The following is a 57671-nucleotide window of genomic DNA, read 5'->3' on the forward strand; positions in this document are numbered from 1 at the left end:
GCAGAAGCTCTGGGGTCGGCTGCCATGCCCGGCATCGGGGCGGCGGCTGAGGGGGCCAGCAGATCGCGCTGGATATCGCGGCTGCGCTGCATATGGCCGGCAATCGATTGCCGGGCCTGCTGCTGGCGCGCACGGGAGAACAGCCACAGCGCCAGGGCCAGCAGCGCGCAGGCGAGGGCGGCGATGACCAAAACGACTGGGTGGATGTTCATCGCTGTCCTCCGCCGCTGCCGGCCTGCTGCTGGCCCCGCCACCAGGCCAGCAATTTGGGCGAATGCGGCGAGATGCCCATGGAGATCCAGTGGTCCTGCTCCTGGCCGTCGGGGCCGGTCTGGGCCTCGTAGCGGTAGAGCTCCTGGGTGGAGATCATGTTGTCCGTCATGCCGGTCACCTCGGTCAGCGACAGCAGGCGCCGGCGGCCGTTGGAGAGGCGGCCGATCTGCACGATAAAGTCCACCGCATTGGCAATCTGGCGGCGCAGGCTCACTTCGCTGCCCTGAAAGCCGGCAAAGCCGGCCAGCATCTCGGCGCGGTAGAGGCATTCGCGCGGCGAGCTGGCATGGATGGTGCCCATCGAGCCATCGTGGCCGGTGTTCATCGCCTGGAGCAGCTCCAGCACTTCGCCGCTGCGCACTTCGCCAACGATGATGCGATCGGGCCGCATGCGCAGGCTGTTGACCAGCAGGTCGCGGATGCTCACATGGCCCGAGCCATCGAAGCTGCCCGGGCGGCTCTCCAGCCGCACCACATGGCTGTGGTTGAGGGCGAGCTCGGCGGTGTCCTCGATGGTCACGATGCGCTCGTTGCTCGGGATAAAGCTGGCCAGGGCGTTGAGCAAGGAGGTCTTGCCCGAGCTGGTGCCGCCGCTCACCAGGATGTTGCAGCGTGCCTTGACGGCCATCTCCAGAATGCGGCAGATGTCTTCGCTGAAGCTGCCCAGCTCGACCAGGTCTTTGGGCGTGAGCGGGTCCTTGCGGAACTTGCGGATCGAGACCGTGGGGCCGTCGATGGCCAGCGGGCCGATGATCACATTGATGCGGCCGCCATCGGGCAGGCGGGCATCGACCATGGGGCTGGATTCGTCCAGGCGCCGCCCCAGCGGCGCCAGAATGCGCCGCACAATGCGCAGCACATGCTCGTCGTCCTTGAAGTGCGAGGCTTCGCGCTCGAGTATGCCGCCGCGCGAGACATAGATGTCGCGGTAGCCATTGATGAGGATGTCCTCGACGCGCGCATCTTCCAGGAGCGGCTGCAGCGGGCCCAGGCCGGTGAGCTCACGGCTGAGCGCCTCGGCCACCTGGCGGGCCTCTTGCTCATTGACCGGCACCGCATGCAGGCGGATAAAACTGTCGAGCTCGAGCTTCACAAACTGCGCAATCGCCGCCTGGGACCAGCGGCCAAACTCCGCCCCCAGCTCCTCAATGCGGCTGAGCAGGTGCTCATAGGCATGGTTCTTGAGATCGGCAAGCAGCTGGGCATGCTGCAGGTTCTCGCTGGCAGCGGCGGCGGAGGTGGTGTAGTCCGTGGTCGTCATGGTGGTTTTCAGTGTCCGCGCAGGCGCTGGAGAAGGTGTTGCAAGGGCCCGGCCGCGCCGCTGCGGTGGCCCACACGCTGTGGATGGTGCGCGGCCAGCAGCTGGTCGGCGAGCTGGCCGACCGCCTTCACATAGGGCTCGCTGCGGCGCTGTGCCTGCAGCAGCAGGCCCCGGTTGACCTCCTGCATCAGTGGCCGGCGGCGCTCGGGAATGCTGCCAAGCAACGGCAGTTGCAACTGCGCCGCCATGTGGCTGGCCGCCAGCTCCAGCCGGCTGTCATGGCGGTTCACAATCAGCTCGATGCGCTCGGGTGCAATGCCGATGGCCTGCAGTTGCTGCAGGAGCTCGGCAGTCCAGACCACGCTGGCCACGCTCTGGTCGCAGACCAGCCAGATCTGGCTGGCCTGGGGCAGCACCTCGGCCAGCACCGGCAGGGGCGTGTCTGCGCCCAGGTCCAGCACCAGGTGCTCAAAATACTGGCCCAGGCGCTGGACCAGTGCGTCGATCTCTCCGGCCGCTGGCAACGCGGCATGGCGGGGCATGGTCAGCAGCCGCAGGCCGCTGGGGTGGCGCGACAGCGCGCTGGCCGCCATGCGCTTGTCCAGGCGCCGCTGCTGGCTGAGCGCATCGGCCAGGCTGAACTCGCCCGGGGTGTTGAGGTAGATGGCGCAGTCACCGCCGGAAGCACCCATGTCCAGCAGCAAGGCATGCAAGCTCTGCCCATCGGCGGTGTGGCTGGCTGGCACAGCAGCCTTGCCGCTGCGCGCAGGGCTCAGGCCCTCTTGCAGATGCCAGGCCAGGTGCGATGCCAGCAGGCTGCAGCCCAAGCCGGCCCGGGCCGAGAGCAGTGCGGTGATGGGCGCGGCATCGGCACGGCGCTGGTCTACGGCAGCGGGGCGGGCCAGCAATTGGCTCACCACTCGCTGGGCCGGGTCCAGCGGTGCATCCAGATCCAGAAAATCCTGCACGCCGGCGCGCAATGCTGCCAGCAGGCATGGGGCGTCCTGCGCATGGCCAATCGCCAGGCGCGGGATATGCGGAAAGGCCTGCTGCAGCTGGGCCACCAGCGCAGTGGCCGCATCGACATTGGCGCTGTCAAACTGCACCAGCACCGCCTGGGGCTGCAGCTGCTGCACTTGCTCGGCCACCGTATACAGGCTGGGAGCGACATGGGGCTGGGCGCCGCCCAGCAGCCGCTGCATCCAGGCCAGCGCCAGCGCGCCCTGCGGCGCGGGCGCCTGCACCAGCAGCAGCGGCAGCGGCACGGTGGCCGGGCTGTCGCCTGCGGGGTTGGCGGTGGCAGGCACTGGGGTCAGTGAAGGTGGTACGGCGCGCAGGGCCGGGCGCTCGCTGGCATCGGCCGGCGCAGGCCGGGCCTGCCCGGGCCTGGGGGTGAGCAGGTCAGCCAGCGAGGGGCTCTCGGGCGCGGAGCCTGCGCTGTGGGGGGCGAGCGAGTCCTTGTTCATGGCATCAGTACGAAAAGCCGGGCAGGGGGGAGTCGGCATAGGGCGCGCCTACCGCATACGGTGCCCAGACGCGGCCCGCATTGGGCAGCTCCTGCTGCGCGCCCGGCAGCAGTGCCTCCAGGTTGGTGCCGGCGGGCAGCGGCTGCACCAGGCGGGGCGTGACGATGATCACCAGCTCGGTCTCTTCCTGCGAGTAGTTGAGGTTCTTGAAGAAGGTGCCCAGGATGGGCAGGTCACCGAGCAGCGGCACCTTGTTGACATTGGACAGGGTCGAGCGGCTGACCAGCCCGCCAATGACAAAGCTCTCGCCATCGGCCAGCTCGACAAAGGTGTCGGCACGGCGGGTGCGCAGCGCGGGCACCGAGATGTCATTGATCGTCACGCCCTGGGTGTAGTCCAGGTCGCTGGCCTCAGGCGCCACCTTGAGGGCGATGCGCTCGTTGGACAGAATGGTCGGCGTCAGCTGCAGCTTGACGCCAAACTCCTTGTACTGGATGGAGATATTGTTGCTGCCGCCGCTGGGCACGGGGATCGGGATCTCGCCACCGGCCAGAAAGCTTGCGGTCTGGCCGCTGTGGGCCACCAAGGTAGGTTTGGCGAGCACGCGCGCCAGGCCATTGCCTTCGAGAAAACCCAGCTGCGCAGTAATGCCCCGGCCGCTGAAGGCCCGGCCAAAGCCGAGCACCAGGTTCATCGCACTGGCAATGGCTGTCGTGCCATTGTCGCTACCACCGCTACCGCCGCTGCCGCTGGAAGAGCCACTGCTGCTGCCATTGCTGCCCGGGGTGTAGACGCCGAACTGGAAGCCATGGTCATTGGCCCCGCCGCTGTTGAGCTGCACGCCCGCGCGCCGCATGGCCGATTTCTTGAACTCCACCACCTGCACATCCACCTGCACGGTATTGCTGCGCACATCCACCTGGGCGCGGTCGGTCAAGGGCGTGCCTTTGGGCGCAGTGGCCGCCAGTTCTGCCGAGGCGCGCGCGTGCTCAGGGAGGGACTGGAGGCGGCGCTCCAGCAACAGGCGCGGGCCACTGACCACAACGCTCCAGGTCTGCGGTTCGCCCTGGCTGGGCCAGACCATCAAGGTGGTGCTGCCAGCGGCCTTGGGGGTCAGCAGCAGCTCGGCCGGGCGGGCAGGGCGCGGGGCGGCAGCCTTGCCAGCGGCGGGCTTGCCGGTCTGGGGCAATTCGCCCAGCACCTGCACATCCAGCACGGCTGGGTCGCCAATGGCGATGCGTGCAATGGCAATACCGGGTTTGAACAGCTGCTGCTGGCCTTGCACCAGCGCCAAGGGTTGCACGCTCACGGCAGCGGGGGCCACAGGCTGGGCCTGCACGGCCAAGGTGCTGGCCAGCAGCGGCAGCCAGGCGGCGGATGCGAGTGCGGTGGTTCTCATAGTCGGTTCCCTCGTCTGTCTCGTTCTGGTTCCGGGCCTTGCGGGCCCGTGTGCGCCTGTGTGGCGCGGTCAACCGGGGCTGACAACCCCGGCAGCCATCAATAACGTACGGTCTGCACGCTCGCGCCTTGGTAGACCTCCAGCGTGCGTGGTGGCGCCAAGGGCGCGGCCGGCGCTGGCGCCCTGGCCTGCGTGACGGTGGCAGGGCGGCGCACTGGCTTGCTGTCGGCGCCGGTTGCCAGGTCCTTGAAGCGCAGGCCGGCAAAGGAGCGGTCCATGCCCTGCAGCTCCTCGCCCTTGGCCAGCTTGCCTGCTACCGGCTGCAGCACCGTGGGCAGCGCGGCAAACAGGGCCGGGTCGGGCACGCGGCTGTCATCGGGGTGGCGCAGCGCCAGGCTCAACTGGCCGTATTTCTCGGCCAGGGTCAGGCGCTCCACATCCTGCAAAGGCACGGCCAGCACGGCGGTCGCGGCACTGCGAGCCGCCTGGGCATCTTGCGTATTGCGCCGCGCCGCATTGCCGCTGCTGCCGGTCTTGGCGGCCTCTTGCTCTTCCTGCTGGCGCTGGGCCTGGGTGAGCGGGGGGTTCTCGACACTGGCTGGGCCATAGGCCAGCACCCGGGTGCGTGCCAGCAGCAGCCGGGTCTGGCTGTCCACCTCCGCCGCGTCGGTCTTGCCATCCAGCGTAAAGAACACATCGACAAAATCGCCGGGCCGCACATGGTGGCCAGCAGCCATGGCCTCGCGGATACCGACGGACACCGCGCGTTGCCCGGGCTCGACCTGCAAGGCCAGGCCGCTGATCAGTTGCTGCTCAAAGAGCGGTGCATCGGGCGCCAGCGCCATCGTGGTGGTGCGGCCCAGCAGAGCATCGGTGTTGGAGAAGCTGGAGGCCACGGCGACTGGCAACTGCGCGATCTTGAGGTCGTCTGCCACCAGGCGCTGGCCTGCCGCTATGGGCTTGGCAGCCACCACAACGGCAAAGGTGGGCGCCGCTTGGCTGGCAGCACCGCTGCTTGGCGCCGTGGTCGGTGCCACCGGCCGATTGGCTGTCTGGCGGCCCAGCAGCAAGGCGCCCAGGCCCAGGGCCAAGGCCAGGACCAGCAGCAGGCCGGCCAGTATCTTGGTGAGGTTCATGGTTGAGGGCTCCTAGAGGTTGAACGCGGCATATGCTTTGCTGTCGCGGCAGCGTGTGCGGCCCAGGGGGCGACAGCAAAACACATGGGAGGTGGAGGTGAATAGAGGTGCATGTCAGCAGTCCTTCAACCCTGGAAAGGCACGGAGTTGCGCATCATCAGCACGATCGCCACCAGCGCCATATAACCGGCATAGGGAATGCTGCGCTGGGGGCCACGAGGCCGGTCGTTGGCAGGCGCATCTGCACCGGCTGCCAGTACGGGCTGCAGCAGGGGCAGTCTGGCCAGCAGCAACGCGCCTTGGGGGCTGCGCAGCAGGCTGCGGCACCCCAATACGACCATGCTGTGCAGACCGGCAAGCAGGCTTGCACCCAGCCAGATGGCCAGCAGATAGGGGGACAGCCCAAACCACAGGCCAGCGACCGCCGCAAACTTGACATCTCCGGCGCCCATCCAGCGGATGGCGTACAGGGGTAGCAGCGCGACAAAGGCCACCGCCATACCTGCCAGGCCTTGCCAGGCCAGCATGTCGAACGGCTGTGCACCTCCGAACAGTGCTGCCAAGCCTGTGGCCAGGCCCAGCAGCACCATCCAGTTGCGCACCTTGCGGCTGCGCAGATCCATGACTGCTATGGCGACGAGCCACAGCAGCAGGATCCAGGTGAAGGCAGTGGTAGTCACGTTGAGGCGCTCAGGGAGCTGCGGTGCCGGAGGCAGTCAGGGCAGTACCAATTTTCTCGAAAACCACTTTCAGCTTGGTACCGATATCGGTCAATGCCACCAGCAGACCGACGGCAATCAGCCCTGCAATCAACCCATACTCAATGGCGGTCGCGCCTTCTTCATCGTTCCAGAAGTTCTTGATGATGTTGGTCATGATGCTCTCCATTTACATAGCCCAGCTGAAAAACAGTGGCAGGCGTGGGCAAGCGCCTGTCGCTGTGGAAACCCGTACCTCTTACCAGCGCAGTGCGCGCGCTGCACCGGGGCCTTGCGGCTGGCTGAGCAGCTGCGTGTCCCATCGGTGGTCCAGGCGCAGCGGCAGGTGCTGCGCAGTCAAAACAGGGGGTGAGGTATAGGGGGTTCCAGGCCGGGCAGGGGCTGCGCGGCTGCCAGCCAGTGGCGCGGGGCCAGGGCTGGCAAAGGGGCGCTGCGCAGTGGCAGGCGCGGGGGCATTCGCAGAGCGCTGGGCAAAGAGCTGGTCGAGCCAGTGCTCGGGCAAGTCGCGGGGCAGCAACTGGCCGGTGGTGCGGGTCAGGCGCAATTCATTGATGCGCTGGTCATACATGGCGTCGGCTGCGTCCAGCATCAGGCGCTGTACGTCGAGCTGGGCATCGAGCACCTGCGAGAGGTTGCCCCGGCCCACTTCCAGGAGGCGCCGGTAGCCCTCAAAGGCGGCACTGGCTTCGCGCACGGCATCGCGCAGCTGGGCCTCGCGGGCACGGCCCGCTTGCCAGCGGCCCCAGGCGGAGGACGCAGCCTCATGCACCTGGCGGCGCACGGCCTCTTGCTGGGCCTGCTGGGCCTGCAGCTCGCTGATGGCCTTGAGGATGCGGTCGCGCAGCTCAAAGCCATTGCCAAAGTTCCAGTTCAGCTCCACGCCGTAGCGGGTGCCTTCGGTGTAGAGCACGCTCTTGGGATCGCGCGTGTGCGAGACGACGGCGGCCACCGTGGGCCAGCGCTGGGCCTTGCTGCGCTCGACCTCGGCCTGGGCGCGCTCGATCAGGTGGCCGATCTCGCGCAGCTCGGCGCTTTGGTCCTCGGCAGCCAGCAGCGCCGCTTGCTCATTGGTCGGCACCCAGAAGCTGGGCACCTGGGGCTCGGGCAGCCAGGACAGGCTCGGGATGTAGTTGAAGAACCGGGTAAAGCGGGCCTGCGCATCGATGCGCTGGGCTTCCAGCGCGTTTTGCTGGGCCAGTGCGCTGGCGCGGCGCGATGCAGCCTGGCGCAGGTCATTGCGGCCCACGGCGCCCAGCTCCGCGCGGCGCTCTTCCACCCGGGCGAGCTGGCCGATGATCTCGGCCGACTCGGCGGCAATGCGGGCCTTGGTCTGGAAGCGGTGCAGCTCTAGCAAGGCCGACAGCGCATCGAGCAGCACATTCTGGCGCGTGGTGTAGAGGGCGCTGCCTTGCGCCGCTTCCATGGCCTGGGCCGCATCGATGCCGGCGCTGATGGCGCCGCCATCGAGCAGGTTCATGCGCACCTCGGCGTTCACCGCCGTGTACGAGCTGCGCCGCCCGCCCTGGGGCAGGGCCGCATTGCCGGCGGAGGTGCCCAGTTTGAAGCTGGGCCAGCGCGCGCCCTCAGCCGTGTGGGTGTCGTAGCCGGCTGATTCCACGGCGGCGCGCGCCTTGCGCACATCGGGGTGGTCGCTCAGCATCGTGTAGAGCGCTGTGAGCAGCTGCTGCTGGGACGCGTTGCCTGCAAGTGTGCCTGGCATCAGCTTGGGTGCCAGCTGCAGTGCGGCGGCAGGTGCGGTGCTGGCGGGAATGACGGGGGCGGCCGGCGTGGGAGCTGCCAGTTCTACGCTTGCGCTGGGTGCGGTGCTGCTGGCAAGCGCAGGCGCGCTATCGCGGCTTTCTGGCGCAGGTTCAGCCATTTGCACGCGCAGCGGCATCTCCAGCACCGGCATGGCGTCGGACTGGCTGGCCTCCTGCGCCGGCACGGTGCCATCGGAGAAGCCCTGCGCCTGCAGATCGCTGCTCGCCCAGGCCATGGTGAGCGCGCAGACAATCCCCCAGACCGAGGCGCCCTGCGGCTCGGCGCGCCCGGCGCAAGCCAGGCGTGGCTGGGCTGCCAGATAGCGCGCGGGCAAGCTGGCCGCCTGGCCAAGCGGCGCGCTGCTAAGGGGTGGGGGGGCAAAGAGGCGCATCGCTCAAGGCTCCCGGAAAGCTTCGCTTTGGATATGCAGCACGGGGCGCAGCAAATACCAGATAAAGGGTTCACGGCCCAGCAGCAGATCGAGCTCGGCCTGCATGCCGGTGGTGATGCGGTTGTCCTTGCGGCCAACCCATGGCTGGGCCAGGCTGGCCTGGATGCGGAAATACGAGGGCGCATCGGGCACGTTGGGGTCGTGGTCGGCGTCGGCCGATACCAGGGTGACCTTGCCAGGCACAAAGCCATAGCGCAGGTAGTCGTAGGCGCTGACCTTGGCCTTGGTTTCCTGGCCAGCACGCACATAGCCCCGGTCGGCCGGGTTCAGGCGGGCCTCGACGATGACCTCGTCCTTGTCGGGCACGACTTCCAAAATCGCCTCGCCGGGCTTGACCACCCAGCCGGCGCCCGAGCTGCGCAGCCCTTTGACGACGCCGTCGGTCGGGGCCAGCACCACCGTGCGGCTGCGCTGGTTGCGGGCGCGGGCCAGGTCTTCGCTCAGGCTGAGCAGCTCGCGCTCGGTCTGGGCCAGCTCTTCGGAGGCTCGGCGGCGGAACGCGCCCTGGGTTTCCAGAATCTTGGCCTGCGCCTGCTCGACCTTGGCGCGGTTGCTGACCAGGCTTTGCACGGCGGCGGCCAGATCGGTGCGTACCAAGGTGAGGGCGCGCTGCTTGTCCAGCACTTCGAGCTGGCCAATCAGTTGCTCGGCCGCCAGCTGCTGGGCAATGCCGGCCTCTTGCTCATGCAAGGCCAGGCTGCTGCGCAAGCCGTCGATACGGGCCTGGCTTTGCGCCACATCGCCCCGGGCCTGCAGCAGCATGGCTTGGCTCGATGCCAGGCTGCCCTGGTATTCCAGCGCCCGTGAGGAGAAGGCGCCCAGCTCGGCGCGCACAATCTTGTTCTCGAGCTCGCGCGGGAAATCCGTTGCCTTGAGCGCCAGGCCCTGGCTCTCTGCCGTGAGGCGCGTGCGGCTGGCTTGCGCGGTAGCGCTGCGGGCCGTCAACTGCTCCAGGTTCAGGCTGCTGCCGCCCAGGTCAATTTCGAGCAGCGGCTCGCCCTTGTGGACTTCCTGGCCTTCCTTGACATGGACGGTGGTGACGATGCCGCCTTCCAGATGCTGGACTGTCTGCACGCGGTCGGAGGGAATCACCTGGCCGCTGGCGACCACGACGTTCTCGACCGGGTAGAACAGGCCCACCAGCACCAGCACGCCCAAGGCGGCCAGCACGATGCGGCGCTGGTTGCGGCCGGGCTGGGGCGTGTCGGGAACCGGTGGCCGCTCCAGGTTTTGCAGCACCTGGGGCAGGTCGTGAAGGGAGCGGGCCGTCATGATGCCAACTCCTGGGCCTGCGCCGGGCCGGGTGCGGCCGATGGCTTGGCGGCAGCCGCGCTGCGCGATGCGGTGGCCTCGTTGGCAGCGGCCGCTGGCTTGCTGCTGACGCCAAAGAGCAGCGGCAGCATCTGCTCGGGCTGGCCCTGGTCCACCTGGCCGTCACCGCGCACATGGTAGATATGCTGGGCGAGCGAGGCTACGCGCAGCGAATGGGTGACGATGATGACCGTGTGCTTGGTCGCAATCTGGCGCAGGGTTTGCAGCAGCGCGGTTTCACTCTCGAAATCCAGGTCGTTGCTGGGCTCATCGAGAATCAGCACCGAGGGGTTGCGCAGGAAGAGCTGGGCCAGGCCGAGCTTGCGCAACTCGCCGGCTGACAGGCCCGCGCCGCCTTCGCCCAGGACAGTCTGGTAGCCCTGGGGCAGGCGGCTGATAAAGCTGTGCGCGCCCGACAGCTGGCAGGCCGCCAGAATCTGGCCGTCATCGGCATCGGGGCTGACCATGCGCAAGATATCGACAATGGGGCCGCTGAACCAGTAGGTTTGCTGTGCCAGGCAGCCGACCCAGCGGCCCAGGTCATTGCGCGGGAACTGCGCCATGTCGTACTCGTCGATCGAGATCGTGCCTTGCGTGGGCTGGTACAGGCCGGCGAGCAGCTTGGCCAGGGTGGATTTGCCCGCGCCATTGCGGCCCAGGATCGCATGGATGCCGCCGGGGCCGATCTGCAGCGACACCTGGTCCAGCGCCAAGTGGCCTGAAGGGTACTGGAAGCTGGCCTGCTCCAAGCGAAACACGCCGCGCGGGCGGGGCAGCGCAATGCGCTGGCTCTCGGGCTCCAGCGGCTCTTCCAGTGCTTTTTGCAGGCGGGCCGTGGCTTCGTTGGCACGGGCCAGCGAGCGCCAGTTGCTGGCCAGCTGGGCAATCGGGCCCAGGGCCTTGCCCGACAGCAGATTCACCGCCATCAGGCTGCCGATGCTCATCCACTGCGCATTGATGGCCAGCGCGCCCACGGTGATGACGGCGACCGAGAACAAGGTCAGCAGCACATGGCTGGTTTCCTTGGCGTTTTCCATCTCGCCGTTTTTGTCAAAGCTCTCGGCCAGCCATCGGTCATAGCCCGATTGCCAGGCCTGCTGGGCCGCTGCGTCATAGCCCAGCACCTTGAGGGTGCCGCGCGCATTGCAGATCTCGGCCGTGCCCCGGTCGAGCTGGCGCGCCTGCTCGACTTCTTCGACCCGGCCACTGCGCACCTCATCGGCCCACCACCAGGCCAGCACGCCCAGCACGACCATGGCCACCACGATCACCGGCAGCACGGGCCAGGCGATGATGCCGATCACGATCAGCGCGAGCAGAGCCATTGGCAGATCCAGCACCGAGGAGGCCACGCCGCCCGAGATGCACGAGCGCATCGAGCCGACATCGCGAAACAGCTGCAACCACTGCGTGGCCGAGCGCTGCTCCAAAGTGAGCAGCGGATGGGCCAGCATGGAGCGCATCAGGTTTTGGGAGACTTCGCGGTCGATCGTGGCGCCCGCTTCCCGCAGCGCACGGGCGCGCTTGCGGCGCAGGTACAGCTCCAGCGCCAGCATGCACAGTACGCCGGCCACCATGGCGGTGAGCGTAGCGGTGCCGCCGCGCGAGATGACACGGTTATAGACCTGCAGCAGGAAGATCGAGGGCAGCAGCCCGAGCAAGCTGATGGGCAGTGACAGCCAGACGGCCTGGTGCAAATGGCCTTTGGCATGGGCGAACGAGGTCGCCATGGCAGCAGCGAACGGGCTGGCCGTCGCCGCTTCGGCCTCCTGGGCCTGCGCCGTGGCTTCGGTGCGTGACACCAAGGCGCGGGGTAGCAGGTACTCGATCATGTTGGTCTCTCCCAATTCCTCTCAGCGATCCACTGTTGCGCTGCACAAATACACTATTTATTTATTGGTTTTTCTTATTAACTCGGAAACTCGACTGCGGTTTAGTCCGCCATTTCTTGTAATTTACTTTGATTTTTATCAAACATAGCGCGGAACGGCGATGGTAAGAAATTGTATTTTTTTATGACAAATGTCTCCCGCCCAGATACTAAATATAGGGGTTATATAAATATTGGCGGAGCGGGAGTCTTAAAGCTTTTTTCTATGTGAATGTTCAACAAATTGAGGGTATTTGCTAATCAAAAATTAATTAATTGCGGAACAGCAATATGGTGAATCCACTGGTAAATACGCCAGTTGTTGGCCTGCAAAGGGTCTGCACCGGTAAATGGCTCAATAAAAGCGGCTTGCTCTCGCGCATCGGGCGCCATAAACATGGCCGCTTCGGGGTGGAGGTATTGCGGCAGCTGGGCTTGCAAGGTTTTGCGCAGCGCAGCCAGCCAACTGCAGCTTTGAAGGTGGCTGCGGGCCTGGACCAAGCCCGGTTGCAGGGCCAGCTCGGCCACCGCCACCACAGACCAATCGGGCTGCGCCGAGGAGGCGCCCCCATGGGCCAGCAGGTGCCACTGCAGCCAGTGCCGGGTCAGCGCTTCGAGCGCAGCCATCTCAGGCGTGGCCATGCTGGTGGTACTGGCGCTGCTGCCTAGGGCGGCGCCGGGTGGGGCGGATGGTGCATCGCTGGGCGCTGCGACCGCAGTGGATGCGCAGCCCAACGCACCCATGCAATCGGCATAGGCGGCCAGCGCCACCAGGCGCCAGGCGGGCGCCAATGCTGACGGTTTGGGCGTGGGCAGCGGTGGCTGCAAGTCGCTGTGCGCAGTCACGACCTTGCCGGGGGCCAGGCGCTGGGCCAGTTGGGCCATGACCGGCAGCACGCTGTCCAGCGGTTCGGTCTGCTGGCTTTGTGCATAGCGGGCCAGTACCAGCAGGCACAGCGCGTGGTGCAAGCGCTGCGTCCCATCTGCCTGGTGGCGTTGGATCTGCTGGCACAGCTGCTGCGCGGCACGGCCCAGCAGCTGGGACAGGCCGCGCTGCTGGGGGGGCGCCTCGCCCGTCTGCTGCTGGTAGCGCTGCTGCACCAGCAGCAGCGCATAGATGCGCGCGCAAAAGGCCTCCAGGCGTTCGTTGCTCCAGGGGCCGTGTGCTGGCTCGGGCACGGCCAGCGCCTGCAGCGTGGCGATGCTGGCCTCGCTCTGGAGCAAGGTGGCGCCGGTGGTCGGCAACGGGGGCGTGTCAGCGCGCGGCAGCTGCGTCAGACGGCCTTCGCTGTTGACAAACAGGCCTTGCAGATGCAGCAGCCAGTGCGCACGGGGCAGGCGGCCCGGCTGCTCGCCCATGCCAGGCAGCCATGCGCTCGGTGCCGGGGCTGTTGCCGACCAACGCTGGGGCGGCACCAGTTGCACCTGCTCGAGGCTCTCGTCGGCCAGCGCCCAGGCCGAGACCGCAGGGCGCTGGTTGGCCGGTGCGGCGCTGCCTTGCAGCGCACTGATGCGCGATGGCCAGTCAATGCGCAGCTCCAGGCAGTCGAGGTTGCGGCTCCAGGCCCATTGCCGCACCTGGGTGGTGCCGGCGCGCCAGGCCGCCTCCAGCGTGGCGCGGCGCACATAAAAGGTCGCCACAGGCTCTCCTGGTGTTGCCACGCTCAGCAGCAAGATGCAGTCGCCAAACGGCTCGGGCAGGGGGCTGGTGCGGGTCTTCAAATAGTCCAGGCCCAGGCCCAGTTGCTGGACCAGGCTGGCCTGTTTGTTCCAGCGGTGGGGTGCTTGGTGCGCCAACACATGTCCTCCAGGGGCTGAGACAAGGCAAGGGGGCAGGGCGATGCAGGACGCCATGCCAGGCCGGGGCAGAGGGCACTCAGCGGTATTCGAACTCCACCCGCCGGTTGCGCTGGTGGGCCTCTTCGCTGCTGCCGGTATCGGCCAGGCGTTCCTTGCCATAGCTCACGGCCTCGACACGGGCGGGGTCGACCCCCAGGGTCTGCAAGCTGCTGCGCATCGACTCGGCCCGTTTTTGGCCCAGCGCCAGGTTGTATTCGATGCCGCCGCGCGCATCGGTGTGGCCCTGCAAGGTCAGCGACTGGCCAGGGTGGCTGCGCATCCAGCGTGCATGGCTCTCCAGCACGGGGCGGTCAGCCGGGCGCACGGTATAGGAGTCAAAGTCGAAATACACGGTATGGGCCGTATCGGCCGGCCCTTTTTTGCCCGGCTGTGCGGTGGCAACGACTGGTGCCACGCCCGATTGGGCGGGCTCGGCCGAAGGCTTGGACAGCGCGTAATGGTGCTCTTCGCGTTTGGAGGTGGTGGAGCTGCTGCCGCAGGCCGCAAGGCCCAGGGCCAGCACAGCGGCGGCAGAAAGAGGGAGAAGTTTGAACATGGCAATCCTTGATGGGGCCCCGCGCTTGCCTGGAAACCAGGCAAGCGCTGCAGACCCATGGGGATGGAAGCGGGTCACTGATCAGCGCAGGGCGCGCTGTGCATCAGGCCAGTTGGTGGTGCAGCAGGTCCTGCGGCAGCACGCTGTGTGCATCGCCGCTGGCCACACTGCTGATGGCGGTGGCCACCGGCTGCAGCGCGCTGCCGGCCGTGCTGGCCACGAAGTGTGGGGCTGCCGTGCCGCCCAGCAAGCCACCGAGCACGCCGCTGCCGCCCAGCAGACCGCCTACGAGGCCGTGCTCACTGGTGATGCCCGAGAGCAGGCCGGTGTTGCCGCCGAGCAGGCCACCGACCACGCCGCTGTCACCCAGCAAGCCGCTGACCAGGCCCGTGTTGCCGGTCAGGCCGCCCAGCAGCCCCCCCGTTGCGCCGGTGCTACCCAGCACGCTGCCCAGTACGCCCTGGTCACCGAGCAGGCCGTCGACCACACCGCCCAGGCCCGCTGCTGCGCCGCCCGAGGTGGCGCCACCCAGCCCGGCCAGGACATCGTGTACGGCCGAGACCACCGGCTCCAGTGCCTGGCCCGTCTCCTGCGTCAGGCCATTGACCGCCGAGGTCACAACGCCCAAGGGGCCGCTGCTGGTGCTGGTCAGGTTTTCGACCACACTGGTCACCGGTGCCAATACGCCGCTTTGCGGATCCAGCAAGGTATCGACCACCGCGTTGACCGGCGCTGCGACGGTGCCGCCGACCAGATCACCGACCAGGTTCTGCGCCGTGGTCACAACACCGCTGCCATCGGCGCCGCCGGAGCCATTGCCCTGCAATCCGCCCAGCAGACCACCGTCACCAGTCAGGCCACCGAGCAGTCCGCCTTCGCCGGTGATGCCGCCCAACAGGCCGCCATTGCCGCCGACCACGCCACCCAGCAGACCACCGTCGCCGGTCAGACCGCCGAGCAGACCGCCTTCGCCGGTGATGCCGCCCAACAGGCCGCCATTGCCACCGACGACACCACCCAGCAGGCCACCGTCACCGGTCAGGCCGCCGAGCAGGCCGCCTTCTCCCGTCAATCCGCCCAGCAAGCCGCCGACCGCACCACTGGAGGTGCCGCCGCTCAGGCCCGCAATGACATCGTGTACGGCAGAGACGACCGGCTCCAGCGCCTGGCCAGGCACTTGGGTGAGCCCATTGGCCACCGAGGTCACGACACCCAAGGGGCCGCTGCCGCTCTGGGTCAGGCCTTCGACAATGATGGTCACCGGTGCAAGGACGCCACCTTGTGGATCCAGCAGGGTATCGACCACCGCGTTGACCGGCGCTGCGACGGTGCCGCCAACCAGGTCACCGACCAGGTTCTGTGCCGTAGTGACTACACCGCTGCCATCGGCACCGCCGGCGCCATTGCCCAGCAATCCGCCGAGCAGACCACCGTCACCGGTCAGGCCACCAAGCAGGCCGCCTTCACCGGTCAGACCATCCAGCAGGCCGCCGTTGCCGCCAATGACACCGCCCAGCAGGCCACCGTCACCGTTCGAGCCGCCGAGCAGGCCGCCTTCTCCAGTCAGGCCGCCGAGCAAGCCGCCGACTGCGCCACCAGAGGCGCCGCCGCTCAGACCTGCGACGGCATCGTGCACGGCAGAGACGACCGGCTCCAGCGCCTGGCCAGGCAACTGGGTCAGGCCATGGGCCACCGAGGTGACGGCGCCCAGCGGCCCGCTGCCGGTATGGGTGAGACTTTCTACCACGCTGGTCACAGGGGCCAATGCGCCGCTTTGTGGGTTGAGGAGGGTATCGACCACGGTATTGACCGACGCTGCGGCCGTGCCGCCGACCAGATCGCCGACCAGGTTTTGTGCCGTAGTGATTACGCCACTGCCATCGGCGCCGCCGGAGCCGGAGCCCAGCAATCCACCCAGCAGACCACCGTCACCGGTCAAGCCACCGAGCAGCCCACCTTCACCAGTGAGGCCGCCGAGCAGGCCACCGTTTCCGCCGACAACGCCGCCCAGCAGACCACCGTCGCCGGTCAGGCCCCCCAGAAGGCCGCCTTCACCGGTCAGGCCGCCCAGCAAGCCGCCATTGCCGCCGGTGAGGCCTCCCAGCACACCGCCGACCACGGTGCCAATCAGGCCACCGCCCAGTCCGCCGCCGGCACCACCGTCGCCGATGCTGCCCAAGCCGGCAATCAGCTCGTTCAAGGCACCAATGACCGGTTGCAGCCCTTGGCCTTCGACCTGGGTCAGGCCACTGACCAGCTCGGTCAATACACCCAGCGGGCCGCCTTCGACCGAGGTCAGACCTTCGAGCACCGAGGTCACCGTGGCGAGGGTGCCCGTACCGGGGTTGAGCAGGCTGTCGAGCAACTGGCCGACGGGTTCGGCCACGGTGCCGCCCAGCAGGTTGTCGACGACATCCTGCGCCGTAGTCACCAGGCCGCCATCGGTGGCGCCGCCACCCGGGACCAGGCCGCCCAGCACACCGCCGACGATGCTGCCGATCAGGCCACCGCCCAGGCCTCCACCCAAGCCGCCTTCACCGATGCTGCCCAGCCCGGCAATCAGCTCGTTCAAGGTGCCGATCACAGGCTGCAGGGCTTGGCCTTCCACCTGGGTCAAGCCGCTGACCAACTCGGTCAGCACACCGAGCGGACCGCCGTCGACCGAGGTCAAGCCTTCCAGCACGGAGGTGACCGTGGCGAGCGTGCCGCTGCCCGGGTTGAGCAGGCTGTCGAGCAACTGGCCCACCGGCTCAGCCACCGTGCCGCCCAGCAAGCCATCTACGACATCCTGCACCGTGGTGACCAGCCCGCCATCGGTGGCGCCGCCGCCAGGCACCAGGCCGCCCAGCACACCGCCGACGATGCTGCCAATGATGCCGCCGCCCAGGCCGCCTTCACCCACATTGCCCAGGCCGGCAATCAGCTCGTTCAAGGTGCCGATGACGGGCTGCAGCGCCTGGCCTTCGACCTGGGTCAGGCCACTGACCAGCTCGGTCAATACACCCAGCGGGCCGCCGTCTACCGAGGTCAGGCCTTCGAGCACCGAGGTGACGGTGGCGAGGGTGCCGTTGCCGGGATTGAGCAGGCTGTCGAGCAATTGACCCACAGGCTCTGCCACGGTGCCGCCCAGCAGGCCATCGACAACCTCTTGGACCGTCGTGACCAGGCCGCCGTCGGTGGAACCACCGCCAGGCACCAGGCCGCCGAAGATGCTGTCGACGATGGAGCCGATCAGGCCGCCGCTGATACCACCTTCACCAATGCTGCCCAAGCCGGCAATCAGTTCGTTCAAGGTACCAATCAGCGGCTGCAGCGCCTGGCCGTCCACTTGGGTGAGGCCATGGACCAACTCGGTCAAGACACCCAGGGGGCCGCCTTCGACACTGGTCAGGCCTTCGAGCAAACCGGTCACGGTTGCAAGCGTGCCATCGGTCGGGTGCAGCAGGCTGTCGATCAACTGGCCCACCGGCTCTGCCACCGTGCCGCCGAGCAAACCGTCCACCACGTCTTGCACCGTGGTCACGATGCCGGGGCCGTCCGTACCACCGGGCGGCGTGCCGGAGCCGCCGCCCAGCAAGCCGCCCAGCAGACCACCCACGCCCGCAAGCAGCTCACCGAGCGGGCTGTTCTCACCGAGCAGACCGCCCAACACCTGGTTCACCAGACCGGGAATGCCTTCGGTCGATGTGGGATCGCCCAGACCTGCGATCAGCTGGTTGAGCGTGGAAACCAGCGGCTCCAGCCCTTGGTCCTGGATATTGACCAGGCCATCGACCAGCTCGGTCAGCACACCCAGAGGGCCACCATTGGTGTTCGTCAACTGCTCCAGCACGCTGGTCACCACCGCGAGGGTTCCCGTCGATGGGTTGATCAGCGAATTGACCAGATCCGTGACGGGCGCCACCAAGGTGCCACCGCCCAGCGCGCCCAGTACGTCCTCGACCGAGGTGATCAGGCCATGCCCGTCCGTAGGATCGGTGGGGTTGGTCGGATCCGTAGGATTGGTCGGGTTGGTTGGATTCGTTGGATCCGTCGGGTTGGTTGGATTGGTCGGGTTCGTGGGATCCGTTGGGTTAGTCGGATTGGTAGGGTTGGTAGGGTCCGTGGGGTTCGTAGGATTGGTTGGATTGGTGGGATCCGTAGGGTTGGTCGGGTTCGTCGGATTGGTGGGATCCGTTGGGTTGGTCGGGTTGGTAGGATTCGTCGGATTGGTAGGGTCCGTCGGATTCGTAGGGTTGGTGGGGTTGGTCGGATTGGTGGGATCCGTGGGGTTGGTTGGATTGGTCGGGTTCGTAGGATCCGTCGGGTTCGTCGGATTGGTGGGGTTCGTAGGGTTGGTCGGATTCGTGGGATCCGTAGGATTGGTTGGATTGGTCGGGTTCGTAGGATCCGTCGGATTGGTCGGATTCGTTGGGTTAGTCGGGTTCGTTGGATTGGTGGGGTTGGTCGGATTCGTTGGGTTCGTAGGGTTTGTGGGGTTCGTTGGATTGGTAGGGTTGGTCGGATCCGTGGGATTGGTCGGATTCGTTGGGTTGGTGGGATCGGTGGGGTTGGTCGGATCCGTAGGACTGGTGGGATCCGTCGGGTTGGTAGGGTTGGTCGGATTGGTCGGATCCGTGGGGTTGGTGGGGTTCGTTGGATTGGTGGGGTTGATGGGCGGCGTCCGGTCGTCGTCATCGTCGCCGCTGTCCAGCGCCGCAGCAATCAGCGCGCCGCCACCAATGCCCACCAGGCCGGCGAGCAGAAAATCGCCCAAGGTAGAGCCACCGGCTTCGGCCGTTTCCTGGGTCACCACCAGGCCCAAGGCGTCGGTGTCGTCCCCGGCAGGGGCCACATCGACCTTGCCCGAGGCCAGATCCAGCGCCATCGCGCCTGTGCCTTCGGCGCCTGCCTGGTAGCCCAGCGTGGCCTCGGTGCCGCCCGCAAACGTGCCCACGAGCTTCTGGCCACCGGCACCGCTGAACTGCGCCTGCGCGCTCCCATCGGCTGGCACGATGATCTTGTCACCCACTTGCAAGGCCGTGCCTGCGGGGGCCGCCATCGTCTGGCCATCCCGCACAATCTGCACGCCGGCGCTGGCCTGGGACAGGGTGGCAGGCGTGCCTTTGGCCGATGCGGCCATCGCTGCGCCGCTGCCGGTTTGGGACGCCATGCCGTGGGTGGCCAGTGCGGCAGCTGCGGTATTCGAGGGGAGGGCGGTGGAGGTGGTCATTTTCTCTGTCCTGTAGAAAATTGAAATATCAAACGCAAGGGCTCCGATTTGCCTCGCGAGGCTTATCTGGGCGGAGACTGTGCAACTTGCGTGCCATGGATTTGTTTTTTATCTGCGTTCTTTTGGTATTTCATAAGTCATTGAAATTCATGAATAAATATATTTATTTGCAGATGAATCGCAGTTTAAAAACTATGGCCCGATCAGGCGTTTAAGCAATGTCCAATGTTGTTCCCTCCGGCGTTACGTAACGTTCTGCCGTTACGCTGGAGCATTTCCGTCAATATTTGCTGCGTCGCTGTTAAATAGGATTTAAATCATGATCCTCTGGTATCCATAAAAATTTACATAATGAATCAGGTGCCGGGCTCGCATACTATTTCTGCTGTCTCTTGCCGCATGAGTGTTTCTCCTGGTCACTGCTGCGCCGGCTTAAAGAAGCTGTTCAAAGAATCTCGTTGTATTTCCCCTGTTTCCATGACTTTTAAAAAGCCATCTATGCGCATCGCGTCTCGTCACTTCTCTCCCCCTCTCTGGTTAAGGCAGGCACGGTTGCCAAAGTTGGTGGCTGCGCTGTGCGCAGGCGGTACGGCCGTATTGCTGGCACTGCCCGCCCATGCCGCACGGGAGGTGGATGCCGTAGCCCAGCTGCTGGAGCAGGGCCAGACCGCGCAGGCGGCGGCGCAGGCCGACCAGTTTTTGCAGCTCAATCCCCAGGACGCCGAGATGCGCTTTTTGCGCGGCGTGATTGCCACCGAGCAAAAGCAGCAGACGCAGGCCATCCAGATCTTTTCGGCGCTGGCACGCGACTACCCGGCCATGCCCGAGCCCTACAACAACCTGGCCGTGCTGTATGCCGCCCAGGGGCAGGACCGCAAGGCTGTCGATGCGCTGGAGCAGGCCATCCGTGCCCAGCCCGGCTATGCCACCGCCTATGAAAACCTGGGTGATCTGTATGCCCGCATGGCCAGCCAGTCCTACGGCAAGGCCTTGGAGCTGGACAGCGCCCGCCAGGGCGTTGCGCCCAAGCAGGCGCTGATCGCGCAGATTGCGCCGGGCGGGACTGGGGCGGCTGTGCCAGTGACAGCGGTGGCAGCAGCCGCGCCGCAGTCTGCCGCTGCAGTGGCCCCCACCCCGAGCTTGACCCCGGTGCAAGCTGCGGCTGCGGTGCCTGCACCTGCAACCGAGCCTGTGGTGGCAGAGCGCATATCCTCGGCAACCCCGCTGCAGCTGGCCGCGGCAGAGGCGGCACGGTCATCGGCCAAGTCATCGGACAGGCCAGCAGCCAGTGCCGCCGCCAAAGCAGGCCCGGCGCCGGATGCCGTGCCTGCCAGCACGGCCTCGCAGACGCCAGATAACTCCCCAGCAGCGGTGGAGGCTGCCGTGCAGGCCTGGGCCCAGGCCTGGGCGCAGCAAGATATGGATACCTATCTAGGCGCCTACAGCCCCGCCTTCAAACCCGCCGACGGCAGCAGCCTGGCGGCATGGAAGCAGTCACGCCGCCAACGCATTGAGGGCAAGCGCGAGATCAGCGTGGCGCTCAGCGATGTGCAGGTGACCGTCGACGGCGCCCGCGCCACGGCCCGCTTTGTGCAGGCCTATGCGGCAGGCGCGCTCAAGAGCAACTCCCGCAAGACCTTGGTGCTGCAGCCCGAGCAAGGCCAGTGGCGCATTGTGAGTGAGACGGTGGGGCGTTGATCGAGCCCGCTGAATACAGCCAAGGCGCCTGCCCTTTTGGAGCAGGCGCCTTGGTTTTGAAGGTGCAAAGGGCGGTTGTGCCAGGCGCTGCGGCTGGCCGGGTATCTATGGCGCTAATGAGCGTGCCTGCGACAGGTTGGCAAAGCTCACCGCCGCGCTGATGGTGATCAGCAGCTGGCTGGCCACGCGGCAGTCGGTAACGGGCGCCTGCAGTACGCCGCTGCTCCAGCGCTGGCGGCCGGCTTGCGTATGGGGCAGCTTGGGCCAGACCATGCGTTGGTAGCAGGTCTTGAACAGCGACTGCATGCCCGAGAAAAACTGGCTGCGCTGGGCATGGCTGGCAAACAGCGGTTGGCCATGCTGCAAAGAGCATTCCATCAGCGCGGCAGACACCCAGGGCTCGGGGTGCAGCTTGCTGTGTTCCTGGTCCTGCGCCAGGGCCTGCAGCTGCTGCCAGGCGGCATGCAGCCATGGGCTGTCGCCGTCTGCAGCGGGGCTGCCAGTGGCAGCTTGCAGGTCCGAGGGCTGCTGCCCACTCTTTTGCAGGCTCTGCAAGGCCAACTGGGCCCAGGGGGCGGTGGCACCTGCGCCGCGTACGGCCTTGCCATGGAGCTGCTGGGACAGCAGGCCGATCAGGTCGCGCAGCGGTGTGGCGCAGCCGGCGCCCGGGTAGAGGTGGACATACTGCACCAGCACGATCAGGCTCATGGCCTTGAGCAGGTCGCTGCCGCATTCATGCAGGCTCCAGCGCTGCATCTGCTCGGCCTGGTAGGCGATGGCACGGTGCACGGTCATCGACGAGCTTGGCGTTGGCGCGCTTTGGCGCTGGGTGAGCAGCAACGCATAGGTGATGCCCAGGTGGTCGACCAAGGTGCTGGCTTCGGGCCAGCTGCCGTCTTCGCTCTGGCTGCGGGCCAGCAACTCCTGCGTGGCCTGGTAGATGGCCGAGGCCGCGCTGCCGTGGCTGCTGCGGGGTGACAAGGGGTCGTGGCGGGGAAGGGTGCGCATCTCTCCGAGCGGGCTGATGTGCAGGCCTTCGAGCAGCAGTTGCCAGCGGCCCAGGGTGCTGGCGGGCACTGGATCGCTCAGCAGCTGCAGGCGGGCGAGTGCGCGCGTCATGCGGTGGCTGAGCAGCGCCAGCATCTCGGCGCGCTCCTGCGCGCTGTCGGCCAGGCTCCAGGACTGGCGCAGATCGGCCAGCGCATCCTGCGGCTCATCGCCGGGCAGCGGCAGCACGGCGGTCGCCCAGTCAATGCGCAGTTCCACGCCGGTGGCATTGAACGCCCAGGCCCATTGCCGCATGCGCGCTGCGCCCTCCGTCCAGGCCTCGGCAACGCTGGGCTGCTGGATGCTGAAGCTGGTGATGGGCAGGTTCTGCGCGGTGATGGTGAAGAACATCAGGCAGCCGTCATAGGGCTTGGGCAGATCCACCGCCTGCTGCGCCACAAAGCGCGCTGCCAGGCTCAGCTGGTGGGCCAGGCCGGGTGCGCAATGCACCTCCATGCACAGATGGCGCTCCTGCGCTTCATCAAACAGCGTCTCGCAGACCTCTGGGCTGAGCAAGGGGGCGTTGTGGGTCATGTGCAGGTCTCCGGTCTGGGGGCTGGCCTCAAGGGCAAATGCCCAGGCCTTGTCTTCATGAGTGCAACTCCTGTGCCAACGCGAAAACCGGCAGCTGTTACCTCTGTGAAATTTATTAGATCATTGTTTTAAATGAGTATTTTTATTTTTCGTACGCCATAGGTGCGGCGTAAAAGGCAGTTTTGCTCCAGTTGTTACGGAGGTGTTACGTAACGTTCGTCCTTTGTGGGGGGAGCGTTTCGCCGCCCGGCAGCCAGCCCTTGGCGCAGGCAGGGTCTGTATAATCGGCCGGTTTTTGGCGCGCGCCAGGCGGGGCTTTTTCTGCCAACGGATGTGTGTACAGATACGCAAGATTTCTGGCTGTTTTCTGCGGCTTTTGGTCCACTGCAACGAGAAAATCCCCCATGCAAAGTGCTTTCCCAGCGCGCTCTACCCTGCGATCCCTGGTGCCCGTCCTTTTTCGCCAGCGCTGGGCGGCGGTCTGCGTAGGTGTGCTGATGGGGGGCGCTGCGCTGCAGGCGCAAGCCGCGCCCACGTCGCCTGCATCGCCCGCTGTGGCGGAAGTGAGCCAGTTGCTGCAGCAGGGCAAGGCAGCGCAAGCCGCCAAAGAGGCCGATGCCTACCTGCGCAAGCAGCCCGGCGATGTGGAAATGCGCTTTTTGCGCGGCGTGATCGCGACCGAGCAAAAACAGCATGCACAGGCGATCAAGATCTTCCAGAAGCTGACCCGCGATTACCCCGGCATGCCCGAGCCCTACAACAACCTGGCCGTGCTGTATGCCGCTGATGGCCAGGACCGCAAGGCCGCGCAGGCGCTGGAGCAATCGATGCGCACCAACCCCAGTTACACGACGGCGCATGAAAACCTGGGCGACCTCTACGCCCGCATGGCCAGCGATGCCTATGCCAAGGCGCTGCAGCTCGATGGCGCGCCCAAGCAGACGGCCCCCCAGCTGGCGCTGATCACGCAGATTGTCCCGGCCTCGCTCGCCAACGGAAAGAACGCGCTGGTGCAGGCCCGAGCCGATGTGCCGCCCAAACCGGTGGCGCCCCCGCCACCGCCGCCAGCACCTGCGCCTGCGCCGGTGTCAGCGCCCGCACCAGCACCAGCCCCTGTTGCAGCGCCCAAACCGCCTGCGCCTAGCCCTGCACCGGCTGTTGTAGCCCAAGCGGCATCCACGCCGGTTCCGGCGCCCAAGGCGGCTCCGGCACCTGCGCCCACGCCAGCAGCCGCTCCGGCGCCTGTGCCTGCTGAGCCCGCCAAGGCTGTGGCAGCCAGTGCTGTGGCAGCCAGTGCTGTGGCAGCCAATGCTGTGGCAGCCAATGCTGTGGCAGCCAGCGCCGCCGCCCCAGCCGCCAAACCGGCAGCACCTGTGGCCGAGACCAAGCCCAAGCCAGCGCGTGATACCGCCAAGCTCGATGTGGAGCGCGCCGTCAACAGCTGGGCCACGGCTTGGGAGAAGAAGGACATGCCCGGCTACCTGGCCGCCTACAGCGACCATTTCAGCCCAGCCGGTGGCGGCAGCCTCAGTGCCTGGAAGGAAGAGCGGCGCCAGCGCATTGTCGGCAAGCAAGCGATTGTGGTGAATGTGCGCAATCTGCAGGTCAGCGTGGAGGGCGAGCAGGCAACAGCCAAGTTCCGCCAGTACTATGCGGCCGGCGCGCTCAAGACCACCACCCGCAAGACCTTGGTGATGCGACTGGAAAAAGGCCATTGGCGCATCATGCGCGAGACCACGGGCGGCTGATCGCTCCGCGCTGCACAGGCTATGATCGGCGCTGGTCCGCACAGAAGTCAGTTGAAGGAATCACAGGCTATGCCTTTTTGCAAGCAGTTTTGGCGCTCGGGCGTTGGTGCAGCCGTGGTGGCCGCGGCAGGTGCGGCGCTGGCTGCTGGCTCGCCGGCCACGCCGCGCGCTGCTGCCCAGGCAAAGACGGCCGCTGCCGCCAAGGCCCGCCAGCCCGATGCCGAAGAGCGCCTGGTGCAGATCATTGCGCTGGTGCAAAACCAGCAGCTGGACCAGGCCCTCAAGGCCGCCGCCAGCCTGACGGCCGATGTGCCGCATTTTCAGGCCGCGCAGCTGGTGTATGCCGATCTGCTGCGTTTTCGCTCGGGCCAGCCCGGGGCATTGACGCCCGCTGCGGTGGCCCAGCGTGCCATGGTGCTGCCCGTTAAACATATACCCCTGCCGCAGGCCGGCGCAGCGGTGCCGCCCACGCCCGCTGCCAACGCCCAGGGCGGGCAGACCCTGGAGCAGCTCCAGGGTCTGCAGGACGAGATCCGCCGCCGCATGCAGGGCGCCCAATCGCTGCCGGCCGCCGGTCAGGTGCCTGCGGAGTTTCTGTCGCTGTCACCCTCGGTGCGCCAGGTCATCGCCATCGATGCCAGCCAGTCGCGCCTCTACCTGCTGCGCCATGACCAAGGCCAGCTGCAGCTTGTCGACAGCTTCTATGTCTCCGTCGGCAAGCTGGGGGTGGGCAAGCTCGAAGAGGGCGACCAGCGCACCCCCGAAGGCATCTACTTTATTGGCCGCCAGATTGCCGGCCAGCGCCTGCCCGAGTTCTATGGCAAGGGTGCTCTGACCCTGAACTACCCCAATGACTGGGACAAGGCCATGGGCCGCTCGGGCAGCGGCATCTGGCTGCATGGCGCGCCGCCGGACCAGTTCGCCCGCCTGCCGCAGGCCAGCGATGGCTGCGTGGTGCTGGCCAACCCCGATCTGCTTGCGCTGATGCGCACGGTGGACAAGCTCACGCCGGTGCTGATCCGCGAGAAGCTGCAGTGGGTGGCGCCAAGCGATGCCTCGCACCGCCAGAGCACTGACGCTTTCACGGCCGTGCTGCAGCAGTGGCACCAGGCCTGGATGCAGGACGACCCCCAGCGCGCCTTGCAGCTGGCCACGCCGCAATGGACGGCCTCGTCCGAAGGCCAGGCCTGGCAGACACGCATGGCCGCGCTGTTCAAGGGCCGCAGTGTGGAGCTGCAGGACATCTCTACCTACGGCTGGAAAGACGACAAGGGCGAGATTCGCGTGGCCAACCTGAAGCTCAAGAGCCGCGAACAGGCGCAGCCCTTGTCGCTGCGCCAGTACTGGCGCAAGGTGGGCAAGGACTGGCGGCTGTTCTCCGAAGATCTGCAAAACCAGGGCTGATCGCTCTTAGAACAGGTTCTTAGCCCATAGCAAAAGGCCCAAACCAAGGTTTGGGCCTTTGTGCGTTGAGAGCCGTGGCGCTGTGCCAGGCTCAGGGGCTTGTGCCGCAGCTCAGTGCTGCGAGTCCGGGTCGTCCAGCAGCTGCTGGCGCAGCTTCTGGTCTTCGGTCATCTCAAACCACATGGCGTTGAGCACCGCAAAGGCGGCGGCCAGCGGCAGGCCGAGAATCCAGGAGAAATACCACATAGTCGAATCCTTTCTGTGTGCAGCGGCGCTCAGTAAGCGTGGCCGTTGCCGTCGTTGATGTCCTTGGCATTGACCTTGCCCCAGAGGACCGAGTAGACCCAGCTGGTGTAGGCCAGGATCAGCGGCATGAAGATGAGGGTGCAGACCAGCATGATGAACAAGGTCATGTGGCTGGACGACGAATCCCAGACCGTGAGGCTAAAGCGCGGGTCCACCGACGAGGGCAGGATCATCGGGAACATCGAAGCGCCCACGGTCAGGATGATGCCGGCAATGCCCAAACCGCTGCTGATCATCGCCAGACCTTCCTTGCGGGAGCGGAGCAGCAGCGCAGCGATCAGGCAGCCAAGCACGCCGAGGATCGGCGCAGCCATCGTCCAGGGGTGCTGCTGGTAGTTCTGCATCCAGGCGCCGGGCGCGTGGGCTGCGGTCTTGAACAGCGGGTTCGACGGGCCGGTGGTGTTCAGCGCCGAGGTGATGCTGTAGCCGTCAACAAACTTCCACAGCACGATGCCGGCGAGCACGAACAGCACAGCAGTCACAACCGCCGAGATGCTGCCCACGGTGCGGGCACGGGCGGCAATGGCGCCTTCGGTCTTGATGCACAGCCAGGCCGCCCCATGCATCAGCAGCATGGTGACGGAGATGAGGCCTGCGAGGATCGCGAAGGGGTTGAGCAGGCCAAAGAAGCTGCCGTCGTAGTGGATATAGAGCTCAGGCGTCAGGCGGAAGGGTACGCCCTGGAGCACATTGCCCATGGCCACGCCGCAGATCAGCGCGGGGATAAAGCTGCCGGCAAACAGCGCCCAGTCCCAGCGGCTGCGCCAGGCGGGGGACTCGTTCTTGCTGCGGTACTTGAAGGCGACCGGGCGCAGGATCAGACCGATCAGGATCACGAACATGGCCAGGTAAAAGCCCGAGAAGGACACCGCATAGAGCTGCGGCCAGGCGGCAAAGATGGCGCCACCGCCCAGCACCAGCCAGACCTGGTTGCCTTCCCAGGTGGGGCCCACGGCATTGATGATGACGCGGCGCTCCAGGTCGTTCTTGCCCAGGAAGGGCAGGAGCATGCCGGTGCCCAGGTCAAAGCCATCCATCACGGCAAAGCCGATCAGCAGCACGCCCAGCAGGACCCACCAGATGACACGCAGGGTGTCGTAGTTCAAAAGTGTATGCAAGATCATGGTGTTACTTTCCCGAATAGGTGGGTTGCGCCGTGGCGATCGAGGCATAGCTCAGCGGCTGCGGATCGCGCTGCTCGGGCTCGAGCTCGGGGCCCTTTTGGATGGCCTTGAGCATCAGCTTCATCTCGATGATCAGCAGCACCGTGTACAGCGCCACAAAGCCGAAGATGGTGATCAGCAAGGTGGTGACGCCCAGGTTGGACGCGGCCACAGCGGTGGGCAGCACGCCTTCGATGATCCAGGGCTGGCGGCCAAACTCGGCGACGAACCAGCCGCACTCGATCGCAACCCAGGGCAGCGGAATGGACCATACCGCCACCCACAGCAGCCAGCGGCGGTTTTCCAGCTGGTGGCGCGAGGCGAGGTAGAAGAATGCAGCCGTCAGCACGATGAAGAACATGCCCAGCGCGACCATGATGCGGAAGGTCCAGAACAGCGGAGCCACCTGCGGAACCGTGTCCCAGGCCGCCTTGGCGATCTGTGCGTCGCTGGCCTGGCGCGGGTCATCGACATAGCGCTTGAGCAGCAAGGCATAGCCCAGCGACTTGCCATTGGCCTCGAACTGCTCCTTGAGCTCGGGCGAGATCGTGGTCGTCGAGCCGGCATCGCGGATTTTCTCCAGCGCGTCATAGGCCTTGATACCGTCGCGGATCAGCACCTCGGCGTGCTTGACCAGGTCGTTGATGCCCTGCAGCTCGGTATCGAGCGAGCGCGTGCCGATCAGGCCCATCGCCCATGGGATATGGATCGCGTAATGGGTCTCGCGCGCCTCTTGGTCAGGAAAGCCGATGGCGGTGAAGGCGGCCGGCGCGGGCTCGGTCTCCCACATCGCTTCAATCGCTGCGAGCTTCATCTTCTGGTGCTCGCCCGACAGGTAGCCGGACTCATCACCCAGCACCACGACTGACAGTGAGCCGGCCAGGCCAAAGGCCGCGGCCACCGTCATCGAGCGCTTGGCCAGCGCCACATGGCGGCCCTTGAGCAGGTACCAGGCCGACACGCCCAGCACAAAGATGGCTGCGCAGACATAACCGGCAGAGACGGTGTGCACAAACTTGGCCTGCGCCACAGGGTTGGTCAGCACGGCGGCGAAGTCATTGACTTCCATGCGCATGGTCTGCGGGTTGAAGACGGCGCCCACGGGGTTCTGCATCCAGCCATTGGCGATCAGAATCCACAGCGCCGACAGATTGGTGCCCAGGGCCGTGAGCCAGGTGACGATCAAGTGCTTGACCGGCGAGAGCTTGTCCCAGCCAAAGAAGAACAGACCGACAAAGGTCGCCTCCAGGAAGAAGGCCATCAGCCCTTCGATGGCCAGCGGGGCGCCAAAGATGTCGCCCACATAGTGGCTGTAGTAGCTCCAGTTCATGCCGAACTGGAACTCCATCACCAGACCGGTCGCCACGCCGATGGCGAAGTTGATGCCAAAGAGCACGCCCCAGAACTTGGTCATCTGGCGCCAGATGACACGCCGCGTCATCACATAGACCGTCTCCATGATGGCGATCAGCATGGACAGCCCCAGGGTCAGGGGAACGAAGAGAAAGTGGTACAGGGCTGTGAGTGCAAACTGCAATCTTGATAGCCCGACGATGTCGAGATCCATGAACTGGTCCTTCCGTGTTGTAAGTGCTCGATCTGGTAGAAAAACTACGTGGGTTCCAAACTGACGAATACCTGTGTTGCGTGAACCGGGCTAGCCAGGCCGCAATCGCTGCAACAGCGCTTCAAACTCCGCCGTGCCCTTGCGCGCTTGTGCCATGCTTTCTTGCAAGGGGGCGATCCAGACAATGCGGTCGGCGTGGCGCGCCTCGCGCTGCAAATGGCTGGCCATCACGATGGCGCCCTGGCCGCTGGCGGCCCGCTTTGCATGCCATTGCGCAATCGCATGCATCACCTGGGCGGCGGTCTGGCGGTCCAGGCCTTCGGTGGGTTCGTCCAGCAAGCCCAAGGGCGCTGGGTGCAGCAGCAGGCGGGCCAGCGCCAGGCGGCGCGATTCGCCCCCCGACAGGCCCGCGCCCTGGCTGCCCAGGGGCGTGTTCAGTTGCCCCGGCAGGGCGCCGATGACATCGGCCAGGCCTGCCGTTTGCAGTGCGGCCCACAGCTCGGCATCGCTGGCGTCAGGCCGGCCCAGGCGCAGGTTGGCGGCCACGCTGGCCTGGAACAGCTCCGTGCGCTGGGGCAGGCTGGCGCATGGCTTGCGCAGCACCTGGCCGGCACTGGGTGCCAGGTCGCCGGCGATCAGCGCCATCAAACTGGATTTGCCCGCGCCGCTGGGCCCTGCCAGCACCAGCCATTCGCCATCGGCCACTTGCAGATCGATCTGCTGCAGCAAGGCGCGGGCGCTGCCCGGGTGTTGCAGGCCCACGGCCTGCATGTCGACGGCCAGGCCGGCTGCCGGTGCGCGGTTGTCTGTGGCGGCGGTGTGGGCCGGCGTATCGAGCAGCGGGGCAATACGGCGCGCAGCGAGCAAGGTGCGGCCCGCCTCCATCGCACCACGGCGGATGTGGACGAGGGGCTCCAGCGCCGCGAGCAGCAGCAAGGTGGCCAGCGCGGCAATGGGTGCCCCAATCTCGCCCTTCTGCGCCAGCCAGGCCGCGCAAAGCAGCGCAGCAGCGGTGGCGCAGTGGCCCAGCATCGCCATCGCAACGGCCAGCTGCGATTCCAGCCGGTTGAGGCGGATATCGGCAGCCCACTGCTGGCGCTCTGCCGCAGCAATGCGGGCCATCTGGCGCTGCAGGCTGCCAGCCATCACCAGCTCGGTCTGCGCGCCCACCGCATCAATCACCTGGGCCCGCAGTTGCTCGCCGGCAAAACTGCGGCGCAGCGCGGTCATAAAGCCCTGGCGCACACACCAGGCCACGCAGGCCAGGCCACCGGCCAGCACCATGGCGCCCACCAGCAGGCCGCTTTGCCAGTTCAAGAAGATCGTTAAAGCCAATGCAGTCACGCAGGCGCTGATGAGCAGCGATACGGCGGGGGTGAGCAGGCGCAGGTAGACGGCATCCAGCGCATCGATGTCGGCGGTGAGGCGGTGCAGCAGGCGGGCAGGGCGCTGGCGCAGAGCCAATGCGGTATCTGCGGCGGCCAAGCGCGAGAACAGCTGCACCCGCAGGGCGGCCAGCACGCGCAACGTTGCATCGTGGGTGACGACCCGGTCGCTGTAGCGCGCGCCGGTGCGCAGCATCGAGAAAAAGCGCACGCCCGCGCCGGGCGCAAACACATCAAACACCACGGCCGTGGCGGTAGAAAGACCCGCCACATAGGCCGCGGTGAGGAACCAGCCCGACAAGCCCAGCAGCGCCATGCCGGCGCACACGGTGATCGCAGCGAGCAGACTGCCCAGCAGCATGCGCCGGCGGTAGGGCGATTGCGCAAACAGCTGGACGATGGTGCGCAGCGCGTTCCAGGCCTTCATGCGATGCTCCTCATGGCGGCGGGCAGGCCAGCGGCAATGGGCGGCTGGCTGCCATCGAGCGACAGCACCCGGTCCATGCAGGCGGCCAGAAGCGGATCATGGGTGGCCACCACCAAGGTCGCGCCGCGCGCTGCCAAGGCCAGCAGGCCCTGGCGCACAAACTGGGCGGTCTCGGCATCCAGATGGGCCGTGGGCTCATCGGCCAGCACCAGGCGGCAGCCAGGCGTGGCGGCTGCGCGTGCCAGGGTCAGGCGCAAGGCCTCGCCACCCGACAGGCCCAGGCCCCCGTCGCCCACCACGGCATTGCCGCGCAAGGCCAACACGGGGCCCAGGGCCGCGCTCTGCACCGCTTGCTGCAGTGCGGCCTCGTCGATATCTCGGCCCAGGCGAATGTTGTCCACCAGGCTGGCGGCCAGCACATGGGGCTTTTGCGCCACCCAGGCCATGCCGCTGCGCAGGCCGGCGGCGTGGGCTGCATCCATGGGTCGTCCATCGATGTGGATGCTGCCTGCGCTGGGCGCTGCCAGGCCCGCGATCAGCGCCATCACCGTGGATTTGCCGCTGCCGCTTTCGCCCCACAGCGCAACGCGCTCGCCAGCGGCAATCTCGGCGCTGAAGGCCTTGACCACCAAGGGGCTGTCGGCACTGTATTGAAAGCTGAGGTCTCGGATCGTCAGCGCGGCAGCCGCTGCGGTGTTGGCGCTGGCCGCGCGGTCCTGGTCGCTATCGCCACCACCCACCATCTGCGGGCCAGGCTGCTGCAGCGCTTGCAGTGCCTGCTCGGCCGCCACACCTGAGGCCTTGTCATGCCACACGGCCGATAGCTCGCGCAGCGGCTCAAAAAATGCCGGGGCCAGCAGCAGCACAAACATGGCCTGCGCCAAGCCCAAGGTACCGCCCCAGCTGCCAAACGGGATCTGGCCCAGCAGATGGAACCCGACATACACAGCGACCAGGGCCACGCCCAGCGCGGAGAAAAGCTCCAGCACTGCAGAGGACAGAAATGCAATCTTGAGCACGGCCATGGTGTTGGCGCGCAGCTGCTCTGCCGCACCGGCCAGCTGTTGCGCAACTTGCCCGACCGCACCCAGACCGCGAATACTGGCCAGGCCCTGCAGGCGATCGAGCAAAAACTGGTTCAGGTTGCCGACATCCTGCAAATGTTTTTTGCTGGCCGCCTCGGCCCGCCAGCCCACCAGCGCCATAAAGATGGGGATCAAGGGCGCAGCCACCAGCAGCACCAGGCCCGCCACCCAGGACAGGCTGAACACACAGACGAGGATGACCAGCGGCACCACCATGACCTTGGTGCGCGCTGTCGTGTAGCGAGCCCAGTAGGGCGTGATGTGGTCGGCCTGCTCGCTGAGCACACTGGCCGCCAGCCCGGCCGATGGGCGATGCGGGTGCAGGGGCGAGTGCAGCGCCAATGCCTGCAAGGCCTGCAGCCGCAGCTGCTGCGTGTGGGCGCGCGCTGCGGCAAAAGCGCGGCGCAGGCCATAGCCATCGACCAGGGCCCGCAGCAAGCCCAAGGCCAGGAACAGGGCGCAAGCCTTGGCCAATGTCGACCAAGCCGCTTGCTGGTGGATCGCCTCAATTCCCCAGGCAATCACTGCCGCCTGCGGCAACCACAGCAAGGCTGCCAGCACCTGCCACCACGCGCCCTTCGCAGAGGGGCGCGTTGCCACAGCAGGGCTGATGGCGGAGGAGGTGGCGCGGTTGGATGGCATGGGGTAAGTTTTTAGTTTTCAGAAATTCTTGAAACTATTGTATATCCAAGATGCTCATTAATTCAATTTATCGAATAGCTGATACGAACTGCCTTCGATGAAGGTGTGGCACTTGTCTGTCAGCGCAACGGCGCAGATTGCTACGAAATTAAGAGCGCTAAAGGCTCTAAAAAACTAGATGAAGCAGAAATTGCTGCAGTCTAAAGAGCCTTCAGTCCTGGCTGCAGCACGGTGTTTCGGGCCCGCTTTGCCAAGAGCTTGAGCCGATTGTGTTGCCTAGAGTGTGAACAGAGCTTGCTGTAAGTCAAGAACAGCGCGGGTTCTCCCTAGGGGATGGGCTGGGAGAGATGGGGCGTTGTTGGGGGGCGACTGGAATCGTCGCTAACCGACAAAACCAGGGAGACAGGTCTGGGTGCGCGCAGCGTGAAGTCTGCCCGCTCAGGATTGAGTGAGGATGGCTCCAGATGGCAGTGACCGTTGCTTCTGGACCAAGTGGGAGAAGTATCCCAAGCTTTGAGAGTTGCTAGTTCTAGAAAAGCAGGCGGCTTTGTATGGCAGAGCAAGTTGAAGCCAAGTAGCTCAATGACGTGCGTCTTGCCGTAATACCAAGCGCAATTTCAAGGTTCTCTCGCCGCGAGATTGGATACAGATGGGTGCTCGTCTCTTTAGCGGATATCCGACGCTGTCCAAATTCTTGCAATTTGTTGTCAAACAGATTATTTGGATAGAAATATTTAGCAGACTAATGATTATCTCGAATTGTCGGAATTTATGAATGAATTAGACTTTTAGAGTTTGCTGGCTTTGGTGTAGATTTGCTCGATGCCAAGGTTTGCAAAAAATCTCAGCTGCTTAATTTTGAGAGGATAAGAAATTGGTGTATTTTAAAATTCCAGGTCCACTCGGCGTGCGTGAGCATAGTAATAACCACGATGGGTCGTTCAGCAATAAATTCTTCCACAATGGCGTTCATCAATCTCCTAGTCAGGGCTCTGATGGTGCAGTGGGGGACCTATATTTTCCGACGCCGTTAGCTCACAAGATAGCAAATTCTGATATTTCTGCTGGATTAATGTGTGAACAGCTGAGTGAAGCAGAATTTTCAGTGCTGGTGATGGCTCTTTGCCAAGATGCAATTGCCTTGGCGGAGCAAAGGCAGGCAGAACTTCAACACTGGGATGCTGCGGCAAAAAAGCGTACATGGATTTGGTTTAATTCTTCAAGCGATGAGCTCAGAGATTTTTTGCTAAAGGGTATTGCTGCAACCATTGTGAGCTTACGAGCGCTAAGGGCGAAAGATTTCGTTCAGTATTCCGAGGAGAATATAAATCTAGGTTCGTGCCGCGGGTCGGTAGTTGATCCTGAGGCCGCAGCATCGGTTTGCCCAGTGGATATCACTAACAAGAGAATTATGATCGCGCCAAAATTTTGTGGTCTGAGCAGAGATAAAAGAAACCCATATAATGGAGAGATCGGAGATGGAGATAGTCAGCTTTTGACTCTCGTGCATGAAGTCACCCATTTCAAAGACGTGTTTGGTTCCAATGATAATTTTTATAGTACCTTTAGATCTATTAAGTATGTAGAGGATCCTGGTATCCGTTTTAATGCGGATAGCCTTGCTGCTTATATTATTGGCACTAACCCAAGAAAGGAGCGCTATTGATGCTAAATCCATGCAGTTGGCCCAAAAGAGCTGCCGTTTCACTGCTGCTCCTGTTTGGAGTATCATCAGTTTCTGCTTGCTCACTGATTGGGTTGCAGCATGAGGTGAAATTTCATGCGAATGATTCAAGCCTTGGTAAAAGTGAGGCAGTGGCGCTTGCTAGATGGTTTGTACATCAAAGAGATATAAGGCCCAATGATGAAGTTGACATTGTGTCCATGTATCCAGCGGGAAATAAAATGTTGGAGCAACTATCTCACGGCAGAATGCAAAATATCGCAAAGATCATAACGGCCTTGAATACCGATGAGATTAGGGTAGTTTTGAATTCAGGTGAGGGGCAGCAGGATGCAGCAGAACCCCTAGGGTACGTGTATAACGAAGTACTCGTGATAATGGCACCTTCCTGTTCAAGGACTGGCACCTGTTGCGGTATCACTGTGAAGTAACGGACGCATGCGGCAATCCAGATTAATCTGGTTGCCGCTCTGCATCATTCAGCCTGAATCCCGGCGTCAGTTCCTGCCCCCTGCTGCTCCAACTTCTGCAACACCCAATGAATATGGCTGCGCAGCGCATACAACTCATCCGCATACGACAGCGGCACGGTGATCTTCTCGACCTTGCGGCTCAGCGCCAGCAATTCGGCCTGGATGCTCGCGCGGTCGGGGTTGGGTTGCTCCATCTCGTGCTCGATGGCACGCAGCTGGCCGTACCACTTGAAGACGCGGGAACGCACGCGGAACTGGTAGAGGGGGGGCACGACCCGTGACAGCGGCAGCATGAAGGCCAGCAAGACACCTAGCACCAGCCACATGCGCTCGACTAGGTTGGCGAGCCAGAAGGGCAGGTAGCGCTGCAGCAGGGGGGCGGGTTCGTTGATGGCGCGCACGCCTTCGGGGGCGACGGCCAGTTCGCTGCTGCGGGTGTTGGGAAAGTCGCGTGCGCGGTTGAACCAACCCGCCTGGCTGTGGATGCCTTGCGAGGCCTGGGCGAACAGCTGCTTGATGGCGGGGTGGGTGTCATCGCGGGCCAGCAGCGAGGTGGTGGAGGCCAGCAGGTGCACGTTTTGCGGCGGCACATTGGCGGCAAGGTCGACAATGCCGCGCGGTAGGGTGACAGGGCTGAGGAACCTGAACTTGCGGCCATAGGCCTCGTTTTGCGGAAAATCCATCAGCTGCACGCCGGGGGTCTTCAGCAGCATCTGCACCATGGGCGATTCGGGCGCGGAAACCAGCACCAGTGCATCGATCTTGCCATCCAGAAACGCGACGGTCGCAGGCGTCTCAGCCAGGTGCGACACACGCAGCTGGGCCAGATTCAGGCGGTTGGCCTCCAGCAATTGGTTGAACAGATTGGGCACGCCGCTGCCGGCGGTGCCGACATTGACACGCCAACCCGCCAGTTGCGTCAGATTGCTCAAGTGGGCGCGTTTGGTCAGGCGCTGCGCAGCATCGCTGCGGTAGAACAGCCAGACGGGCTCGACAAACAGCGCGCCCAGCGAGGTGAGGCTGTCGAGGTCGTCCTCGGTCAGGTCGGCGGTGCCGCCTTGCACAAAAGCCAGATCGACCTTGCCCTCGCGCAGCAGCTGCAGGTTGTCGAAGGAGCCTTCGCTGCCGACGAGGTCTACCCGGATCTTGTTCCTGGCCAGGGGCGTGCGGTACTGCTCGCCAAAGCTGGCGTAAGCGCTTTGGGCCGGGCCGGTGGCCAGCTTGACCTGCGAGGGCGGGTTGGGCTTGAGCCACCAGTAGGCCCCCACGATCAAGGCCACGGCCAGGATGACCAGCGGGCCGCCGGAGACCAGCGCATCGCGGATATTGAGCACCAGGGTGATCAGGGTTTGGCGCAGCCCGTAGGCTTTTTGGCGCATCGACGTGGAGCGGTCACCCATGGTGTGTGGCGGGCTGCCTGCGCAGCGCAGTTGGAATGGCGCCTACTGTAAATCAGCGGCGCAGGGCAGGTGCAAGGCCTTGTGGTTTTCTCCGGCATCGATTTGTAAACGATTGGCATGCAGCACCGCCTGCAAGGTGGCCTGGGCGACCGCTTCGGCGGCCATCGTGGCCAGCACCATCATCCCCAGGCTGCGCCCGGCGGCGCCAGTACCCAGGCAGAACAAGGTGTCGCCGTCGGACATGGTGTGCACCGGGTTGATGGCGCGCGCCAGGCCATCGTGGCCCACGGTGGCCAGGCGGCTGGCCTGCGCCTTGGTGATGACGGCATCGGTGGCGATCACGCCGATGGTGGTGTTGGTGCCCGCCAGCAGGGGCTGGGGCGGCTCGCCGCGCAGCAGCGCGCGGCGCGTGTCGATGAGGCCCAGACCATCGCGGGTGCGTGCGCCAGCCACCACCTGGGCGGTGTCCGGGTGCAGTACATCGCCCAGTGCATTGCAGGCAATGATGGCGCCCACGGTGACGCCATCGACGGTGACGGAGGCCGTGCCGATGCCGCCTTTCATCGCCCGCTGGATGCCAAAGATCTTGCCTACGGCTGCGCCGGCCCCCGCGCCCACATTGCCTTGCGCGGGCATGGCGCTGCTGGCGGCCTGGCAGGCGGCATAGCCGGCCTGGGCATCAGGGCGGATGCGCATATCGCCCACCAGCACATCAAACAGCACGGCTGCAGGTACCAGCGGAATGCGGCCCACGGAGATATCGAGGCCTACGCCTTGCTCTTCGAGCCAGCGCATCGCGCCGCTGGCCGCGTCCAGGCCCCAGGCGCTGCCGCCCGCCAGCATGATGGCGTGTACGCGCTCGACCAGGTTGGTGGGGTGGAGCAGGTCGGTTTCGCGCGTGCCGGGTGCGGCGCCGCGCACATCGACGCCGCCCACCGCCCCGGCCTTGGCCAGGATGGCCGTGCAGCCGGTGGGGCGTCGTGTGTCGGTGAAATGGCCCACTTCGATGCCTTGCACCATGGTGATGGAGCCGGCCGAAGCGATAGAGAGGGGGGAGGAAGACATGGCCCGATTGTGGGCCAACTGGGCTTGTGGCTGTGGAGGCAAAGACAGCGGGCTGTCAAACAGGTGTCTGACAGCCCGCAAAGAGGGATGGGCAGGAGTGCGAGCGCAAGCCGATCAGGGGCGGATGACGATCTGCGGGCTGATGACAATGGCCTCGGGCGGGCGGGGCGCCACCAGCACCGGGGCGGCATAGACGGGCTGCGGCGCGGGTGCGTAATAGGCGGCTGGGCGGTCATGGCAGCGGCGCTTTTCCTTGTATTCGCCATTGCGCTTCCACTTGCGCTCCACCTTGCAGTTGCCGTCCCAGAACTGCTCCTTGTGTTCCTTGCGGTGGTGGTGGCGGTGGCCGCCACCGTGGGCCCAGCTGGCATCGGCCAGGCAGGACAGTGCCAGCGCAGTGAGCAAAGGGGTCAACAAACGGTTCATGGCAGGGGGGTGGAGTTGTGGTGGATGCTGGCAGCTTAGCGGAAAATTCTGTATCAAAAGATGAGCAATGGTTGCTTTGTACATCAGCTCTAGTGGCTGTTTTGATGGTGTAAATCTATGGCGATGGCAGCTACGATTTTTCCATCTGTAAGCACCCGTTGCCGCGCTGGCGCCGGGTGCTGCGCGTCATCAGGCGTTGACGGTGGTTTGCTGCTGCTCTCCCAAGCCTTCAATACCCAGGCGCATCGTCTGGCCAGCTTTCAGGTAGACAGGGTTTGGCTTGATGCCCAGGCCCACGCCGGGCGGCGTGCCGGTCGAGATGATGTCGCCCGGCTGCAGGCTCATGCACTGGCTGACGTAGGCGACGATCTGCGCGACGCTGAAGATCATCGTCTTGGTGTTGCCGTTCTGAAAACGCTTGCCATCCACATCCAACCACATCGACAGGTTTTGCGGGTCCGGCACTTCATCGCGCGTCACCAGCCAGGGGCCGATGGGGCCAAAGGTGTCAAAGCCCTTGCCCTTGTCCCAGGTGCCGCCGCGCTCGATCTGCCATTCGCGCTCGGACACATCGTTGACCACGCAGTAGCCGGCCACATGCTCCAGTGCCTGCGCTTCGGTGATGTACTTGGCGGCCTTGCCGATGACCACGCCCAGCTCGACTTCCCAGTCGGTCTTGCTGGATCCACGGGGGATTTCGACAGCATCGTTGGGGCCGCAGATGGCACTGGTCCATTTGTTGAAGATCACGGGTTCGGTCGGGATGGCGGCTCCCGATTCAGCGGCATGGTCGGCGTAGTTGAGGCCGATGCAGATGAACTTGCCCACCCTTGCCACGCAAGGGCCGACGCGCGGCTGGCCAGGCACTGCTGGCAGCGTGGCCGGGTCGATCGCGCGCAGGCGGGCCAGCGCGGCGTCGCCCAGGTGTGCACCTTCTATATCGCTGAGCACCCCCGAGAGGTCGCGCAAGGTGTTTCTGCTGTCGAGCAGGCCGGGCTTTTCCTGGCCCACCGGGCCGTAACGCAGTAATTTCATGTCATCTCCAATGGATCAAATTGCATGCAGGCGCCAGTCTAGGTGCCTGCAGCTAGGGCTGCTGTCGCGCAGCGGTAAAAGTGGGGGCTGGCGGGTTTTAGTTGGACCAGCCGCCATCAATCACATGGGCCTGGCCGGTGGTAAAGGCCGCCTCGTCCGAGGCCAGATAGGCCACCAGCGCGGCAATCTCCTCGGGCTTGCCGACGCGGCCCATGGGCTGGCGGGCCACAAAGGCGGCGCGCACCGCGTCAACCGACAGGCCATCGTGCGCTGCCTGGGTGGCGATGCGCTGGCCGAGCGATGGCGAATCGACGGTGCCCGGGCAGATGGCATTGCAGCGCACGCCCCGGGTGCAGTAATCGGCAGCGATGGACTTCGTCATGCCGATGACGGCTGCCTTCGACGCACTGTAGGCAAAGCGGTTGGGCACGCCCTTGATGCTGGAGGCGGCCGAGGACATATTGATGATGCTGCCCCGGCCGCGCTGCAGCATGCCCGGCAAAAAGGCGCGGATGCTGCGGTACATGGCTTTGACATTCAGGTCAAAGGCAAAGTCCCAGTCCTCTTCGCTGCATTCGAGCACGCTGCCGGCATGCACAAAGCCTGCGCAGTTAAAGAGGATGTCTATGGGGCCGAGCACTTCGGCCAGTGTCTGGATCTGGGCGCTGTCGCGCACATCGAGCTGGCGCGCATCGAGGCCCGAGCCTGCCAGCGGGCCGATATGCAAGTCGGTGGCAATTACGCGCGCACCTTCGGCTGCCAGGCGCTCGGCGCTGGCGCGGCCAATGCCTTGCGCCGCTGCGGTCACCAGGGCCACCTTGCCTGCCAGGCGGCCGGTGGAGACGGAAGAATGGGTCATGGAGTCAGTCCTGTGAAAGATGCCTGGGCGCGCTATGGACTAGCGCGCCAGGCGAGGGGGTAAAGCTGAGTACGCTTAGAAGTGCCCGTCCTGCGCCAGCTTGGGCGGGCTGCCAGCGGCGCTGGTTGGCGGGGTGGGTGCTGCCACCGATGCCTGCGGGCGGCGTCCATACTTGCGCGCCCACATGGCCGTGAGGATCGGCACCAGAATGGCGGTCAGCAGGCAGGCGGTGGCGGTGATGGCGGTGGCCGAATCGGCCATGGACTTGAGCTCGGGCACCATGGTGCCGATGATTTGCGGATTGGCAACAGCTGCACCAGCGGTGGACGAGGCGGCCAGCCCCGCAGTGCCATTGCCGCCGCCAATGTACTTATCCGCCAGGATCAGCGGGATGCCGGTGACGATGATGACGGCCACGCCGACAAACACACCGGTAAAGCCGCTCTTGGCGATGACACCCAGGTCAATCGAGCAGCCCAGCGCAAAGCCGAAGAACGGAATCAGCGGATGCACGCAGCGGCCAAAGAACTCGCGCAGGTTCGCATCCAGGTTGCCCAGCGCAAAGCCGATCAAAAACGGCAGCACCGCGCCGGCAAACAAGCGTGGCTCAAAAACCGCGACGCCGGTGGCGCCCAGAATCAGCATGCTGACCAGTGGGCCCGACTCGATGGAGGTCAGCACAAAGGCGCCGGCCTCCTCTTGCGTGCCGTATTGCTGCATCAGCGCGGCATACAGCCCCCCATTGGTCATGTCCATCGCGGTGACCAGCGCGAGCACCGAGAGGCCGGTGAACAGCCCCGTCTGGATGCCGCCGGCCGGTAAAAAGCGCGTGGCCACCATCGCCACCACCCAGGCGACCAGGATCTTGGTGAGCACCAAGGTGCCGGATTTTTTCAGCACCACGCCGGTGGCCTTGAGGTTGATCGTCGCCCCCATGCAAAAGAACCAGACCGCGAGGATCGGCACGGTGCCGGTCATCAGCCCGTTGGTGAACGAGCCAAAGTACTTGCCGGCATCTGCTGCAAAGGTGTGCACGCAGGCGCCCAGCAGCAGGGGAATCAGCATGAGCCCGCCGGGCACACGCTCAATGGTTTTCTGGATTTCCATGTCTCGCTCCTCACACTTTGGTGGTGGTTTGTTATCGCTTGTAGAGGTGTTGTCCGATGACTATCATGGCAACCGGGACAGTGTTCCATAAATTTAAATTCAAAAAATAGCTGGTAAACCCTTTGTTTTTTGCTATTCATAAAAATTTACGGAACAGTGTTCTGAAAAACAAAAAATGTGTTCCAATGGTTGCCATATCTCCCGGTCAGCCCGCGTTTTGGCGGGCCGCTTTTGTACCCATTGCATTCACCAGCCATGTCCGATTCATGCTTTGCCCCAGCGCCTGTCGCTGCCCCCGCCAGCCCCCGCCACCCTTTTGATCTGCAGGGGCGGGTAGCGCTGGTGACTGGCTGCAATACCGGCATCGGTGCGGGCATTGCGGTGGCGCTGGCGCAGGCGGGGGCCGATATCGTGGCGCTCAACCGCAGTGAGGCCAGCCAGACGGCAGCGCAGGTGCAGGCGCTGGGCCGGCGTTTTATCGCGGTGCAGGCCGATCTGTCTGACACGGCGGCCATAGGCGATGCGCTGGCCCAGGTGCTGGCGGCCTGCGGGCAGGTCGATATCCTGGTGAACAATGCTGGCATCATTCGCCGTGCGGATGCGCTGGACTTCACGGAAGAGGACTGGGATGCGGTGATGAACACCAACCTCAAAAGCCTGTTCTTTCTGTCGCAGGCTGTGGCGCGCCATATGCTGGACTGCGCCGCACGGCAAGGCGCGCAGTGGCAGGGCGGCAAGATCATCCATATCGCGTCGCTGCTGTCGTTCCAGGGCGGGGTGCGTGTGCCGTCATACACAGCAGCCAAGAGCGGTGTGCTGGGTTTGACCCGGCTGATGGCCAATGAATGGGCCGGCAAGGGCATCCATGTGAATGCGATCGCGCCAGGCTATATCGAGACCAACAACACCGAGGCACTGCGCCAGGATGCAGGCCGCGCCGGTGAGATCCTGCAGCGCATCCCCGCGGGCCGCTGGGGCCAGCCGGCGGACCTGGGTGGCGCGGCGGTATTTCTGGCCTCCAGCGCGGCCGACTATGTGCATGGCCATACCTTGGCCGTCGATGGCGGCTGGCTGGCCCGATAATCGAGGCCATCCACACAGCCCAACACAGAAGGACGGACCGATGAGCGAGAGCCCCGCAGCCATGGACAAGACCGACACCGTCGCCGCGGTGGAGAAAGCCTTTGCCATTCTGGAATGCCTGGGCAACCAGCGCGATGTCAGCGTGACCGCGCTGGCCCAGCACCTGGCGCTGTCCAAGTCCTCCGTGCACCGGCTGCTGCAAACCTTGAAGGCGCTGGGCTATGTGGCGCAGGATGGCGAGTCCGAGCTGTACCGCGCCACCTTGCGGCTGTTTGAGCTAGGCGGCAAGGCGCTGGAGAACACCGACCTGGTGCGCGAGGCCGATGAGGAGATGCGCCGCCTGGGGGCGCTGACCCGCGAGACCATCCACCTGGGCGCGCTCGATGAGGACGCGATCATCTACATCCACAAGATCGAATCGGATTTTGGGCTGCGCATGCAGTCGCGCATTGGCCGGCGCAAGCCCTTGCACAGCACTGCCATTGGCAAGGTGCTGCTGGCCTTCATGCCGGCCGAGCAGGCGCGGGCGCTGCTGTCGTCGCAGCCGCTCAAGCTGTTCACGCCCCGCACCTTGAGCTCCGTCGATGCCGTGATGGACATCCTGCCCCGCGTGCGTGCGCAGGAGGTGGCCGAGGACGACGAGGAGGCCGAGCCCGGCCTGCGCTGCATTGCGGTGCCGGTGTTTGACCGCTTTGGCCATGTGATTGCTGCGCTGTCGGTGTCTTTCCCGGTCATGCGCTGCGGCGCAGATACGCCGCATTACTACCGCACACTGCTGAAAACCGCCAGTGCGGCGATCTCGCAAAAGATGGGCTGGCATGCGCCGCACATTGCCAAAGATGCGAAAGATGCAGAAGGCGAGCCGATCAGCACAGGCGACGCGCCGCTTTAACGCGGCTCGCGCTGCCTGGGTTCAGCCGGGCACCAAGCGGGTATCAAGCTGGCATCAGGCAGATGCCAGCACAAAATCGCCAGGCGCGTAGCGCGCGCTGGTATCCATGCGCACCTGGCGCAGCGCTGCGGTTTGCTGGTGCGCGTCGTACAGCCCTTCGGCGGCATAGTTGATCAGCAGGCTGCGGCGGTGCGCGCCGCTGGGGTTGAGGCTGGCGGCATGCAGCAAGTCGACATCAAACACCAGAATATCGCCGGCCTGGCCGGCGATCTGAATCGCCTGCGATTCGTCATGCTCGCTGCGCGCAGCTTCTTCTGCGTTGGGGCGGTGGCTGGCCGGGATCAAGCGGGTGGCGCCGTTGTCCGGCCCAAAGTCATCCAAAAAGGCCAGCGCGCCCACAGTGTCGCCCGGCCGTTGGTTGGACAAGTCACGGTGCAGGCGCTGGTAGCCGCCACCACCAATGGGCTCGCGCCCTTCGACCTGCGACAGAAAAAAGCGCTCGCCAATCAGCACACCCGCAGCGGCCAATAGCTGCGGCAGCTGGCACACGGCGAGTATCTGGGGGTTGTCATCGACCAGTGCATGGCGCCAATCCCAGCCCCGGGGCACGGGCCAGTGGCTGGTGATGCCCGCATCAAAGGCCTCGCGCAAACCCGGCAACCAGGCGACTGGGATGGCCTGGCGCAGCAGCACATAGCCGTCGTGCTGGAGCTGTTCGCATGCGTCCATGGTCTGCCTTTCAAGCTGCGCGGTCGGGTGGGGAAGGGGCAGCAGGCAGTATAGCCAGTGGAGCCGGGGTGTGGCCTGGGGTGCCGGGCGCGCGCAGTGGCAGGGATGCGGCCATGCAGTCGATAAACACCCGCAGCCTCGGTGCCAGCTGTTTGCTCGATGACCAGAGCAGCCGAAAGCTGCCTTCATGGACCACCTGTGCGTCCAGCACAGTCACCAGCTGGCCGCGTGCGATGGCAGCGCGCACCATAAAGTCCGGCAGGCAGGTAATGCCCAGGCCCGCAATGGCCGCTTCCATCAGCGCCGATGTGGTGGTGCAGACCATGGACGTGGGCAAGCTCCAGGCGGCAGCGCCGGCGTCGGCGCGCAGCGGCCAGGGCTCCAACTTGCCGCTGCTGGGAAAGCGGTGCTGCAGGCAGGCATGGGTGGCCAGGTTGGCCGGCTGCTGGGGCGTGCCACGCGCTGCGAGATAGCTGGGGGCGGCCACCAGCTGCAGCGCAAAGCTGCCCAGCACCCGCGACACCAGCCGCGAATCGGCGGCCTCTCCAGTGCGCATCACCACATCAAAACCTTCCTCGATCACATCGACCAGCCGGTCGCTGAAATCCAGGTCCAGGGTAATGGCCGGGTAGCGCTGCATAAAAGCCGTGAGCGCAGGCATGACCAGCGCATCGACCTGCGGCAGGCTCACCCGCAAGCGCCCGCGCGGGGACTGCCAGGTCTCGGACAGCTCCAGCTCTGCGGCCTCGACCTCGCACAGAATGCGGCGACAGCGCTCCAGGAACAGCGCGCCTTCGGCTGTCAACGTCATGCTGCGGGTGCTGCGGTGGAACAGCCGCACGCCCAGGCGCGTCTCCAGCCGGCAAATGCTTTTGCCCACGGCCGATGCAGAAACGCCCAGCACGCGCCCGGCTGCCGAATAGCTGCGTGCATCGGCCGCTTGCACAAAGACGGCGATACCACTCAATGCGTCGATGGTGGATGTTGCTCCTGTCGCTGGTTGATTGCGGACAATTTGTCCGATATGTTTTGAATCTCGGCATTATTGTCTTGCACAGGCAATCCTTGCACCATGGCGGCTCATTGTTTTTCATTCGCCCCAGGCCTGCCAGCCCGCTGGCCAGCGCGGGCTTGTACAGGACTTTCCGGTTGTGCCATGGCAGATTCTTCTTCGCTTTCCTCTCATCCATCCCCCCATCTTGAACCCAGCTGCCCACCCCAGCGCGGCGGCCTGCCGCTCGCATCGCTGCTGGCGCTCGCACTGGCGGGCTTTGTCACCATCCTGACGGAGGCCTTGCCCGCCGGTTTGCTGCCGCAGATCAGTGCCGGGCTTGGGGTGTCGCAGGCGATGGCCGGGCAGCTGGTCAGCCTGTATGCGATCGGCTCCTTGGTGGCGGCGATACCGCTGACGGCGGCCACTCAGCGCATGCGCCGCAAGCCTTTGCTGCTGGCGGCCTTGGCAGGATTTGTGCTGGCCAACAGCATCACCACGGTGTCGGGCAGCTACGCGCTCACCTTGCTGGCCCGCTTTGTTGCCGGGGTGGCGGCAGGTCTGCTCTGGGCCTTGCTGGCCGGTTATGCCACGCGCATGGTGCCGCCACACCATAGCGGGCGCGCCATTGCGATGGCGATGCTGGGCGCGCCGCTGGCGCTGTCGTTGGGACTGCCACTGGGCACCTGGATGGGGCAGCACCTGGGCTGGCGCCTGTGCTTTGGCAGCATGAGTGTGCTGGCGCTGCTGCTGATGGCCTGGGTGCAGCTGCGCCTGCCCGATTTTGCCGGCCAGCCCGCCTGCCAGTCCTTTGGGCTGGGCCAAGTGTTCCGCCTGCCTGGGGTGCGGCCGGTGCTGCTGGTGGTCTTGGCCTATGTGCTGGCGCACAACCTGCTCTACACCTATATCGCGCCTTTGCTGGCCCCTGCCAACCTGGGCGCACAGATCGACCGGGTGCTGCTGGTGTTTGGGCTGATGTCGGTGATGGGCATCTGGATCACCGGCCTGCTGATTGACCGCCATCTGCGTGCGCTGACGCTGGCGAGCACGGGGCTGTTTCTGCTCGGCGCCGTGTTGCTGGCGCTCGCGATGGAGCAGCCTGCGGCCGTTTATCTGGCCGTGGCCGTCTGGGGCCTGGGCTTTGGTGGGCTGCCGCCGCTGCTGCAAACGGCCTTGGCCAAGAGCGCCGGGCCAGCCGCCGATGTGGCGCAGTCGATGCTGGTGACGTCTTGGAACCTGGCGATTGCCGGGGGCGGCATGGCCGGTGGCGTATTGCTGGCCCAGTGGGGCGTGGCGGCCTTCTCGCCAGCGGTAGTCCTGCTGATGCTGCTGAGCCTGGCAGTGGTGCTGATGGCCAAGCGCCATGGCTTTGCAACGGCCTAGCCCTGACAGAGCTACGCATGGAAAAAGGCGCTGAGATGTGACCCTCAGCGCCTGGATTTTGGAACCTGAACCGGCTTAGAAGCTGGCCGTCAAGGTTGCAAAGAAACGGCGGCCGGGCAGGTAGAAATTGTTGCCCACATCGCGGTTGCCGCTGGCATGGCGGTCAAACAGGTTCTTCACGCCAGCGTTGATGCGCAGCGCCTGGTTGATGCGGTAGTTGGCAGCCAGGTCGTACAGCACATAGCTGTTCTGGATGCGCTGCTCGCCAAAGTTGGAGTTGTCGGCCAGGCGCTGGGCCAGGCCCATTTGCTTGCCCACCAGCTCGGCGCCCAGGCTTAGGCCCAGGGCAGTATTGACCTGCCAGTCCAGCACCGAGGAGCCGCTCCATTTGGAGACGGTGGTCAGCGCCACACCGGTGGTCTTGTTCTCGGCCTTGAGCATATGGGTCAGGCTGTTGTTCCAGGTGATGGTACGGCTGAGTGGCACGCGCAGATTGGCTTCGAGCCCGCGCGTGATGGCCGCGTCGATGTTCACATACTGGGCCCAGTAGTTGCTGCCGCCCGTCAAGTAGCCAATGCCTTGCGAATCGATCTTGTCCTTGAAATCGGTGTTGAAGAAGGTCAGGCCCGCTTGCCAGCCTCCATGCTCCCAGGCGGCGCCAAACTCCCAGTTCTGCGAGGTCTCGGGCTTGAGGTCGGAGTTGCCCCGGATGCTGCAACCGCCGCCGGTGTAGCCGGCAAAGCCGCAGCCCGCGCCTTGCGACTGGCTCACAAAGTTCTCGTTCGACTGGCGCAGGTTGGGCGCGCGGAAACCTTCGGAGTAGCCGCCACGCAAGGTCCAGGCAGCGCTGGGGTGGTAGACCAGGTAGGCGCGCGGGCTCACGTGAGAGCCATAGTCGTCATGGCGGTCACCGCGCAGGCCCAGTGTCAAGGTCAGGTTGTCGCGCAAAAAGATCTGGTCTTCGACAAACAGCGCCTGCGACTTGGCCTGCTTAAAGCTGAGGCCGACCACGCCCGCCTCATTGGCAACTGAGCCCACCGAGTTCGGGTTGTCCAGCTCCTGGCGCTGCCACTGCCCGCCCACGGTCAGCATCTGGTCAAAGCCCCATTTGAAGGGCATGGTCACCGAGCCGTCGAGGATCAGGTCTTCCGAGACCGAATGCGTGCTGTAGGTCTGGGTGGGAGTGCCGCCGGGCACGGGCACCAACTGGCCGTTTTCAATGCGCGGGGCGGTCGTCTCGTTGCTGTACTTGCTGTGGCTGAGCGAGAGCTTGGAGCTGCCAAAGCTGTACTTGCCCTGGTGGGTCAGGCTGGTGCTTTCGCGCTCCATGTTCGATGGACCACGGGTGGTGGCAGCCGCTGCAAAGCCGCCGGGGTTGCTGGTGGAGGGCGAGGGGCCGCCCAGGGTCTTCCACTCGGCGCGCTGCACATCCAGGCTCAGCTTGTGGCTGTCGTTGATGTCCCAATCGAGGCGCGCACCAAGCGACTGGCGCTTGGCGCCTTCACGCCCGCCGCCCCAGCGGAAGGCCGTGGTGCCGTCTTCCAGGCCACTGTCTGCCTGGCGGTAGGTTTGCTGGTCATTGAGCTGCAGCTTGAAGCCATGGCCCAGCGGGCCGCTGATGTTGAATCCAACGCTGTAGTCATTGCCACGGATGGATTCGGGATTGATCTCGGCACCGGCCGAGACCTGGCCGCCCCATGTGTCGCCGCCTTTTTTGGTGATGATGTTGATCACGCCACCCATTGCGTCCGAGCCGTAGAGCGAGGACATGGGGCCGCGCACCACTTCGATGCGCTCGATCGCCTCGGGCGCAATCCAGTTGAGCTCATTGCGGGTGTAGCGGTCAAAGGTCTCGCTGGAGCTGCCCACGCGCACGCCATCCACCAGGATCAGGGTGTACTGCTGGGGCAGGCCACGGATCTGGATGCTGGTGCCGCCATCGGGCGTGGTGGCTTGCGTCAGGCCCGGCACGCGGCGCAGCACCTCGTTCAAATCCGTGGCTGGCACGCGCGCTATGTCTTCGGCGGTCAGCACCGTGAGGCTGGCCGGCGCATCCTTGACGGCCGTGGCCGTCGCAGCCGCCGTCACGGTGATCGTGTCCAGCGTGGTGCCGGGCTCCGTGTTGGTTTGCGCCAATGCGGCCGATGACAGGCACAGGCCTGCGGCCAGCGCAATGGGAAGAAGGGGGAATGAAGCAGCGGGATGGGACATGACAACAAGCAGATGCGGTAAGACGGCCTGCAGGCGGCGCAGCCGCGGGCATTGCCGGGCGGGCCAAGGGTATGCAGAGCGGAGCTGGCTGGCGTGGATGCGGCGCAGAGCCGATCACGCTGGCTGGGTGAGCAAATGAATTCGCAATCAGAATCATTTGCGATGCATGTGGCTGGCGTTTGCCTGTTTGTGTCAGTTTGTGTCAGTTTGTGACTTTACGTGCTGTTAGATTGAGGACAGGCAGCGTGTGCTTCATCTGCGGGGCTGCTGCTCGCGAAAGAAACGGAAACGCCCCCACAGCGTTGGCTGAAGGGGCGTGACGGGCAAGAAGGTGCCGACGTTACACAGAACCCTGAGACCGCACTTTGCGCGCTCCCAAGGCCGCCAGCAATCCGCCCAAGGCCAACAAAGCCCACGGAGCATCTGCGGGCACAGGGGTAGGCGCTGCCGGCTCGGGCGTGACAGGCTTGACGACGGTGATGCTGGCCGATGCCGCGCATTGAGCGGCAGCCGCGCCCCCAGACGCTGCAGAGCACTGTGTGGTTGCGGCGTCTGGCGTCGCTTGGACCGTGTTCGTCAGCGAGCCTGGCGTTGCATTGGCGTTAACGCTGGCTTGGAGGGTGAACGTCAGCTGTCCGCCAGCCCCTCCTGCTGTCGCGGCGGGTGGCAAAGCCAGATTGCTGAGGTTGAGAGGACCGGTGCCGCTGCTGGGGACAGGGCAGCTCGCCCCATTGGCTGCCGTGCAGGCCCATGCGTTCAGGGTGATATCAGCGGGTGGGGTGTCTGTCAGTTGCGCAACAGTGGCATCTTGCGAGCCTTGGTTGGTCAGCACAATGTCGTAGCTGAATGTGCCGCCTACGTTGACTTGGCTCGCACTGGCGGTTTTGGTGATGTCGACCGTCGTGGGATTGCACACAGCCGTGGGCTCAGCCTGCACCAGCAAACCGGTCACCCAGCCATAGTCCAGAACCTGAAAAACGATTTCGTTCAAGCCGGGTTTCCAGTCCTGCGTCAAGGTGCGCGAGACGGGTGGCGTGGAAAATGTCGAGCCCGGGCTGATGACCGGTGCGTAAGTGCTTTGGGCGACGCCGTTGACATAGATCTCTGTCGCGACATCATCCACCAGGTAGGACAACTGCACCGACAGATCCGCCGGATTGACCGCAGGGTCCAGGTTGAACTGGTACCGGTAATAGCCCCAGCGTTGGGAGGCCGCACCACTAAAGCCCATTGGCGAAACCCAATTGGCATTGGCGTAGGGCGACGTGCTCCAGGGCGATGTCCAATAGACCGTGAGGGGCCCCCAGCTGGCTTCAGGTATTGCGCTCAACGCGATCGAAGGGTTGGTGACCGGCCTGCCTGCAAACGCGAATTTCCACGATGGCTCTGCGGCGCCTTGGGCCAAAGCGCCACCGGTTGACGCGTCATGTCCAGTGCTAAAAGCGTCCGATGACGAACTGCATGACACCGTGGGCAGTGCCGCTTGTGCCTGCACGTTGAATGACGACAACAGCCCAGCAAACGCAATGAACAGTCCGGTTGCCGAGGGGAGCACAGCTGCATGGATACCCTTACCCCCGGGCATGTTTGAAGAAACGTGGAACTTCACAATATGACTTTCTGTTGGAATATCTACGCGATGCGCAACCGCATGACTAAGCGGCGCGCTTGGCGGTCGAGATTCTAGGCTTCTAGGTGCCCAGAGATCGTGTATTGAACTTTGTTGTCACTCGTCTGCTTATTGTAATGATGGTGACAAAATGTGTCCATTGTCTGTTTGGTTCCTTGATGGCTGTTGTGCTCTTAAATGAACAGCATTAAGGCCAAATACGTGGGGCGCATTCGGTGGACATAGAAGAGAAGACAGCAGACTGCCTGGGATAGTGTGTGCTCTACGTCAGACAGTTTTGCGAAAGGCCTTTAGCGACGCCGTGTTGAAATTCGATAGTTCTGTACGCGCTGTGTCGCCCTGTTGTCGCCTGAGTGTCAAGCGATGTGCTGATCTCTTCGGCGCCTGGAGTGCTGGCTTTGACAGGGCCTCAAGCCGGCAACTCAATCACCGCCCTTAACCCACCCTCGCTGCGGTTATGCAGCTTCAACTCGCCCCCATGCGCCCGCACGCATGAGCGCGCAATCGCCAGCCCCAACCCAAAGCCACCCGTCTCCCCGTTGCGGGCGACCTCCAGCCGGCTAAAGGGCCGAAAGGCCCGCTCCATGTCCTGCGGCGCAATGCCGGGGCCTTCGTCTTCGATTTCCATGCGCAAGCTGCGCGCCGTGCCAGGGTCAGCAGCATCCGGCACGGTCATCTGGACTTGCACACGGCCATAGCGCGCGGCATTGTCGATCAGGTTGGCGAGGGCGCGCTTGAGGTGGGCCGGGCGGCAGCGGTAGCTGATGCTGGGGGGCGGCGTCCAGTCCACCAGGCGGCCCAGGCTACGCTGCTGCTCGACGACTTCGCCGACGAGCGCATCCAGGTCTACCGGCTGGGTGGTTTCGCGCATCGCGTCGTCCTGGGCAAAGTGCAGGATTTCTTCGACCATGCTGTGCATCTCGTTGATGGTGCTCACCATCGCCTGGCGCAGCTCGTCATCGTCCACCAGCTCGGCGCGGATGCGCAGCGAGGTGAGGGGGGTGCGCAGGTCGTGGCCAATGGCGGCGACCATGCGGGTGCGGTCGTTGACGACGCCGAGCAAGCGGTCCTGCATCTCGTTGAAGGCTTCGATGATTTCGCGCACGCCTTCGGGCCCGGACAGCGGCAGGTGCGCGGAGCGCTCGCCCCGGCTGATGCGCTGGGCCGCCTCGGTGAGCATGCGCAGCGGCTGCATGATGCGCCGGCCAAACAGCACCGCAATGACGATGATGGGCAGCATGCCCACGGGGATGGAAAAACTCAGCACCCGGCTCCAGTGGCTGAGCAGCATGGTGGGCAGGTGCCAGCTGCTGAGCCACTGGCCATCGGGCAGGCGCACATCGACATGCAGCATCCAGCTGCCATCTTCTTCGAACGCCGGGCTCAGCAGCGCGAGGATGTCCTGGTCCACATCGCCGGCCTGGCTGGCGGCCAACGGCGAGCGCATGCGCAGATGGATGCGCACCGGCGGGTCTGCAGCATTGGCGCCCGCATCCAGGCCCAGGCGCTCTTGCAGCCTGGCGGTGAGCTTGGCTTCCTGCTCGCTAACGGGTTGGCCGTCGTCAAAGGGGCGCGCTCGGATGCGGAACTGCGAATCGGGCAGGCTGATGCTTTGCACCAGGCGCTGGGCCGATTCAGGGCTGCTCTCCAGCGCGCGGTAGGCGGCGGTGACCCGGGTCTCGATGGTGTGGGCCGACAGCGGGTGGACCACGTCACTGTCCTGGCGCAGCCAGGTCAGCAGCAAGACGGCGACCAGGTGGGCGACGACCAGGGCCAGCAGCAACAGCGCGAGCAACTGGCCGGCCAAGGTGCGCGGCAGCAGCTTCATGGCGCCAGGCGGATGTTTCTGGCCGCCAGCAGGTAGCCGTCGCCGCGCACGGTCTTGAGCATGCGGGGCTGGCGCGGGTCCGATTCGAGCTTCTTGCGCAGGCGGCTGATCTGGGTGTCGATGCTGCGGTCAAAAAATGCGGCGCCTTCGCGCTGGGTGAGGTCCATCAATTGCTGGCGGCTGAGCACGCGGTTGGAGTTCTCCAGCAGCGCGCGCAGCAGATGGAACTCTGCGGTGGTCAGCGGCACGGGGCTGAGGCCGGGGTCCTGCAGCTCGCGCGTGGCGAGGTCAAAGGACCAGCCTTCAAAGGTGTAGCGCTTTTCTGTCAAGGCTTCTGGCGCAGCAGCCGTTTGCGCCGCATCGTCTGCCCGTCTGCGGGCACCGCGCCGCAGCACGCTGCGCACCCGGGCCACCAGCTCACGCGGGTCAAAGGGCTTGAGCACATAGTCATCAGCACCAATCTCCAGGCCCGCCACCCGGTCGGCCTGGTCGGTCATTGCGGTCAGCAAGATGACGGGGGTGCCGATGTGCTCGGCCACAAAGCCGCACAGCGACAGGCCGTCCTCGCCGGGCAGCATCACGTCCAGGATGATGAGGTCGTAGCGGTGCTCCTTGAGCAGCTGCCGCATGGCGAGGCCATCACCGGCGGTGTCGACATCGAAGTCATAGCGGCGCATGAAAGTGGCAAGAGGGTCGCGGATGCTTTGGTGGTCATCGACGATCAGGATGCTGCGTCGCACATTCATGAAAATACAGGCGTTGGCCAATGAGATTACTTCTTATTATCACCGGCCCTTCGCCAGTGGGCGCGGTGCATGGTCAATCCCGCACCCGGCCGCGCTGGGCTTTGACATTGGCACGCAGGCTTTTGCTTTGCAGGCGGCGCTGCTGCGAGCCCCAGGTGGGTTTGGTGGCGCGGCGCTTGCGCGGCTCCACCGCCACGCTGGCGACCAGCGCGTTGAGGCGCTCAAGCGCATCCCAGAGGTTTTGCTCCTGGGTGCGGTAGCTCTGCGCCTTGATGACGACCACCCCATCCTGGGTGATGCGCGAATCGGCCAGCGCGAGCAAACGGGTCTGCACGGGCTCGGGCAGGCGCGAGGCGCGCACATCAAAGCGCAGGTGGATGGCGCAGCTGACCTTGTTGACGTTCTGCCCACCGGGCCCCTGGGCGCGGATGGCCGTCCACTGCACATCGGCTTCGTGCAAGGTGAGGGCGGAGGACAGGGGCGTGGTCATGGCGGGGACAGCGGTAAAAAGGATCAAAAGCGCAAAGCAAAGAGCGGGCTGGGGTTTCACAGCGCTGTCGTGCGGCGCTGGCATAACGGGCATTGACACCGTATTTTGCGGCAGCTGCGTGCTATGGCTCAACAATTCGCTGGGCCAACTCTTGTATAAGACTTAAAAAGCAGCGACAATCCTTGGTGTTGAATTCCGTATTGTGATATTGCATTGCAACATTTGACGGACAGGCTTCCCAACGACTGGCGAGCGGTCCATCATGACGGAGTTTACGCGGGCGCGCCCTGGGCCGTGGAGACAGGCCAGGGCGCGACGCACATCAGAACTTTTGCCACTTGAAAGACCAGATGACTACCCAGCAACCCACCATCATCTACACCCTGACCGACGAAGCGCCTCGTCTGGCGACCGCAGCGTTCTTGCCAGTTGTTCGCAGCTTTGCGAGCGCCGCTGGCATCAATGTGGCCGAGAGTGATATTTCGCTGGCAGCCCGCATTCTGGGTGAATTCCCTGAGTTTCTGACCGAAGCACAGCGCGTGCCCAACAACCTGGCCGACCTGGGCAAGCTGACCTTGACGCCAGATGCCAACATCATCAAGCTGCCCAATATTTCCGCATCGGTGGGCCAGCTGCAAGAAGCGATCAAGGAACTGCAAGACCACGGCTACAAGCTGCCTGACTACCCAGACAGCCCTGCCAACGACGCAGAAAAAGACATCAAGGCGCGCTATAGCAAGTGCATCGGCTCGGCAGTGAATCCCGTGCTGCGCGAAGGCAACTCCGACCGCCGCGCACCGCTGGCCGTGAAGAACTACGCCAAGAAGCACCCCCACTCGATGGGCGAGTGGAAGCAGTGGTCGCAAACCCATGTCTCGCACATGGAAGAGGGCGACTTCTACCACGGCGAAAAGTCCATGACCCTGGACAAGGCCCGCGAAGTCAAGATGGTGCTGGAGACCAAGTCCGGCAAGACCGTGGTGCTCAAGGACAAGGTCAAGCTGCAGGACGCCGAAGTGGTCGACTCGATGTTCATGAGCAAGAAGGCCCTGCTGGCTTTCTACGAAAAGGAAATCGAAGACTGCAAGCAGTCGGGCATTTTGTTCTCGCTGCACGTCAAGGCCACGATGATGAAGGTGTCCCACCCCATCGTGTTTGGCCACTGCGTGCGCATTTTCTACAAGGAAGCGTTCGAGAAGCACGGCAAGCTGTTCGATCAGCTGGGCGTGAACGTCAACAACGGCATGGCCAATCTGTACGAAAAGATTGAAACCCTGCCTGCCTCGCAACGCGAAGAAATCATCCGCGACCTGCACAAGTGCCAGGAAGGCCGCCCAGCGCTGGCGATGGTGGACTCTGCCAAGGGCATCACCAACTTCCATTCGCCCAACGACGTGATCGTGGACGCATCGATGCCTGCGATGATCCGCGCCGGCGGCAAGATGTGGGGCGCCGATGGCAAGCCTTACGACTGCAAGGCCGTGATGCCTGAGTCGACCTTTGCCCGCATCTACCAGGAAGTGATCAACTTCTGCAAGTGGCACGGCAACTTCGACCCCAAGACCATGGGCACCGTGCCCAACGTGGGCCTGATGGCGCAAAAGGCCGAGGAATACGGCTCGCACGACAAGACCTTCGAGATCAGCGAAGACGGCGTGGCCAACATCGTGGACATCGCCACCGGCGAAGTGCTGATGAGCCAGAACGTGGAGCAGGGCGACATCTGGCGCATGTGCCAGGTCAAGGATGCCCCAATCCGCGACTGGGTCAAGCTGGCTGTCACCCGCGCCCGCAACTCCGGCATGCCTGCCGTGTTCTGGCTGGATCCGTACCGCCCACACGAAGCCGAGCTGATCAAGAAGGTGCAAACCTACCTGAAGGACCACGACACGAACGGCCTGGACATCCACATCCTGTCGCAAGTGCGCGCGATGCGCTTCACGCTGGAGCGCGCAGCCCGTGGCCTGGACACCATCTCGGTGACCGGCAACATCCTGCGTGACTACCTGACCGACCTGTTCCCGATTCTGGAGCTGGGCACCTCGGCCAAGATGCTGTCGGTGGTGCCGCTGATGCAAGGCGGCGGTCTGTACGAAACCGGCGCTGGCGGCTCGGCCCCCAAGCATGTCGAGCAGCTGGTGGAAGAAAACCACCTGCGCTGGGATTCGCTGGGAGAGTTCCTGGCGCTGGCCGTGTCCTTCGAAGAGCTGGGCATCAAGAACAACAACGAGCGCGCCAAGCTGCTGGCCCAGACCCTGGACCAGGCCACCGGCAAGCTGCTCGACGAGAACAAGTCGCCATCGCGCCGCACCGGTGAGCTGGACAACCGTGGCTCGCAGTTCTACATCGCGCTGTACTGGGCCCAGGCCCTGGCCGCGCAAACGACCGATGCCGAACTGGCAGCCAAGTTTGCGCCCCTGGCCAAGAGCCTGGCCGAGAATGAAGCCAAGATCGTGGCCGAACTCAAGGACGTGCAAGGCAAGCCTGCTGACATCGGCGGCTACTACCAGCCTGACGCCGCCAAGCTGGACGCCGTGATGCGCCCCAGCAGCACCTTCAACGCAGCGGTGGCTGCACTGGGCTGATAAGGCCCAGGCCCGGGCTGGCTGATGCCGCCCAGGCTGTTTTTGCGCAACCGGCAGACCCGTGAGGGCTGCCGGTTTTTTTTATTTGCTGTCGGGTTGGAGGCCGGCATGTGTTGGCGCCATATACCTTCGTATATCGCCCCCATCCCAATGGCGGTGGCATCTACCCCAAAGACCAGTGGCGATTGGCGCGCCAGCCTGCGAGAATTCTTTTTGTCGTCGCGAAAGACCTGCACTGTCGCACAACGATGACGCTCCGCCCCGGTCCATGTAAGCGCCCGACGATTGCCGCCGATGCGCACCTCAGTTGTTGAAGCACGACATGGGCATCCGCAGAACTTTTGACCTGGAGAAAAGCCATGGACCCCGATCCTGAGCCTGACATGCGCTGCTGCAAGCGCCGCCTCCCTTTGCAGTGCACCACCACCCCCTATCGGGCCATCGCCCCAAGTCCATCTCGCGCCTGAATGCATGAGAGGCCTTGGCGAGGCGCTGCCCCAAGGACCTTCTCATGCTGTTTTTTCACTCCCCATCCACCGCGCTTTTGCAGCGCGTCATCCGGGCCGCTGTGGCGTCTGACGCCTCTTCGGTGCTGCCCGCCTTTCTGGCATCCCAGGGCGACAAGCCATTCGCCCAGGCGCTGTCGGGCCTCTCCGGCCCGGTGGCAGCCGATGCACTGGCAATGCTGCCCACCGCTGACCGGGCACGGGTGGTCGCCCTCTTGAGCCGGGTTGCCCGTCAGCGCCTGCAGGGCCTTGACCGCCCAGCCAGGTTGACGGCTTACCGGCCCTCGGGCCGCTCCCGCGCGCTGTGCTGGCTAGGGGGCCCACGGGCCGATTTGCCCGCAGACCGGTCCGCCGCGAGCGCCCGCCGTTAGCACCTGCGCTGCGCGTTGCCACACGCGGCGCCTGCAGCCCTTTTCTTGCCAACCCGCTATCCCGCCAGCCCCTGGCACGCGCTTTTGCGCGCCAGGGCCGGGCAGGGCTGCGCCAACCAGGATGCACCATGCCATCTTCCCAATACCCGTCGCCCGGTGGATTACCACTGCCGGTCAACACCGAGCGGGCCCTCCATGGCCTCGTCTGGAGCCGGCCTGCACGCCGCCCCTTTGCAGTGCCGCCGCAGCGGCCCCGGCACTGGTCACGCTATGAGCGCCTGTCCTTGTCGATGCTGGGTCTTACCTGGGGCATCTTGTTGCTTGCCGTGGCAGCTTTGCATTTTGGCAACTACCACCGGGATACCAAGACCTCGTCCACCTCGGGCTCGCACGCGGGCTTTTACGAAAGCGCGCGTTCTCTCACATCCGATGCATCCGTGCAGGAGCCGTCGCCATGAGTATGCAGCGTAGCTCCCACCTGTTCCAACCCGCTGCCGATGCCAACGGGGACGCTGTGCCCCAGTGGCTGCGGATCCGTGCCGATGAGCCTGGCAAGCTGGCAGACATCAAGCAAAGCCTGGGGCTGGACATAGCCTACGGCCTGCAACGCAACCTGAGCCAGGATGGCGAGTTCAGCTACTTTGCGATCACGTTTTTAGGCGTGGAGCAAGGCTGCAAGAGAGCCAGTCGCGTCATTTTTGTGCTTGGCCGGGACATGCTCCTTTCTCTGGAGCCCAGCGACGCACCCCAGGCGCTGGAGATGGCGCAAGCCAGGATGCAACGCCAAGGCCATGGAGCGCGGGCATTCGAGAGTTTTGTGCTGGTCCTGCAGGCCATCAATGATGCGACCGATGCGTTGCTGGACTCGCTCAACAGCGATCTGGGGCGCGTGCTGGTGCAGACCAACGCGGTGCTGGGCAGCCTGGAGGCGCGGGACCGCGATTTTGGCGTAAGCGATGTGGTGGCAGCGCAGCTGGACCTGGGCGAGGTCGAAGAGCTGCTGTCCGATTGCCTGGAGAGCCAGCTGCAGCTGGCGCTGGCGGCCCGCCATGCGCTGGCGCGGATGCCCCTAGCTGATGCGCCTCTCCAGCCGCTGCTTAGCACCTTGATCGAAGACATCGAGGCCGTGGAGGAGCATGTGAGCTTTGTGCATGACCGGGTGCGCCTGCTCCAGACCACCAACAACATGGCGCTGAACGTCAAGCAAAACCAGATCGTCAAGGTGTTCTCCGTCGTGACGGCCCTGTTCCTGCCCGCGATGCTGATCTCTACCTACTACAGCATGAACGTTGCCCGCATGCCGATCCTTGAGTGGCAATACGGCGAGCCCTTCACCATCGCCCTGACGGCTGGGTTGGCGCTGCTGCCGCTGCTCTATGTCAAACACCGCGGCTGGCTGCGTTGAGCGCAGCGATGCCATTGCAAAGACCACATTTCTGCTTGCCGCAAGAAGCAGTGCGAAGTCTGTGACCCCCTACCTGGAGTATTTCTGATGCCGCCAACGACTGACAAAATTAGCTTTAGCTACACCACGCTCAACCGCCAACTCGAAGGCCTGGTGTGGAATGCCGACCTGAGCTTGCAAGATGCTAGCCAGGCCGCATCGCAGCGCCGCCAGGCGATCAACGAGGCACGTGCCAGCCGCCCGCGTACCGCGCAGATTGAGCGCGAAATCATGATCGCGGTGATCGTGCTGTATGCACTCATCCTGGGCAGCTTTGCCGCGCTGCATCTGTATGGGGGCTATGTGCTGGACCAGCAGGACAGGGCCAAGCAAGCCGCTGAACCCGCGCCGACCGCCAGTGAGGTGCAGCGATGAGCGAGGCCCGTATCCACTGCCACGCGGCCGGTGGCCTCATAGACGCCCGCCTGGCCCAGGCCGGCTGGCTGCGCCTCAACGCCCAGCAGGGCGAGTCG

At 64.7% G+C, this 57671-nt stretch carries 45 protein-coding genes (2 of these 45 cut by a window edge); 13 read left to right on the top strand and 32 right to left on the bottom strand.

Annotated features, from left to right (window positions below; translation table 11 throughout):
- From ACPEE1_RS11020 to ACPEE1_RS11080, 13 genes are all read right to left on the bottom strand, one after another.
- On the bottom strand, window positions 1–212 hold the 5' portion of the coding sequence (locus ACPEE1_RS11020) for a type II secretion system F family protein (protein ID WP_116924057.1). It extends 775 nt beyond the left edge of the window; only the first 212 of its 987 coding nucleotides appear in the window; it begins with the start codon at window positions 210–212; its stop codon lies off the left edge, out of view.
- A complete protein-coding gene (locus ACPEE1_RS11025) occupies window positions 209–1534 on the bottom strand; it encodes a CpaF family protein (protein WP_182341801.1) in 1326 nt (441 codons plus the stop codon). Before ACPEE1_RS11025 ends, ACPEE1_RS11020 begins: the two co-directional genes overlap by 4 nt.
- Before the next feature lie 8 nt (window positions 1535–1542).
- The gene (locus ACPEE1_RS11030; RefSeq protein ID WP_423936348.1) at window positions 1543–3000 is read right to left on the bottom strand and encodes a pilus assembly protein CpaE; all 1458 of its coding nucleotides are present in this window, start codon (window positions 2998–3000) and stop codon (window positions 1543–1545) included.
- A gap of 4 nt (window positions 3001–3004) precedes the next feature.
- Window positions 3005–4399 (bottom strand): type II and III secretion system protein family protein, encoded by a 1395-nt coding sequence (locus tag ACPEE1_RS11035; RefSeq protein WP_182341794.1) that lies wholly within the window; start codon window positions 4397–4399, stop codon window positions 3005–3007.
- A gap of 98 nt (window positions 4400–4497) precedes the next feature.
- Window positions 4498–5535 carry a Flp pilus assembly protein CpaB gene (gene cpaB, locus ACPEE1_RS11040; protein ID WP_116924053.1) on the bottom strand — a complete coding sequence of 346 codons (1038 nt, stop codon included), beginning with the start codon at window positions 5533–5535 and terminating at the stop codon, window positions 4498–4500.
- A gap of 125 nt (window positions 5536–5660) precedes the next feature.
- The gene (locus tag ACPEE1_RS11045) at window positions 5661–6215 is read right to left on the bottom strand and encodes an A24 family peptidase (protein ID WP_232539362.1); all 555 of its coding nucleotides are present in this window, start codon (window positions 6213–6215) and stop codon (window positions 5661–5663) included.
- A gap of 10 nt (window positions 6216–6225) precedes the next feature.
- The gene (locus tag ACPEE1_RS11050) at window positions 6226–6411 is read right to left on the bottom strand and encodes a Flp family type IVb pilin (protein WP_116924463.1); all 186 of its coding nucleotides are present in this window, start codon (window positions 6409–6411) and stop codon (window positions 6226–6228) included.
- An 81-nt stretch (window positions 6412–6492) separates the two neighbouring features.
- Window positions 6493–8406 (bottom strand): TolC family protein, encoded by a 1914-nt coding sequence (locus tag ACPEE1_RS11055; RefSeq protein WP_423936352.1) that lies wholly within the window; start codon window positions 8404–8406, stop codon window positions 6493–6495.
- A 3-nt stretch (window positions 8407–8409) separates the two neighbouring features.
- Window positions 8410–9738 (bottom strand): HlyD family type I secretion periplasmic adaptor subunit, encoded by a 1329-nt coding sequence (locus ACPEE1_RS11060; RefSeq protein ID WP_423936354.1) that lies wholly within the window; start codon window positions 9736–9738, stop codon window positions 8410–8412.
- Window positions 9735–11609: a peptidase domain-containing ABC transporter gene (locus ACPEE1_RS11065; protein ID WP_182341786.1), complete on the bottom strand. Its 1875-nt coding sequence runs from the start codon at window positions 11607–11609 to the stop codon at window positions 9735–9737. Before ACPEE1_RS11065 ends, ACPEE1_RS11060 begins: the two co-directional genes overlap by 4 nt.
- 299 nt (window positions 11610–11908) lie before the next feature.
- On the bottom strand, window positions 11909–13444 hold the full coding sequence (locus ACPEE1_RS11070; protein WP_182341782.1) for a hypothetical protein: 1536 nt from the start codon (window positions 13442–13444) through the stop codon (window positions 11909–11911).
- 79 nt (window positions 13445–13523) lie between these two features.
- The gene (locus ACPEE1_RS11075) at window positions 13524–14042 is read right to left on the bottom strand and encodes an OmpA family protein (RefSeq protein WP_423936357.1); all 519 of its coding nucleotides are present in this window, start codon (window positions 14040–14042) and stop codon (window positions 13524–13526) included.
- Window positions 14043–14145: 103 nt separating this feature from the next.
- Window positions 14146–19254: a hypothetical protein gene (locus ACPEE1_RS11080; RefSeq protein WP_423936359.1), complete on the bottom strand. Its 5109-nt coding sequence runs from the start codon at window positions 19252–19254 to the stop codon at window positions 14146–14148.
- 552 nt (window positions 19255–19806) lie between these two features.
- On the opposite strand from ACPEE1_RS11080, the gene ACPEE1_RS11085 reads away from it, so the two are divergent.
- Window positions 19807–20952, top strand: coding sequence for a L,D-transpeptidase Cds6 family protein (locus ACPEE1_RS11085; protein ID WP_198424325.1), 1146 nt, complete (start codon window positions 19807–19809; stop codon window positions 20950–20952).
- Between the two features lie 105 nt (window positions 20953–21057).
- Here ACPEE1_RS11085 and ACPEE1_RS11090 read toward each other — a convergent pair whose 3' ends face one another.
- Window positions 21058–22533, bottom strand: a complete 1476-nt coding sequence (locus ACPEE1_RS11090; protein WP_116924046.1) for a hypothetical protein — start codon at window positions 22531–22533, stop codon at window positions 21058–21060.
- 404 nt (window positions 22534–22937) lie between these two features.
- Here ACPEE1_RS11090 and ACPEE1_RS11095 point away from each other — a divergent pair, with 404 nt between their 5' ends.
- Together ACPEE1_RS11095 and ACPEE1_RS11100 are read left to right on the top strand one after the other, a co-directional pair.
- Window positions 22938–24281 (top strand): L,D-transpeptidase Cds6 family protein, encoded by a 1344-nt coding sequence (locus ACPEE1_RS11095; RefSeq protein WP_423936361.1) that lies wholly within the window; start codon window positions 22938–22940, stop codon window positions 24279–24281.
- Between the two features lie 69 nt (window positions 24282–24350).
- The gene (locus ACPEE1_RS11100) at window positions 24351–25685 is read left to right on the top strand and encodes a L,D-transpeptidase family protein (RefSeq protein WP_165841088.1); all 1335 of its coding nucleotides are present in this window, start codon (window positions 24351–24353) and stop codon (window positions 25683–25685) included.
- A 111-nt stretch (window positions 25686–25796) separates the two neighbouring features.
- Here the strand turns inward: ACPEE1_RS11100 and cydX are convergent, their stop codons facing one another.
- From cydX to cydD, 5 genes are all read right to left on the bottom strand, one after another.
- A complete protein-coding gene (cydX, locus tag ACPEE1_RS11105; RefSeq protein ID WP_021025677.1) occupies window positions 25797–25931 on the bottom strand; it encodes a cytochrome bd-I oxidase subunit CydX in 135 nt (44 codons plus the stop codon).
- 29 nt (window positions 25932–25960) lie between these two features.
- Window positions 25961–27115 (bottom strand): cytochrome d ubiquinol oxidase subunit II, encoded by a 1155-nt coding sequence (gene cydB / locus ACPEE1_RS11110; protein WP_260719680.1) that lies wholly within the window; start codon window positions 27113–27115, stop codon window positions 25961–25963.
- A gap of 4 nt (window positions 27116–27119) precedes the next feature.
- On the bottom strand, window positions 27120–28721 hold the full coding sequence (locus ACPEE1_RS11115; protein WP_423936364.1) for a cytochrome ubiquinol oxidase subunit I: 1602 nt from the start codon (window positions 28719–28721) through the stop codon (window positions 27120–27122).
- 90 nt (window positions 28722–28811) lie between these two features.
- Window positions 28812–30533, bottom strand: a complete 1722-nt coding sequence (locus ACPEE1_RS11120; protein WP_260719679.1) for an amino acid ABC transporter ATP-binding/permease protein — start codon at window positions 30531–30533, stop codon at window positions 28812–28814.
- Complete coding sequence (gene cydD / locus ACPEE1_RS11125) at window positions 30530–32260, bottom strand: thiol reductant ABC exporter subunit CydD (RefSeq protein WP_423936366.1); 1731 nt, start codon at window positions 32258–32260, stop codon at window positions 30530–30532. The genes ACPEE1_RS11120 and cydD overlap by 4 nt, the downstream gene beginning before the upstream one ends.
- A gap of 874 nt (window positions 32261–33134) precedes the next feature.
- On the opposite strand from cydD, the gene ACPEE1_RS11130 reads away from it, so the two are divergent.
- Entirely contained in the window at window positions 33135–33926 is a 792-nt protein-coding gene (locus tag ACPEE1_RS11130; RefSeq protein WP_423936368.1) for a hypothetical protein, read from the top strand.
- 493 nt (window positions 33927–34419) lie between these two features.
- On the opposite strand, the gene ACPEE1_RS11135 is transcribed toward ACPEE1_RS11130, so the two are convergent.
- From ACPEE1_RS11135 to kdgT, 6 genes are all read right to left on the bottom strand, one after another.
- Window positions 34420–35817 (bottom strand): TAXI family TRAP transporter solute-binding subunit, encoded by a 1398-nt coding sequence (locus ACPEE1_RS11135; RefSeq protein ID WP_423936370.1) that lies wholly within the window; start codon window positions 35815–35817, stop codon window positions 34420–34422.
- Window positions 35818–35859: 42 nt separating this feature from the next.
- Window positions 35860–36882 carry a P1 family peptidase gene (locus tag ACPEE1_RS11140; RefSeq protein ID WP_260719665.1) on the bottom strand — a complete coding sequence of 341 codons (1023 nt, stop codon included), beginning with the start codon at window positions 36880–36882 and terminating at the stop codon, window positions 35860–35862.
- Window positions 36883–36996: 114 nt separating this feature from the next.
- Window positions 36997–37308, bottom strand: coding sequence for a hypothetical protein (locus tag ACPEE1_RS11145; protein WP_182341756.1), 312 nt, complete (start codon window positions 37306–37308; stop codon window positions 36997–36999).
- A gap of 189 nt (window positions 37309–37497) precedes the next feature.
- Window positions 37498–38343 (bottom strand): ureidoglycolate lyase, encoded by an 846-nt coding sequence (locus tag ACPEE1_RS11150; RefSeq protein WP_182341753.1) that lies wholly within the window; start codon window positions 38341–38343, stop codon window positions 37498–37500.
- A 97-nt stretch (window positions 38344–38440) separates the two neighbouring features.
- Window positions 38441–39202 carry an SDR family oxidoreductase gene (locus ACPEE1_RS11155; RefSeq protein ID WP_021025908.1) on the bottom strand — a complete coding sequence of 254 codons (762 nt, stop codon included), beginning with the start codon at window positions 39200–39202 and terminating at the stop codon, window positions 38441–38443.
- Between the two features lie 75 nt (window positions 39203–39277).
- Window positions 39278–40309 (bottom strand): 2-keto-3-deoxygluconate transporter, encoded by a 1032-nt coding sequence (kdgT, locus tag ACPEE1_RS11160; RefSeq protein ID WP_116924035.1) that lies wholly within the window; start codon window positions 40307–40309, stop codon window positions 39278–39280.
- A 255-nt stretch (window positions 40310–40564) separates the two neighbouring features.
- On the opposite strand from kdgT, the gene kduD reads away from it, so the two are divergent.
- Both kduD and kdgR read left to right on the top strand, forming a co-directional pair.
- Window positions 40565–41392, top strand: a complete 828-nt coding sequence (gene kduD / locus ACPEE1_RS11165; RefSeq protein WP_182341749.1) for a 2-dehydro-3-deoxy-D-gluconate 5-dehydrogenase KduD — start codon at window positions 40565–40567, stop codon at window positions 41390–41392.
- 40 nt (window positions 41393–41432) lie between these two features.
- Window positions 41433–42284, top strand: a complete 852-nt coding sequence (gene kdgR / locus ACPEE1_RS11170; RefSeq protein WP_423932624.1) for a DNA-binding transcriptional regulator KdgR — start codon at window positions 41433–41435, stop codon at window positions 42282–42284.
- Window positions 42285–42338: 54 nt separating this feature from the next.
- Here the strand turns inward: kdgR and ACPEE1_RS11175 are convergent, their stop codons facing one another.
- Together ACPEE1_RS11175 and ACPEE1_RS11180 are read right to left on the bottom strand one after the other, a co-directional pair.
- On the bottom strand, window positions 42339–43013 hold the full coding sequence (locus tag ACPEE1_RS11175; protein ID WP_182341746.1) for a phytanoyl-CoA dioxygenase family protein: 675 nt from the start codon (window positions 43011–43013) through the stop codon (window positions 42339–42341).
- A 10-nt stretch (window positions 43014–43023) separates the two neighbouring features.
- A complete protein-coding gene (locus tag ACPEE1_RS11180; RefSeq protein WP_260720273.1) occupies window positions 43024–43989 on the bottom strand; it encodes a LysR family transcriptional regulator in 966 nt (321 codons plus the stop codon).
- Between the two features lie 180 nt (window positions 43990–44169).
- On the opposite strand from ACPEE1_RS11180, the gene ACPEE1_RS11185 reads away from it, so the two are divergent.
- Complete coding sequence (locus tag ACPEE1_RS11185) at window positions 44170–45387, top strand: MFS transporter (RefSeq protein ID WP_423932627.1); 1218 nt, start codon at window positions 44170–44172, stop codon at window positions 45385–45387.
- Between the two features lie 75 nt (window positions 45388–45462).
- On the opposite strand, the gene ACPEE1_RS11190 is transcribed toward ACPEE1_RS11185, so the two are convergent.
- The 5 genes from ACPEE1_RS11190 to arfB all read right to left on the bottom strand — a co-directional run bounded on the left by ACPEE1_RS11190 (window position 45463) and on the right by arfB (window position 52292).
- A complete protein-coding gene (locus ACPEE1_RS11190) occupies window positions 45463–47598 on the bottom strand; it encodes a TonB-dependent receptor domain-containing protein (protein WP_423932629.1) in 2136 nt (711 codons plus the stop codon).
- A gap of 340 nt (window positions 47599–47938) precedes the next feature.
- Window positions 47939–49207, bottom strand: a complete 1269-nt coding sequence (locus ACPEE1_RS11195) for a DUF11 domain-containing protein (RefSeq protein WP_133247958.1) — start codon at window positions 49205–49207, stop codon at window positions 47939–47941.
- Window positions 49208–49637: 430 nt separating this feature from the next.
- Window positions 49638–51056: an ATP-binding protein gene (locus ACPEE1_RS11200; RefSeq protein WP_423932632.1), complete on the bottom strand. Its 1419-nt coding sequence runs from the start codon at window positions 51054–51056 to the stop codon at window positions 49638–49640.
- Window positions 51053–51802, bottom strand: coding sequence for a response regulator (locus ACPEE1_RS11205; protein WP_116924025.1), 750 nt, complete (start codon window positions 51800–51802; stop codon window positions 51053–51055). The genes ACPEE1_RS11200 and ACPEE1_RS11205 overlap by 4 nt, the downstream gene beginning before the upstream one ends.
- A gap of 73 nt (window positions 51803–51875) precedes the next feature.
- A complete protein-coding gene (gene arfB, locus ACPEE1_RS11210) occupies window positions 51876–52292 on the bottom strand; it encodes an alternative ribosome rescue aminoacyl-tRNA hydrolase ArfB (RefSeq protein WP_116924024.1) in 417 nt (138 codons plus the stop codon).
- 350 nt (window positions 52293–52642) lie between these two features.
- Here arfB and ACPEE1_RS11215 point away from each other — a divergent pair, with 350 nt between their 5' ends.
- The 6 genes from ACPEE1_RS11215 to ACPEE1_RS11240 all read left to right on the top strand — a co-directional run.
- Window positions 52643–54877: an NADP-dependent isocitrate dehydrogenase gene (locus ACPEE1_RS11215; RefSeq protein ID WP_116924459.1), complete on the top strand. Its 2235-nt coding sequence runs from the start codon at window positions 52643–52645 to the stop codon at window positions 54875–54877.
- Window positions 54878–55388: 511 nt separating this feature from the next.
- The gene (locus ACPEE1_RS11220; protein ID WP_182341729.1) at window positions 55389–55754 is read left to right on the top strand and encodes a hypothetical protein; all 366 of its coding nucleotides are present in this window, start codon (window positions 55389–55391) and stop codon (window positions 55752–55754) included.
- A gap of 128 nt (window positions 55755–55882) precedes the next feature.
- Window positions 55883–56212, top strand: coding sequence for a hypothetical protein (locus ACPEE1_RS11225; RefSeq protein ID WP_198424322.1), 330 nt, complete (start codon window positions 55883–55885; stop codon window positions 56210–56212).
- Window positions 56209–57159: a CorA family divalent cation transporter gene (locus tag ACPEE1_RS11230; protein ID WP_423932638.1), complete on the top strand. Its 951-nt coding sequence runs from the start codon at window positions 56209–56211 to the stop codon at window positions 57157–57159. The genes ACPEE1_RS11225 and ACPEE1_RS11230 overlap by 4 nt, the downstream gene beginning before the upstream one ends.
- 87 nt (window positions 57160–57246) lie before the next feature.
- A complete protein-coding gene (locus ACPEE1_RS11235; protein ID WP_182341726.1) occupies window positions 57247–57573 on the top strand; it encodes a hypothetical protein in 327 nt (108 codons plus the stop codon).
- Window positions 57570–57671 carry the 5' end (the start) of a CorA family divalent cation transporter gene (locus ACPEE1_RS11240; protein WP_423932642.1) on the top strand. Its footprint extends 852 nt past the window's final position, so 102 of the gene's 954 nt are visible here — the first part of the coding sequence; the start codon lies at window positions 57570–57572; its stop codon lies beyond the right edge, outside the window. The genes ACPEE1_RS11235 and ACPEE1_RS11240 overlap by 4 nt, the downstream gene beginning before the upstream one ends.

It is taken from the genome of Comamonas sp. 23 (assembly GCF_049601575.1).
GTDB lineage: Bacteria > Pseudomonadota > Gammaproteobacteria > Burkholderiales > Burkholderiaceae_C > Comamonas > Comamonas squillarum.

Coding starts and splice junctions, on each gene's coding strand:
- kduD (WP_182341749.1), top strand. CDS start 40,565: ATGTCCGATTCATGCTTTGCCCCAGCGCCTGTCGCTGCCCCCGCCAGC.
- ACPEE1_RS11100 (WP_165841088.1), top strand. CDS start 24,351: ATGCCTTTTTGCAAGCAGTTTTGGCGCTCGGGCGTTGGTGCAGCCGTG.
- cpaB (WP_116924053.1), bottom strand. CDS start 5,535: ATGAACCTCACCAAGATACTGGCCGGCCTGCTGCTGGTCCTGGCCTTG.
- cydB (WP_260719680.1), bottom strand. CDS start 27,115: ATGATCTTGCATACACTTTTGAACTACGACACCCTGCGTGTCATCTGG.
- ACPEE1_RS11090 (WP_116924046.1), bottom strand. CDS start 22,533: ATGACCCACAACGCCCCCTTGCTCAGCCCAGAGGTCTGCGAGACGCTG.
- ACPEE1_RS11235 (WP_182341726.1), top strand. CDS start 57,247: ATGCCGCCAACGACTGACAAAATTAGCTTTAGCTACACCACGCTCAAC.
- ACPEE1_RS11150 (WP_182341753.1), bottom strand. CDS start 38,343: ATGAAATTACTGCGTTACGGCCCGGTGGGCCAGGAAAAGCCCGGCCTG.
- ACPEE1_RS11115 (WP_423936364.1), bottom strand. CDS start 28,721: ATGGATCTCGACATCGTCGGGCTATCAAGATTGCAGTTTGCACTCACA.
- ACPEE1_RS11135 (WP_423936370.1), bottom strand. CDS start 35,817: ATGGGTGACCGCTCCACGTCGATGCGCCAAAAAGCCTACGGGCTGCGC.
- ACPEE1_RS11025 (WP_182341801.1), bottom strand. CDS start 1,534: ATGACGACCACGGACTACACCACCTCCGCCGCCGCTGCCAGCGAGAAC.
- ACPEE1_RS11190 (WP_423932629.1), bottom strand. CDS start 47,598: ATGTCCCATCCCGCTGCTTCATTCCCCCTTCTTCCCATTGCGCTGGCC.
- ACPEE1_RS11175 (WP_182341746.1), bottom strand. CDS start 43,013: ATGGACGCATGCGAACAGCTCCAGCACGACGGCTATGTGCTGCTGCGC.
- ACPEE1_RS11225 (WP_198424322.1), top strand. CDS start 55,883: ATGCCATCTTCCCAATACCCGTCGCCCGGTGGATTACCACTGCCGGTC.
- cydD (WP_423936366.1), bottom strand. CDS start 32,260: ATGCCATCCAACCGCGCCACCTCCTCCGCCATCAGCCCTGCTGTGGCA.
- ACPEE1_RS11075 (WP_423936357.1), bottom strand. CDS start 14,042: ATGTTCAAACTTCTCCCTCTTTCTGCCGCCGCTGTGCTGGCCCTGGGC.
- ACPEE1_RS11050 (WP_116924463.1), bottom strand. CDS start 6,411: ATGACCAACATCATCAAGAACTTCTGGAACGATGAAGAAGGCGCGACC.
- arfB (WP_116924024.1), bottom strand. CDS start 52,292: ATGACCACGCCCCTGTCCTCCGCCCTCACCTTGCACGAAGCCGATGTG.
- ACPEE1_RS11220 (WP_182341729.1), top strand. CDS start 55,389: ATGCTGTTTTTTCACTCCCCATCCACCGCGCTTTTGCAGCGCGTCATC.
- ACPEE1_RS11065 (WP_182341786.1), bottom strand. CDS start 11,609: ATGATCGAGTACCTGCTACCCCGCGCCTTGGTGTCACGCACCGAAGCC.
- ACPEE1_RS11215 (WP_116924459.1), top strand. CDS start 52,643: ATGACTACCCAGCAACCCACCATCATCTACACCCTGACCGACGAAGCG.
- ACPEE1_RS11140 (WP_260719665.1), bottom strand. CDS start 36,882: ATGTCTTCCTCCCCCCTCTCTATCGCTTCGGCCGGCTCCATCACCATG.
- ACPEE1_RS11155 (WP_021025908.1), bottom strand. CDS start 39,202: ATGACCCATTCTTCCGTCTCCACCGGCCGCCTGGCAGGCAAGGTGGCC.
- ACPEE1_RS11185 (WP_423932627.1), top strand. CDS start 44,170: ATGGCAGATTCTTCTTCGCTTTCCTCTCATCCATCCCCCCATCTTGAA.
- cydX (WP_021025677.1), bottom strand. CDS start 25,931: ATGTGGTATTTCTCCTGGATTCTCGGCCTGCCGCTGGCCGCCGCCTTT.
- ACPEE1_RS11145 (WP_182341756.1), bottom strand. CDS start 37,308: ATGAACCGTTTGTTGACCCCTTTGCTCACTGCGCTGGCACTGTCCTGC.
- ACPEE1_RS11060 (WP_423936354.1), bottom strand. CDS start 9,738: ATGACGGCCCGCTCCCTTCACGACCTGCCCCAGGTGCTGCAAAACCTG.
- kdgT (WP_116924035.1), bottom strand. CDS start 40,309: ATGGAAATCCAGAAAACCATTGAGCGTGTGCCCGGCGGGCTCATGCTG.
- ACPEE1_RS11095 (WP_423936361.1), top strand. CDS start 22,938: ATGCAAAGTGCTTTCCCAGCGCGCTCTACCCTGCGATCCCTGGTGCCC.
- ACPEE1_RS11080 (WP_423936359.1), bottom strand. CDS start 19,254: ATGACCACCTCCACCGCCCTCCCCTCGAATACCGCAGCTGCCGCACTG.
- ACPEE1_RS11030 (WP_423936348.1), bottom strand. CDS start 3,000: ATGAACAAGGACTCGCTCGCCCCCCACAGCGCAGGCTCCGCGCCCGAG.
- ACPEE1_RS11205 (WP_116924025.1), bottom strand. CDS start 51,802: ATGAATGTGCGACGCAGCATCCTGATCGTCGATGACCACCAAAGCATC.
- ACPEE1_RS11120 (WP_260719679.1), bottom strand. CDS start 30,533: ATGAAGGCCTGGAACGCGCTGCGCACCATCGTCCAGCTGTTTGCGCAA.
- ACPEE1_RS11055 (WP_423936352.1), bottom strand. CDS start 8,406: ATGCGCCTCTTTGCCCCCCCACCCCTTAGCAGCGCGCCGCTTGGCCAG.
- kdgR (WP_423932624.1), top strand. CDS start 41,433: ATGAGCGAGAGCCCCGCAGCCATGGACAAGACCGACACCGTCGCCGCG.
- ACPEE1_RS11200 (WP_423932632.1), bottom strand. CDS start 51,056: ATGAAGCTGCTGCCGCGCACCTTGGCCGGCCAGTTGCTCGCGCTGTTG.
- ACPEE1_RS11035 (WP_182341794.1), bottom strand. CDS start 4,399: ATGAGAACCACCGCACTCGCATCCGCCGCCTGGCTGCCGCTGCTGGCC.
- ACPEE1_RS11230 (WP_423932638.1), top strand. CDS start 56,209: ATGAGTATGCAGCGTAGCTCCCACCTGTTCCAACCCGCTGCCGATGCC.